58 protein-coding genes and 1 tRNA gene (1 of these 59 only partly in view) are annotated in these 54,837 nt (G+C 64.1%); 29 read left to right on the top strand and 30 right to left on the bottom strand.

The annotated features are described in order from the left end of the window. Positions 1–1,803: the 3' portion of a protein-disulfide reductase DsbD family protein gene (locus ELY13_RS08630; RefSeq protein ID WP_126173508.1), read on the top strand. 207 nt of this gene lie to the left of the window's left edge; only the last 1,803 of its 2,010 coding nucleotides appear in the window; the start codon falls outside the window, past its left edge; its stop codon occupies positions 1,801–1,803. Between the two features lie 13 nt (positions 1,804–1,816). Here the strand turns inward: ELY13_RS08630 and ELY13_RS08625 are convergent, their stop codons facing one another. Then, positions 1,817–2,407 (bottom strand): hypothetical protein, encoded by a 591-nt coding sequence (locus ELY13_RS08625; RefSeq protein WP_126173507.1) that lies wholly within the window; start codon positions 2,405–2,407, stop codon positions 1,817–1,819. A 34-nt stretch (positions 2,408–2,441) separates the two neighbouring features. Then, positions 2,442–2,708 carry a hypothetical protein gene (locus tag ELY13_RS08620; protein WP_126173506.1) on the bottom strand — a complete coding sequence of 89 codons (267 nt, stop codon included), beginning with the start codon at positions 2,706–2,708 and terminating at the stop codon, positions 2,442–2,444. Positions 2,709–2,782: 74 nt separating this feature from the next. On the opposite strand from ELY13_RS08620, the gene ELY13_RS08615 reads away from it, so the two are divergent. Further along, entirely contained in the window at positions 2,783–3,946 is a 1,164-nt protein-coding gene (locus ELY13_RS08615; RefSeq protein ID WP_164549751.1) for a glycosyltransferase, read from the top strand. An 84-nt stretch (positions 3,947–4,030) separates the two neighbouring features. Here the strand turns inward: ELY13_RS08615 and uvrB are convergent, their stop codons facing one another. Continuing rightward, positions 4,031–6,217 (bottom strand): excinuclease ABC subunit UvrB, encoded by a 2,187-nt coding sequence (gene uvrB, locus ELY13_RS08610; RefSeq protein WP_126173504.1) that lies wholly within the window; start codon positions 6,215–6,217, stop codon positions 4,031–4,033. A 62-nt stretch (positions 6,218–6,279) separates the two neighbouring features. Here uvrB and ELY13_RS08605 point away from each other — a divergent pair, with 62 nt between their 5' ends. From ELY13_RS08605 to ELY13_RS08580, 6 genes are all read left to right on the top strand, one after another. Further along, a complete protein-coding gene (locus tag ELY13_RS08605; protein ID WP_126173503.1) occupies positions 6,280–7,017 on the top strand; it encodes an esterase/lipase family protein in 738 nt (245 codons plus the stop codon). Positions 7,018–7,076: 59 nt separating this feature from the next. Further along, entirely contained in the window at positions 7,077–8,501 is a 1,425-nt protein-coding gene (locus ELY13_RS08600) for a circularly permuted type 2 ATP-grasp protein (RefSeq protein ID WP_126173502.1), read from the top strand. Between the two features lie 17 nt (positions 8,502–8,518). Further along, on the top strand, positions 8,519–9,463 hold the full coding sequence (locus ELY13_RS08595) for an alpha-E domain-containing protein (RefSeq protein ID WP_126173633.1): 945 nt from the start codon (positions 8,519–8,521) through the stop codon (positions 9,461–9,463). A gap of 15 nt (positions 9,464–9,478) precedes the next feature. Continuing rightward, positions 9,479–10,291 (top strand): transglutaminase family protein, encoded by an 813-nt coding sequence (locus ELY13_RS08590; protein ID WP_126173501.1) that lies wholly within the window; start codon positions 9,479–9,481, stop codon positions 10,289–10,291. A 43-nt stretch (positions 10,292–10,334) separates the two neighbouring features. Then, a complete protein-coding gene (locus ELY13_RS08585; RefSeq protein ID WP_126173500.1) occupies positions 10,335–11,126 on the top strand; it encodes a proteasome-type protease in 792 nt (263 codons plus the stop codon). A gap of 147 nt (positions 11,127–11,273) precedes the next feature. Continuing rightward, entirely contained in the window at positions 11,274–11,939 is a 666-nt protein-coding gene (locus ELY13_RS08580) for a response regulator transcription factor (RefSeq protein WP_126173499.1), read from the top strand. Between the two features lie 249 nt (positions 11,940–12,188). Here ELY13_RS08580 and ELY13_RS08575 read toward each other — a convergent pair whose 3' ends face one another. Beyond that, a complete protein-coding gene (locus ELY13_RS08575; protein ID WP_126173498.1) occupies positions 12,189–12,848 on the bottom strand; it encodes an extensin-like domain-containing protein in 660 nt (219 codons plus the stop codon). 177 nt (positions 12,849–13,025) lie between these two features. Here ELY13_RS08575 and ELY13_RS08570 point away from each other — a divergent pair, with 177 nt between their 5' ends. From ELY13_RS08570 to ELY13_RS08545, 6 genes are all read left to right on the top strand, one after another. After that, positions 13,026–14,159, top strand: coding sequence for a phosphoserine transaminase (locus tag ELY13_RS08570; protein WP_126173497.1), 1,134 nt, complete (start codon positions 13,026–13,028; stop codon positions 14,157–14,159). Positions 14,160–14,264: 105 nt separating this feature from the next. Further along, complete coding sequence (gene serA, locus ELY13_RS08565) at positions 14,265–15,848, top strand: phosphoglycerate dehydrogenase (RefSeq protein WP_126173496.1); 1,584 nt, start codon at positions 14,265–14,267, stop codon at positions 15,846–15,848. A gap of 98 nt (positions 15,849–15,946) precedes the next feature. Then, entirely contained in the window at positions 15,947–17,056 is a 1,110-nt protein-coding gene (locus tag ELY13_RS08560; protein ID WP_126173495.1) for an ATP phosphoribosyltransferase regulatory subunit, read from the top strand. Between the two features lie 305 nt (positions 17,057–17,361). Continuing rightward, a complete protein-coding gene (locus tag ELY13_RS08555) occupies positions 17,362–17,727 on the top strand; it encodes a septal ring lytic transglycosylase RlpA family protein (protein WP_241233606.1) in 366 nt (121 codons plus the stop codon). A 118-nt stretch (positions 17,728–17,845) separates the two neighbouring features. Further along, entirely contained in the window at positions 17,846–19,135 is a 1,290-nt protein-coding gene (locus ELY13_RS08550) for an adenylosuccinate synthase (RefSeq protein ID WP_126173493.1), read from the top strand. A 72-nt stretch (positions 19,136–19,207) separates the two neighbouring features. Beyond that, complete coding sequence (locus ELY13_RS08545) at positions 19,208–20,158, top strand: helix-turn-helix domain-containing protein (protein ID WP_241233605.1); 951 nt, start codon at positions 19,208–19,210, stop codon at positions 20,156–20,158. Positions 20,159–20,180: 22 nt separating this feature from the next. On the opposite strand, the gene ELY13_RS08540 is transcribed toward ELY13_RS08545, so the two are convergent. Then, positions 20,181–20,873 (bottom strand): SOS response-associated peptidase, encoded by a 693-nt coding sequence (locus ELY13_RS08540; RefSeq protein ID WP_206436018.1) that lies wholly within the window; start codon positions 20,871–20,873, stop codon positions 20,181–20,183. Between ELY13_RS08540 and ELY13_RS08535 the strand changes: the two genes are divergently transcribed. After that, entirely contained in the window at positions 20,845–21,342 is a 498-nt protein-coding gene (locus tag ELY13_RS08535; protein WP_206436017.1) for a gluconokinase, read from the top strand. The genes ELY13_RS08540 and ELY13_RS08535 overlap by 29 nt on opposite strands. Here ELY13_RS08535 and ELY13_RS08530 read toward each other — a convergent pair. Genes ELY13_RS08530 through gltX form a run of 4 tightly spaced genes read right to left on the bottom strand, consistent with a single transcriptional unit; the run spans position 21,323 to position 25,951 of the window. After that, entirely contained in the window at positions 21,323–22,951 is a 1,629-nt protein-coding gene (locus ELY13_RS08530; protein ID WP_126173490.1) for an alpha-amylase family glycosyl hydrolase, read from the bottom strand. The genes ELY13_RS08535 and ELY13_RS08530 overlap by 20 nt on opposite strands. 50 nt (positions 22,952–23,001) lie before the next feature. Then, positions 23,002–23,202: a hypothetical protein gene (locus ELY13_RS08525; RefSeq protein WP_126173489.1), complete on the bottom strand. Its 201-nt coding sequence runs from the start codon at positions 23,200–23,202 to the stop codon at positions 23,002–23,004. Between the two features lie 5 nt (positions 23,203–23,207). Next, on the bottom strand, positions 23,208–24,494 hold the full coding sequence (locus tag ELY13_RS08520; RefSeq protein ID WP_126173488.1) for a citrate synthase: 1,287 nt from the start codon (positions 24,492–24,494) through the stop codon (positions 23,208–23,210). Positions 24,495–24,505: 11 nt separating this feature from the next. Further along, positions 24,506–25,951: a glutamate--tRNA ligase gene (gltX, locus tag ELY13_RS08515; RefSeq protein WP_126173487.1), complete on the bottom strand. Its 1,446-nt coding sequence runs from the start codon at positions 25,949–25,951 to the stop codon at positions 24,506–24,508. A gap of 28 nt (positions 25,952–25,979) precedes the next feature. Between gltX and ELY13_RS08510 the strand changes: the two genes are divergently transcribed. Beyond that, positions 25,980–28,139 (top strand): ComEC/Rec2 family competence protein, encoded by a 2,160-nt coding sequence (locus ELY13_RS08510; RefSeq protein WP_126173486.1) that lies wholly within the window; start codon positions 25,980–25,982, stop codon positions 28,137–28,139. Positions 28,140–28,165: 26 nt separating this feature from the next. On the opposite strand, the gene lexA is transcribed toward ELY13_RS08510, so the two are convergent. The 9 genes from lexA to ELY13_RS08465 all read right to left on the bottom strand — a co-directional run bounded on the left by lexA (position 28,166) and on the right by ELY13_RS08465 (position 37,229). Beyond that, positions 28,166–28,843 carry a transcriptional repressor LexA gene (lexA, locus tag ELY13_RS08505; RefSeq protein ID WP_126173485.1) on the bottom strand — a complete coding sequence of 226 codons (678 nt, stop codon included), beginning with the start codon at positions 28,841–28,843 and terminating at the stop codon, positions 28,166–28,168. A 68-nt stretch (positions 28,844–28,911) separates the two neighbouring features. Then, positions 28,912–30,117 carry a molybdopterin molybdotransferase MoeA gene (locus ELY13_RS08500; protein ID WP_126173484.1) on the bottom strand — a complete coding sequence of 402 codons (1,206 nt, stop codon included), beginning with the start codon at positions 30,115–30,117 and terminating at the stop codon, positions 28,912–28,914. After that, a complete protein-coding gene (moaC, locus tag ELY13_RS08495; RefSeq protein WP_126173483.1) occupies positions 30,104–30,586 on the bottom strand; it encodes a cyclic pyranopterin monophosphate synthase MoaC in 483 nt (160 codons plus the stop codon). Before moaC ends, ELY13_RS08500 begins: the two co-directional genes overlap by 14 nt. Beyond that, complete coding sequence (gene trpC / locus ELY13_RS08490) at positions 30,583–31,368, bottom strand: indole-3-glycerol phosphate synthase TrpC (RefSeq protein ID WP_126173482.1); 786 nt, start codon at positions 31,366–31,368, stop codon at positions 30,583–30,585. The genes moaC and trpC overlap by 4 nt, the downstream gene beginning before the upstream one ends. A 4-nt stretch (positions 31,369–31,372) precedes the next feature. Then, entirely contained in the window at positions 31,373–32,365 is a 993-nt protein-coding gene (gene trpD / locus ELY13_RS08485) for an anthranilate phosphoribosyltransferase (RefSeq protein WP_126173481.1), read from the bottom strand. Continuing rightward, positions 32,362–32,961, bottom strand: coding sequence for an anthranilate synthase component II (locus ELY13_RS08480; protein WP_126173480.1), 600 nt, complete (start codon positions 32,959–32,961; stop codon positions 32,362–32,364). The genes trpD and ELY13_RS08480 overlap by 4 nt, the downstream gene beginning before the upstream one ends. After that, a complete protein-coding gene (locus ELY13_RS08475) occupies positions 32,958–33,755 on the bottom strand; it encodes a phosphodiester glycosidase family protein (RefSeq protein ID WP_126173479.1) in 798 nt (265 codons plus the stop codon). The genes ELY13_RS08480 and ELY13_RS08475 overlap by 4 nt, the downstream gene beginning before the upstream one ends. Next, entirely contained in the window at positions 33,752–35,266 is a 1,515-nt protein-coding gene (trpE, locus tag ELY13_RS08470; protein WP_126173478.1) for an anthranilate synthase component I, read from the bottom strand. Before trpE ends, ELY13_RS08475 begins: the two co-directional genes overlap by 4 nt. A gap of 25 nt (positions 35,267–35,291) precedes the next feature. After that, positions 35,292–37,229 carry a peptidylprolyl isomerase gene (locus tag ELY13_RS08465; RefSeq protein ID WP_126173477.1) on the bottom strand — a complete coding sequence of 646 codons (1,938 nt, stop codon included), beginning with the start codon at positions 37,227–37,229 and terminating at the stop codon, positions 35,292–35,294. Positions 37,230–37,434: 205 nt separating this feature from the next. On the opposite strand from ELY13_RS08465, the gene tpiA reads away from it, so the two are divergent. The 3 genes from tpiA to ELY13_RS08450 all read left to right on the top strand — a co-directional run bounded on the left by tpiA (position 37,435) and on the right by ELY13_RS08450 (position 40,387). Further along, entirely contained in the window at positions 37,435–38,193 is a 759-nt protein-coding gene (tpiA, locus tag ELY13_RS08460; RefSeq protein WP_126173476.1) for a triose-phosphate isomerase, read from the top strand. Positions 38,194–38,264: 71 nt separating this feature from the next. Beyond that, positions 38,265–38,645 (top strand): preprotein translocase subunit SecG, encoded by a 381-nt coding sequence (gene secG, locus ELY13_RS08455; protein WP_126173475.1) that lies wholly within the window; start codon positions 38,265–38,267, stop codon positions 38,643–38,645. A 104-nt stretch (positions 38,646–38,749) separates the two neighbouring features. Further along, positions 38,750–40,387 (top strand): CTP synthase, encoded by a 1,638-nt coding sequence (locus ELY13_RS08450; protein WP_126173474.1) that lies wholly within the window; start codon positions 38,750–38,752, stop codon positions 40,385–40,387. Between the two features lie 53 nt (positions 40,388–40,440). Here ELY13_RS08450 and ELY13_RS08445 read toward each other — a convergent pair whose 3' ends face one another. Further along, the gene (locus ELY13_RS08445) at positions 40,441–40,926 is read right to left on the bottom strand and encodes an Hsp20 family protein (RefSeq protein WP_126173473.1); all 486 of its coding nucleotides are present in this window, start codon (positions 40,924–40,926) and stop codon (positions 40,441–40,443) included. Positions 40,927–41,088: 162 nt separating this feature from the next. Here ELY13_RS08445 and grxC point away from each other — a divergent pair, with 162 nt between their 5' ends. The 7 genes from grxC (at position 41,089) to ELY13_RS08410 (ending at position 43,923) form a co-directional block, all read left to right on the top strand. Beyond that, positions 41,089–41,352 (top strand): glutaredoxin 3, encoded by a 264-nt coding sequence (grxC, locus tag ELY13_RS15350; protein WP_277600647.1) that lies wholly within the window; start codon positions 41,089–41,091, stop codon positions 41,350–41,352. Positions 41,353–41,364: 12 nt separating this feature from the next. Next, complete coding sequence (locus ELY13_RS08435) at positions 41,365–42,189, top strand: carbon-nitrogen hydrolase family protein (protein WP_126173471.1); 825 nt, start codon at positions 41,365–41,367, stop codon at positions 42,187–42,189. Continuing rightward, entirely contained in the window at positions 42,186–42,653 is a 468-nt protein-coding gene (locus ELY13_RS08430) for a DUF1178 family protein (RefSeq protein WP_126173470.1), read from the top strand. The genes ELY13_RS08435 and ELY13_RS08430 overlap by 4 nt, the downstream gene beginning before the upstream one ends. Before the next feature lie 48 nt (positions 42,654–42,701). Further along, positions 42,702–42,778: transfer RNA gene (locus tag ELY13_RS08425), tRNA-Arg, on the top strand. A gap of 312 nt (positions 42,779–43,090) precedes the next feature. After that, positions 43,091–43,348 carry a hypothetical protein gene (locus ELY13_RS08420; protein WP_126173469.1) on the top strand — a complete coding sequence of 86 codons (258 nt, stop codon included), beginning with the start codon at positions 43,091–43,093 and terminating at the stop codon, positions 43,346–43,348. Between the two features lie 99 nt (positions 43,349–43,447). Beyond that, positions 43,448–43,702 carry a hypothetical protein gene (locus ELY13_RS08415; RefSeq protein WP_126173468.1) on the top strand — a complete coding sequence of 85 codons (255 nt, stop codon included), beginning with the start codon at positions 43,448–43,450 and terminating at the stop codon, positions 43,700–43,702. Beyond that, complete coding sequence (locus ELY13_RS08410) at positions 43,699–43,923, top strand: hypothetical protein (protein ID WP_126173467.1); 225 nt, start codon at positions 43,699–43,701, stop codon at positions 43,921–43,923. The genes ELY13_RS08415 and ELY13_RS08410 overlap by 4 nt, the downstream gene beginning before the upstream one ends. Before the next feature lie 676 nt (positions 43,924–44,599). Here the strand turns inward: ELY13_RS08410 and ELY13_RS08405 are convergent. The 3 genes from ELY13_RS08405 to ELY13_RS08395 all read right to left on the bottom strand — a co-directional run bounded on the left by ELY13_RS08405 (position 44,600) and on the right by ELY13_RS08395 (position 46,289). Then, entirely contained in the window at positions 44,600–45,121 is a 522-nt protein-coding gene (locus ELY13_RS08405; RefSeq protein ID WP_126173466.1) for a hypothetical protein, read from the bottom strand. A 113-nt stretch (positions 45,122–45,234) separates the two neighbouring features. Continuing rightward, positions 45,235–45,825 (bottom strand): hypothetical protein, encoded by a 591-nt coding sequence (locus tag ELY13_RS08400; protein WP_126173465.1) that lies wholly within the window; start codon positions 45,823–45,825, stop codon positions 45,235–45,237. After that, positions 45,825–46,289, bottom strand: coding sequence for a hypothetical protein (locus tag ELY13_RS08395; RefSeq protein ID WP_126173464.1), 465 nt, complete (start codon positions 46,287–46,289; stop codon positions 45,825–45,827). The genes ELY13_RS08400 and ELY13_RS08395 overlap by 1 nt, the downstream gene beginning before the upstream one ends. 119 nt (positions 46,290–46,408) lie before the next feature. Here ELY13_RS08395 and ELY13_RS14985 point away from each other — a divergent pair, with 119 nt between their 5' ends. Then, positions 46,409–46,555, top strand: a complete 147-nt coding sequence (locus tag ELY13_RS14985) for a hypothetical protein (RefSeq protein WP_164549749.1) — start codon at positions 46,409–46,411, stop codon at positions 46,553–46,555. A gap of 56 nt (positions 46,556–46,611) precedes the next feature. On the opposite strand, the gene ELY13_RS08390 is transcribed toward ELY13_RS14985, so the two are convergent. From ELY13_RS08390 to ELY13_RS08365, 7 genes are all read right to left on the bottom strand, one after another. Next, the gene (locus ELY13_RS08390) at positions 46,612–47,019 is read right to left on the bottom strand and encodes an HK97-gp10 family putative phage morphogenesis protein (RefSeq protein WP_126173463.1); all 408 of its coding nucleotides are present in this window, start codon (positions 47,017–47,019) and stop codon (positions 46,612–46,614) included. 2 nt (positions 47,020–47,021) lie between these two features. Continuing rightward, a complete protein-coding gene (locus ELY13_RS08385; RefSeq protein WP_126173462.1) occupies positions 47,022–47,300 on the bottom strand; it encodes a hypothetical protein in 279 nt (92 codons plus the stop codon). An 18-nt stretch (positions 47,301–47,318) separates the two neighbouring features. Next, positions 47,319–50,249: a tape measure protein gene (locus ELY13_RS08380; RefSeq protein WP_126173461.1), complete on the bottom strand. Its 2,931-nt coding sequence runs from the start codon at positions 50,247–50,249 to the stop codon at positions 47,319–47,321. Continuing rightward, positions 50,249–51,418 (bottom strand): DNA-packaging protein, encoded by a 1,170-nt coding sequence (locus tag ELY13_RS08375; protein ID WP_206436015.1) that lies wholly within the window; start codon positions 51,416–51,418, stop codon positions 50,249–50,251. The genes ELY13_RS08380 and ELY13_RS08375 overlap by 1 nt, the downstream gene beginning before the upstream one ends. After that, positions 51,342–51,869 carry a terminase small subunit-like protein gene (locus ELY13_RS15165; RefSeq protein ID WP_206436014.1) on the bottom strand — a complete coding sequence of 176 codons (528 nt, stop codon included), beginning with the start codon at positions 51,867–51,869 and terminating at the stop codon, positions 51,342–51,344. The genes ELY13_RS08375 and ELY13_RS15165 overlap by 77 nt, the downstream gene beginning before the upstream one ends. A gap of 160 nt (positions 51,870–52,029) precedes the next feature. Continuing rightward, positions 52,030–52,884 (bottom strand): hypothetical protein, encoded by an 855-nt coding sequence (locus ELY13_RS08370; protein WP_126173460.1) that lies wholly within the window; start codon positions 52,882–52,884, stop codon positions 52,030–52,032. A 9-nt stretch (positions 52,885–52,893) separates the two neighbouring features. Then, the gene (locus ELY13_RS08365) at positions 52,894–53,229 is read right to left on the bottom strand and encodes a hypothetical protein (protein WP_126173459.1); all 336 of its coding nucleotides are present in this window, start codon (positions 53,227–53,229) and stop codon (positions 52,894–52,896) included. 147 nt (positions 53,230–53,376) lie between these two features. On the opposite strand from ELY13_RS08365, the gene ELY13_RS14980 reads away from it, so the two are divergent. Beyond that, positions 53,377–53,541, top strand: a complete 165-nt coding sequence (locus ELY13_RS14980) for a helix-turn-helix domain-containing transcriptional regulator (RefSeq protein ID WP_164549750.1) — start codon at positions 53,377–53,379, stop codon at positions 53,539–53,541. 54 nt (positions 53,542–53,595) lie between these two features. Next, the gene (locus ELY13_RS08360) at positions 53,596–54,213 is read left to right on the top strand and encodes a hypothetical protein (protein WP_126173458.1); all 618 of its coding nucleotides are present in this window, start codon (positions 53,596–53,598) and stop codon (positions 54,211–54,213) included. A gap of 33 nt (positions 54,214–54,246) precedes the next feature. Here the strand turns inward: ELY13_RS08360 and ELY13_RS08355 are convergent, their stop codons facing one another. Further along, positions 54,247–54,744, bottom strand: a complete 498-nt coding sequence (locus ELY13_RS08355) for a hypothetical protein (RefSeq protein WP_126173457.1) — start codon at positions 54,742–54,744, stop codon at positions 54,247–54,249. Between the last annotated feature and the right edge of the window lie 93 nt (positions 54,745–54,837).

Here is a 54,837-nt window from a genome sequence, read left to right as displayed (position 1 = left end):
GCCGGATACGGCATGCGGCTGGACTGGCAAATGCCGGAAGGTTGGCGAGCGGGGGGGCCGGAATACCCGGTGCCGCAAACCCTGCTGATCTCTGGCCTGATGAACCATGTCTATGAACGGGATTATGCCGTGCTGGTCCCGGTCACGGTGCCGCAAGGCGCATCGGGGATCGCTCCGATCGAAGTGAAGGCGGACTGGCTCGCCTGCACCGACAAGATCTGCGTGCCGGAAAGCGCGACCCTGACGCTGCGCGTGAAGGTGGGCGGGGACACGATCCGCGATGCCCGGTTCGATGCGTGGCGCGCGGCTCTACCGCCTCCCTTGAGCAGCGCGGCGAAATTCGAACTGACCGAGGGCGGGCTGCGGATCGCGGTGCCGCTGCCCGCTTCGCTTGGAGTGGAGGATCCGCACGTGTTCGTCGATCAGCAGCGGCTGGTCGATTACGCCGGTGTCCAGACCTTCGCGCGGGAAGGAGACTGGCTGGTTGCGGAGCTCCCGCGGGATGGGACGGCCCAAGACACGGGCGCGGTGTCGGGGATCCTGAAGCTGGACCAGACGGGCGCCGGGGTGCGGTTCGTCGCCCAGCCGGGCGACGTTCCTGCGGGCGGAACCCCTCTGGGAGGGGGCAGCGGGTTGATGGCTTCGCTGCCGGTGCTGCTGGCTCTGGCGCTGCTGGGCGGACTGATCCTGAACGTGATGCCCTGCGTGTTTCCGATCCTTTCCCTCAAGGCGCTCAGCCTTGCGCGAGCGGGCGAGAGCGAAGCGGAGGCGCGGCGGGAAGGGCTGGCCTACACTGCGGGGGTGATTCTCGCCGCGCTCGCGCTCGGCGGGATGCTGCTGGTGCTGCGCGCCGGCGGCAGCGAAATCGGCTGGGCGTTCCAGTTGCAGGAACCCGGCGTGGTAATCGCGCTGCTGGCTTTGGCGGTGGCGATCACGGCAAACCTGGCGGGGCTTTACGAGTTGCCATCGCTCTCCTTCACCCGGTCCGGCGGCCGGTCGAGCGCGTTTGCCACCGGCCTGCTGGCCGCATTCGTCGCCACTCCATGTACCGGGCCCTTCATGGCGGCCGCGATGGGAGCGGCGCTGCTGCTGCCCTGGTGGCAGGGCTTGCTGCTGTTCGCCGCGCTCGGGTTTGGCTTGGCACTGCCGTTCCTCGCGCTGGGCTTCGTGCCGCCGCTGCGGCGCATGCTGCCGCGCCCGGGCAAGTGGATGGAGACCTTCCGCCGGTTGCTGGCAATCCCGATGGGGCTGACTGCGCTGGCGCTGCTGTGGCTGGCCTGGCGCCTTGGCGGGCCCGGCTTCGCTGCGCTGGGACTGCTGGCCGCCGGAGCCTTGGTGGCCCTGCTGATCGGCCTGCGGCGCGGTGCCCGGACGGTGGCCTTGGCCTCCCTCATAGCAGCCTCGCTTGTAATCGTGCTGCTTCCCTGGACCTACGCGCCCCCTGCCGCGCAGGAACAGGGCGTCCTGCCGGCGGTGCCGTACAGCGAAGCGGCGCTGGCCGAGGCGCGGGCTTCCGGCAAGCCGGTGTTCGTCTGGTTCACCGCCGACTGGTGCCTGACCTGCAAGGTCAATGAGCAAGTGGCGATCGAGCGGGATGCAACGCGCGATGCCTTTGCCAACGCTGGCGTGGTTGCGATGCGGGGCGACTGGACGAGGCGCGACCCCGAGATTACGCGATTTCTGACCGCCCACGGTGTGGCGGGGGTGCCGCTGTACATCTGGTATGACGCCGAAGGAGGGGAGCAGACCCTGCCGCAAGTCCTGACGCCCGACACCTTGACGAGTCTTGCCGAAGGAGCCTGAGCCGGAAAGCCGATCAGCCCGGTGTGGGGGACTGGCCGCCCGATCGGCACCAGCGGACGAATTCCCCGGGAAGCCGGCTGCCGGCAATCTCCACCGTGCCGCCGCCGGGCAAGGTAGCAAGAAGCCGGCCGCGCCCGGTGAACACGTCCAGGTCGGGATCGCGGGCGGGCAGCGATCCCGCCCAGGCCCACTGCCCGTTCAGGACTTGCGCATCGACCTTGAAGCGCGAGACGGTGCCGTTGCCCAGCACCGGGAACAGCGCCTTCGCCCCCGGTTCGGCCGTAACGTGACGGACGATGCGCATCTGTGGCGGATTGGCGCGCACTTCGCAGCCGAGCGTGATCAGCGGCGGCCCGCCCGGATCGCCGAACACGATCGCGCGTCCGTCGCTCGCGACTATCCAGCGGGCGTTGCTGGTGTCGGGTCCGGGGACGTCATCGGCGTCGGAAAGGGTGACCGCGTCTTCAGGCGCGTCCTCGGACGCGGCAGGCGCGCTGGTGGCCGGCACTTCTGAAAGGGTGATCCGCTGGACATTATCCGGCGCGGCGTCCTGTTGCTGGCACGCAGTGAGTATGGCGAGGCACAGCGCCGGAAGAGGAAACAATCGCGCCCCGCTGGCTTTCCAGCGGCTGTCCCTTTTACGAGGGATCGTGCCGTGAAGGGGCGTTGTGCAGGGCAAACCAGACATGATGTTCCGTTTGCGGAAAGCCTTTGCCATGTCCAGAAAGATCGGCAGCCCTCGCCCGAACGCCCGGGGGATTGGCAGCGGCCAGCAGAGCGGCAGCAACTGCGTTTGCCTTGACTCCGGACACTTCCTCCCGGCCCGGATGGCGGGTGATGACGTCGTCTTCGTTCTGACAAAAACCAAGGGTAGTTGCCTGACCTGAATTCGGCTTCAGGCGCACCTTCGGCTGTCATGCCAGCCGCTCTTGTGCAAAGCAGCCGGCCCTGTCATCCGGAATATTGTGGAAGCGTTTCAGTGACTCAGGTGAATCAGCCGCCGGAAATTGCCATTCTGCTCGACCACTTCGGGCCCGGCGGCGTCGAGCGAGTGGCATGCCATGTCGCCAACGGTCTCCACCGTCGAGGTTTCCGGGTGGAAATGCTGGTGCTTCGCGATGCTGGCCCTGTCCGCACCTTGCTCGATCCGGCGATACCTGTTCATGCTGTCGGAGCCGTACAGGGCTTGTCCCGCGGCGCGCGCATGATCGCGGCCGTTCCCGCGCTGGCTCGGTACCTGCGGCGGAGAAACCCGGGAATACTCCACTCACCCGGCAACCATGCTCACGTTGCGGCCTATTTGGCGACGACCCTGGCGGGCTATACTGGCGCTTTCGTGCCCAAGATGACAAATCCCGTCCTCAAGGCGGGGCTGCCCGCGCACAAGCTCTGGCTGCGCAAGAGGATGTACGGCCGCATCCTGCGGCGAGCCCGCAAGATCCTTGTCCTGTCCGCGGGCGGCGTTGCCCGACTGGCAGAACTGGGGGCTGACATTCCCGCGCGTACCCGGTTCGTCCACAACCCCTACGTCGACGATTCCGCGGTGCGCCGGCAGGATTCAGGCGTCCCCGCCGACCCGCCGCTGATCCTGTGCGTCGGGCGGCTTTCCCGTCAAAAGAACCAAGCGTTGCTGCTACGCGCGGCAGCGAGGTTGAGGGACAAGGAGTGGCAATTGCGGCTGTGCGGCGTCGGTCCCGAAGAGGATGCGCTGCGAACCCTTGCGAAAGATCTGAACATAGCCGACCGCGTGGACTTTGCCGGGTTCACCACCGATCTGCGGCCCCACTACGTTTCCGCGACCATGGTGGCCCTGCCTTCGCGCTGGGAAGATCTGCCGGCAACCCTGCTTGAAGCTGTCGCATTCGGTTGCCCCGTGGTCTCGACCGCCTGCTCGCCTGCCGTGGTGGAGCTCTTGCGGGATCTCGGCGCCCGTGAACCCGTCGCCCCCGAAGACGAGGCGCAACTAGCAGCGGCGCTTGAGGAAGGGCTTGAGGGGCGCCTCCCGCAGGCTTCCCGTTCAGCCAGCCTGGCCTACAGCATCGATCACTCCTGCGAAGAGCACGCGGCGATCTTTGCCGCGCTGCTCTCGTCCAGAGAAGCGCAGGTGCCCGGCACGCGCCACGATCGGCTGGCAACTACCTGAACTCGGCGCCGCGGCTCGAGCCGGACCGGTCAAGCAGTCCTGTCAGGCGGAACGGTCGGAAGCAGGGCGAAACCGGGCCGGTCCTTACCGCCCCCACTTCTTCTGCGTCTTGCCGTAGCGCGTTTTCCGCGTGCCGGGCTTACCTTCGTTGGAGCGGCCGACGATCGGGGCTTTCTTTTCCGCATCGGGAAGGCCCAGTTCGTCGGCTTCCAGGCGGCGGATCTCGTCCCGCAAGCGGCCGGCTTCCTCGAACTCGAGGTTCGCGGCGGCGTTGCGCATGCGCTTTTCCAGATCCTCGATATAGCCGCGCAGGTTGTGCCCGACGAGGTTGTTGCGTTCCTCGTCTCCCGTTTCGATCAGCACGCCGTCGCGGCTGGCGGTGTCGGCGACGATGTCGGCGATCCGCCGCTTGATCGTCGACGGGGTGATGTTGTGCTCTTCGTTGTAGGCGCGCTGCTTTTCGCGGCGGCGGTCGGTTTCCGCCATCGCCCGTTCCATGCTGCCGGTAATCCGGTCCGCATAAAGGATCACCCGGCCTTCCACGTTGCGGGCAGCGCGGCCGATGGTCTGGATAAGCGAGGTTTCCGAACGCAGGAAACCTTCCTTGTCGGCATCGAGGATGCAGACCAGCCCACATTCGGGAATGTCCAGTCCTTCGCGCAGCAGGTTGATGCCGACAAGCACGTCATAGACGCCCAGCCGCAAGTCGCGGATCAGCTCGATGCGTTCCAGGGTTTCGACGTCGGAGTGCATGTAGCGCACCCTGAGCCCTTGTTCGTGCATGAACTCGGTCAGGTCTTCCGCCATTCGTTTCGTCAGCGTGGTGACGAGCGTGCGGTAGCCCCTCTGCGCGGTGATCCGCGCTTCGTTGATGCAGTCCTGTACCTGGTCTTCCACCGGCTTGATTTCTACCGGCGGATCGATCAGCCCGGTCGGACGGATCACCTGTTCGGCAAAGACGCCGCCGGTCTGATCCATTTCCCACTGGCCGGGCGTGGCTGAAACCGCAAACGTCTGCGGGCGCATCGCGTCCCATTCATTGAAGCGCAGCGGGCGGTTGTCGATGCACGACGGCAGGCGGAAACCGTATTCGGCCAAGGTGATCTTGCGGCGGTGGTCCCCCTTCGACATCGCGCCGATCTGAGGCACGGTCTGGTGGCTTTCGTCCACGAACAGCAGCGCATTGTCCGGCAGGTATTCGAACAAGGTCGGCGGGGGTTCGCCCGGCAGGCGGCCGGTAAGGAAGCGGGAGTAATTCTCAATGCCCGCGCAGCTGCCGGTCGCCGCAATCATCTCAAGGTCGAAATGGGTGCGCTGCTCCAGCCGCTGGGCTTCGAGCAGGCGGCCTTCGGCGTGCAATTCCTTCAGCCGTTCGGCCAGTTCGAACCGGATCGCCTCGGACGCCTGCTTCATCGTCGGCCCGGGCGTGACGTAGTGCGAATTGGCGTAGACGCGGATCGTATCGAGGCTGGTGCCCTTGCTGCCGGTCAGCGGATCGAATTCGGATATCTCCTCGATCTCGTCGCCGAAGAAGCTGACGCGCCACGCCGTGTCTTCATAGTGGGAGGGAAAGATCTCCAGATTGTCGCCGCGCACGCGGAAGTTGCCGCGGGCGAAGGCGGCATCGTTGCGCTTGTACTGCAAGGCGACGAGCTTGCGGATGATTTCCCGCTGATCGACTTCCTGCCCCTTCTTGAGGTCGAAGATCATCGCGGAGTACGTTTCGACGGAGCCGATGCCGTAGAGGCAGGACACGGAAGCGACGATGATCACATCATCCCGTTCCAGCAAGGCGCGGGTGGCGGAGTGGCGCATCCGGTCGATCGCCTCGTTCACCGAGCTTTCCTTCTCGATGTAGGTGTCCGACCGGGGGACGTAGGCTTCGGGCTGGTAGTAGTCGTAGTAGCTGACGAAGTATTCGACCGCGTTGTCGGGGAAAAAGCTCTTGAACTCGCCGTACAACTGGGCCGCAAGGATCTTGTTGGGGGCAAGGATCAGCGCGGGGCGCTGCAGTTCCTCGATCACCTTGGCCATGGTGAACGTCTTGCCCGATCCGGTAACGCCGAGCAGGACCTGCGTCTTTTCACCCTCGTTCGCCGCCGCTGTCAGGTCTCCGATCGCAGTGGGCTGGTCGCCGGCGGGCTGGTAATCGGACACCAGCGTGAACGGCTTGCCGCCCTGGCTCTTTTCCGGGCGCGCGGGTTTATGAGGCGTGAAGTTGCCGGACGTGTCGGGCTCTGCCAGACCTCGGCGAATGACAAGTTCGGTCATCCCGTGAATATGGGGGCTGAGCGCGCGCGGTGCAATCGGACGGTGAAGCAGACAGACACGCAATGACGCAGGGCAACTTCCTTCAAGGCGCGATGCGGCGAGCAGCGCTGGTCTGCCGTAAGCCGCCGCAGGGCGTGAAGGGACCGCCGCTGCGGCACCGGCTGGGTGAACTGGACGTCTTCATCCAGCTCTTCCGGAAACAGGAGATCATGGTTGAGCCGGCCCGGCGCCCCGGGGTGGTGATGCTGCTGCCCGGGTTCTTCACGCATCCCGGCAGGATGCGGGGCATGGCCCGGGCGCTGGAGCAGGCAGGGCACACGGTCCACGACTGGGGGCTTGGCTGGAATTTCGGGCCGACGGAGGAGAACTTCGATGTCCTCTCGTTGCGCGTCGAGGCGCTTCACCGCAAGCACGGCCGCAAGCTGGTGCTCGTCGGCTGGAGCCTCGGGGGGGTCTTCGCACGGGAAATGGCCAAGCTCCATCCTCACGCAGTGGAAAAGGTCGTTACAATGGGATCGCCATTCTCCGGTGATCCACACGCCAACAACGCCTGGCGGCTTTATCACCTCGTCACCGGGCACTCGGTCGAGGAACCGCCCGTCACCTGCAACGTGCCGCAAAAGCCGCCGGTGGAAACAGTGGCGTTGTGGAGCCCGCGAGACGGGATTGTCGCCCCGGACGCATCGTGTGGCCGGGAGGGGGAGCGGGACCGGGCAGTGGCCCTGCACTGCACTCACCTGGGTTTCGCCTACTCGCCGGAATCCATCTGGACAGTGCTCCGGGAAGTGAACCTCGACTGAGGCAGGTCCTTGGCAACGCGCCACAATCATGTCACGGTGCATTGCAGCAAGGGAGAACCATGAGCGGCCCGGCCAATTTTGACGAGATGCATGAGCCGGACGGGACGGTCCGTGCCCCCTATCGGGAATATGCGCGCTGGCTGGATGAGCAGGACCCCGGCTGGGCGCGCCGCAAAGGCTTCGAAGCGGAAAGCGTGTTCCGCCGCACGGGCATCACCTTCAATCTTTACGGCGGGGAAGAGGCGGAAGAACGCCTGATCCCGTTCGACATGGTCCCGCGGATCCTTTCATCCAGTGAATGGCGACGGTTGTCGCGCGGGATTGAGCAGCGGGTGCGGGCGATCAACGCCTTCATCCACGATCTCTACCATCGGCAGGAAATCGTCCGCGCCGGCCGCCTGCCGGAAGAGCTGCTGCGCCACAATGCGGCCTGGCTGCCGCAAATGGTGGGCCTGAAGCCGCCCGGCGGCGTCTATACCCATATTCTTGGCATCGACCTGGTGCGGACCGGTCCGGACGAATTTCTGGTGCTGGAAGACAACGCCCGCACGCCCAGCGGCGTCTCCTACATGATGGAGAACCGCGAGACGATGATGGGCATGTTCCCGGAACTGTTCACCCGGGTGAACGTGCAGCCGGTGTCGAACTATCCGCGGCGGCTGGCCAAGAGCCTGGCGGCCTGCGCACCTGAGTGCGCCGGGGACAAGCCGGCGGTTGCTGTGCTGACTCCGGGGCACTACAACTCGGCCTACTTCGAACATGCGTTTCTCGCTGACCAGATGGGGGCGGAACTGGTTGAGGGCGGCGATCTGCGCGTGGTCGACGGAAGAGTGCAGATGCGCACCACGCGAGGGTTTCGTCCGGTGGACGTGCTGTACCGCCGCATCGACGATGCCTTCCTCGATCCGATGAGTTTCCAGCCCGACAGCGTACTGGGGGTGCCCGGACTGATGGACGCCTATCGCGCCGGACGCATTACCATCGCCAACGCGCCGGGAACGGGCGTCGCGGACGACAAGGCGATCTACTCCTTCATTCCGGAAATCGTCGAATTCTATACGGGTGAGCGGCCTTTGCTGCCCAACGTCGAAACCTGGCGCTGCGCCGATCCTGAAAGCCTGAAGTACGTCCTGGACAACCTTGAAGAACTGGTGGTGAAGGAAGTCCACGGTTCGGGCGGGTATGGAATGCTGATCGGGCCGACGGCTTCAAAGCGCGATATCCGCCAGTTTCGCGCGAAACTGGAAGCCCATCCGGAAAACTATATCGCACAGCCGACTCTGGCGCTGTCCACCTGCCCGGTGTTCACCAACAAGGGCCTGGCTCCGCGGCACGTGGACTTGCGTCCATTCGTGCTCGTGTCGCCGCAAGGCGTCGAAATCGTGCCGGGCGGCCTGACGCGGGTGGCGATGAAGAAGGGATCGCTGGTGGTGAACTCCAGCCAGGGCGGCGGGACCAAGGACACCTGGGTGCTTAGCGAATGAACGACAAGCCCCCCCCGGTGCTTGCCCGCGTGGCTCACGGCATATTCTGGATCTACCGCTATCTCGAACGCGCGGAGAATACTGCGCGCCTGCTGGAAGCCGGCAATCGCATGGCCCTGACGCGCGGGATTACGGCCGCGGACGAGGAGTGGCGGTCCGTTCTTACCACGCTCGGGCAACTGAAGGCGTACGACGAGGCTCATCGTGGCTATGACGGCCCGCAGGTGTGCGATTTCGTGCTGCGCTCACGGGACAACTCCGAATCCGTGCTGACGATGATCGAGCGCGCGCGCAACAACGCGCGGGCCTGCCGTTCCGCAATCACCGCCGAAGTGTGGGAAGCAATCAACGAAGGCTGGATGACCCTGCGCGACCTGCTGGCCAAGCCGGTGCGGGCCAGCAGCCTGGGAACGGCGCTCGCCGCGGTTCGGCGCCAGTCCAGCCTAGTGCGCGGCTCCACCTATGGTTCGATGCTGCGGAACGAGATCTATTGCTTCAGCCGGATTGGCACTTTGCTGGAACGAGCGGACAACAGCGCGCGAATACTGGATGTGAAGTATTACGTGCTGCTCCCGTCGCCTGCTCACGTCGGCATGCCGCTCGACACTGCGCAATGGGATCACGTGCTGCGCTCGCTTTCCGGGGATCGCGCTTACCGCTGGCTCAACGCCGGACGAATGGATGCCCGTTCGATCGCCGAATTCCTGATCCTGGACGATCGGTTCCCGCGCAGCCTTTCGTTCTGCTACGCTGCCATGCGCAGCAACCTCGCGCGGCTGGCCCGGATTCACGGGGAAGAGGGGGCCGCACATGCCTGCTTGCGGGACGCGGACCTGAAGCTTGCCCGCTGGACGATCGACGAAGTATTCGATCGCGGTTTGCATGAATTCCTGATCGACTTCATCGTCTCCAACCAGAGGCTGGCCCACACGATCGCGGAGGAATACCGCTTTCTCGATTGAGGGAACCTGCACGTCATGCGTCTCGCCATCCGCCACACCACGCGTTACCGGTTCGATCGGCCGGTCAAGCACGGGCTGCAGCGCCTGCGCTTGTTTCCCAAGGGCACCCAGGGGCAGCGTGTCCTCGACTGGTCGTTCGATTACGAGAATGCGCGGGAGGAATTTTCCTACGAGGACCAAAACTGCAATCGGGTAATGCTGCTGTCCGTGACGCAGGATGCGCAGGATGTCGTCATCACCTGTTCAGGAACGGTGATGACCCAGGATGAAGCGGGGGTGATCGGTCAGCACTCCGGGCACATGCCTCTGTGGGCGTTCCTCGGGGCGACGGACCTGACCCGGCCGGGGCCGGGCACGAGAAAACTGGTGGAGGGGCTGGACCAGAATGGCGGCCGTCTGGACCTGCTGCACGGGCTGTCTGCCCGCATCCGCGATCGGGTGCGCTACGAAACCGGACGTACCGGGGTGGAAACCACCGCCGAACAAGCGGTTTCCGGGGGGTGCGGGGTTTGCCAGGACCACGCCCACATCTTCATCGCAGCGGCGCGCTTCCTCGGAATTCCGGCGCGCTACGTCAGCGGGTACCTGATGATGGATGACCGGGTGGATCAGAGCGCCACCCATGCCTGGGCGGAAGGGCACGTTCCTGGGCTAGGCTGGGTCGGGTTTGACGTTTCCAATGGCATTAGTCCCGATCCGCGCTATGTGCGCCTCGCCAGCGGGCGCGATTACCGCGAAGCCGCCCCGGTTCTGGGGACCAGCCTTGGCGCTTCGGCAGAGGGCCTGACGGTCAATCTTGCAGTGGAACAGCAGCAGGCGGAACAGTAAGCGCGCCCGGCCCGTTCGGGGCGGACGGTTTACAGGAGAAGAAATGACCTACTGCGTTGGGATGATGCTCGATTGCGGCCTTGTGCTGATGAGCGACACCCGCACCAACTCCGGCGTCGACAACATTTCGGTTTTCCGCAAGATGTTCCATTGGTCCATCCCGGGAGAGCGGGTGGTTGCGCTGATGACGGCCGGCAATCTTGCCACGACACAGGCAGTGGTAAGCCAGCTGGAAGAACGCAGCAAGGCACCGGAGGACCGCCAGAATTCCCTGTTCGAACTGCCGACCATGTTCCGCATCGCGGGCGAGATCGGGCGCATCCTGCGCGACACGGTGCGCGAGACACAGGCGGAGAACGGACAGACCGGAACCGGCCGGTTCGCGGCATCCATGATTCTGGCGGGGCAGATCAAGGGGCAGGAGCCGCGCTTGTTCATGCTCTACCCGGAAGGCAACTTCATCGAAGCCAGCTGGGACACGCCCTTCTTCCAGATCGGGGAAACCAAGTACGGCCGGCCGATCCTGGTCCGCGCCTATGACCGGCAGATGAGCTTCGAGGAAGCAATCAAGCTGCTGATGGTCAGCTTCGACTCCACGCTCCAGGCGAACCTCTCGGTCGGGCTCCCGCTGGACCTGCTGGTGATCGGGCGGGACGAATGCGTGCCCCGGCACCCGCAGCGGATCGATCAGGGGGACCCCTACTTCGACGCTCTTTCATCCGCGTGGAGCGAGGCGTTGCGCAGCGCGTTCCACTCCCTCCCACGGTTTCCCTTCAGCGATTCGCTGGACGAAAAACCGGATTTTCAAGCCCTGAGAAACCCGAATACGCACTGACACCTAGGGGGCAAACGCGTAGAAAGCTCCACTCCGGTTAATCTTTGGGGCGGATATAGGTCAGTTGTTGCGTTGAGCCGACAGAATGCATTCGAAATGGTTTTTGTATCGGATGCATGTCGGAAAGATCGCGGGCAACAGAGGCTCATGGAACAGCCCTTCACCATCCACATCGTCGCCACCGAAAGCACGCTTCGTGCCGAGCTGGCCCGCACCGCCGCAGCCTTGGGCTTCAATGCCGAGGTCTATGCCAGTCCGGAGGGGTTGTTCGTCCGAACGCCCTGCGACGGGGTGGTCGTGGTAACCCAGAACACCATCCCGCAAGGGACCGCCGCGTTCATCGACCAGATGACCCAGACCGGTATCTGGCTTCCGCTTCTCCTCGCTGCCGAAAATCCCCGCGTTCATGAAATTGTCGAAGCTATCAAGAACGGTGCCCTCGATTATCTCAAGGTTCCGGTTGCCCGGGACAAGTTTGCCGAAGTAATGGAACGCGTGCAGCAGGAAGCCCAGGCTCAGTCCAAGGCCCGCCGCAAGATGGTGGAAGCACGCCGGATCGTCAGCAGCCTGAGCAAGCGCGAACGCGAAGTGCTGGACTTGCTGGCCGAAGGCAATTCGAACAAGGCCATCGCCCGCGAACTGCACATCAGCCCGCGCACGGTCGAAATCCATCGCGCCAAGATGATGGACAAGATCGGCGCTGCCCACCCGGCCGCCGCCGTTCGCCTGCGGATGGACGCCCGGCTGGAGGATCGTGCATCGATCCCGGCGCCGTTCATGCGCCCGAGCGCGATCGAAAACCGCATCAACTGAAACAAGGAACCAGGGCAGGGGGAACAATGCCACGGGACGGGGCTGGGGCGGTCGCAAGACCGCTCCAGTTGCGTATTTCAGCGGCTATGCCGCCCCGTAGCTGACCCTGCCTGCCACGGTGTTCCGCTTGGCGGGACAGCCCGCAAAGTGCTCCTGCGAATTGTTCCTCTCGCAGGGGTCCTTTGCGGGTTTTTCATGTCCTGGGCCACTCAGTCGCCCGGCCGATCTTCCGCCGATTTCCTGACGACCCTAGCGGCAGAAACCGCGGCGCGAGGCTACGCCTTCGATGTGCAGGTGGTTTTCGTGGGCGGCGTTGTAGTCCGGACCCAGCACGGTAGCGAAGCGCTTGCAGGCGCTGCGGTGGACGGTGCGGAGAAACTCCTGCTCAGCGCGAGTTCCGCCGTTCCAGCCGTTCAGCACGCTTATCCGCCGCCCATCTTCCAGCACGAAAGCGGCGATGTCGATCGCACTGGCGGTCGCATGGCCCGAGCGGCGGCTGGTTCCCGCCACGTTACGGCAGACATAGCTGCCGTAGGTCTCAATCGCCTTGAGCGGGCTGCCCAGGATCTGCTGCGCTGCCCGGTCGACGCCGAAGCGGGCCCAGCCGGCAAAAGCGCTGGCAACCGGACACGCGACGGGGCCGAGGTTCGTCATCACCGGTTCGCCCACATCGCTGCGTAACCGAGTCAGCTGGACGGTGTTGAGCATCGAGCAGCCCTGGCCTGTATAACGATCCGGCAGGGGGGTGAAGGTCGCCTCGCTCCTCTGGAGATCGGCCAGACACTGGGCACCCGCGGGGCTGCGGGCGATCGGCGCCGCGGCCTCCTGCTTCGGGGTATCGCCTCCCGGCAGCATGGAACAACCGGCAAGAAGTGCAGCGCCGATCGTGGTTATGCAGTTGCGTATCATCGACCCATCCTCGGCGGTGAGGGCTAAACCATTCGGCGCAGGGCGGAAACCCGATACGGGTTCGTGCGGAGTTCCTGCACGATCGTTGCCGGGTTGACTTGTCGGGCAGCATGTTTATTGCGCACCCCGGGCCACGCGGTCCCAACGCCGCGCGAGCTCTCTGCGAGGAGAGACTACATGACTGATACGAATATTCCGGCGCGCAAGCCTGCGCGCCCTTACTTTTCTTCCGGTCCCTGCGCAAAGCCGCCGGGCTGGTCCTGCGACAAGCTGGCCACGGAATCGCTCGGACGGTCACACCGCTCGAAGCTTGGCAAGACGCGCCTCCAGTATTCCATCGACCTGATCCGCGAAGTGCTGCGCGTACCCGACAGCCACCGGGTCGGCATCGTGCCTGCGTCGGACACCGGCGCGGTCGAGATGGCGATGTGGACGATGCTTGGGGTCCGGCCGGTTACCCTGCTCGCGTGGGAAAGCTTCGGTGAAGGCTGGGTCACCGACGCGGTCAAGCAGCTGAAGCTGGATACGACGGTGCTCAAGGCCGATTATGGCCAGATCCCCGATCTGTTGCAGGTCGATTGGTCGAACGACGTGATCTTCACCTGGAACGGCACGACGTCGGGCGCGAAGGTGCCGAACGGCGACTGGATTGCCGACGACCGTGCAGGCCTTTGCATTGCGGACGCCACCAGCGCCGTGTTCGCGCAGGACATCGACTGGAACAAGATCGACGTGCTGACCTTCTCGTTTCAGAAGGTCCTGGGCGGGGAAGGCGCGCACGGCGTGCTGATCCTGGGTCCCCGCGCCGTTGAACGGCTGGAAAGCTACACCCCTGACCGCCCGCTGCCCAAGATTTTCCGCATGACCAAGGGCGGCAAGCTGATCGAGGGTATCTTCAAGGGCGAGACGATCAACACGCCTTCGATGCTGGCGATGGAAGATGCGATCTTCGCGCTAGAGTGGGCCAAGTCGATCGGCGGGCTGGACGCGCTGAAGGCGCGCGCCAACGCAAACGCGGCGGCGCTTCAGAAGATCGTGGAGGACCGCGACTGGCTTGGAAACCTGGTTCAGGACCCGGCGATCCGCTCCAACACCAGCGTCTGCCTGACAGTAGAAGGCGCGGACGCCGACTTCATCAAGAAGTTCGCCAAGCTGCTGGAAGACCAGGACGCCGCCTACGACATCGCCGGATACCGCGATGCCCCGGCGGGCTTGCGGATCTGGTGCGGCGCAACGGTCGACACCGCCGATATCGAGGCCCTCGGCCCGTGGCTCGACTGGGCCTACGCCTCCCTTCGCGAAGACGCCTGAACTCTTAACTCGCAGCCCCGCAAGCGTGGGGATCCGGTTCACACAGCTGCCTTGTCAGCCTTGGATTCCTGCATTTGCGGGGAACGCGAGACAAAGGAATTCCCCATGACGAAGCCCAAAGTTCTCATTTCCGACAAGATGGATCCCAACGCCGCGCGCATTTTCCAGGAGCGCGGGTGCGACGTGGACGTGATCACCGGCAAGACGCCGGAGGAACTGAAGGAAATCATCGGCCAGTACGATGGTCTCGCGATCCGTTCCTCCACCAAGGTGACGCCGGAAATTCTCGACGCTGCGCCCAGACTGAAGGTGATTGGCCGCGCCGGGATCGGCGTCGACAACATCGACATCCCTTACGCCTCTTCACAGGGCGTGGTGGTGATGAACACTCCATTCGGCAATTCGATCACCACTGCCGAACATGCGATTGCGCTGATGTTTGCGCTCGCCCGGCAGATACCGGAAGCGAACGCGCAGACGCAGGAAGGCAAGTGGCCGAAGAACGCGTTCATGGGCGTCGAAGTCACCGGCAAGACGCTGGGCCTGATCGGCGCGGGCAACATCGGCTCGATCGTCGCGTCCCGCGCGCTGGGCCTGCGGATGAAGGTGCTGGCCTACGATCCGTTCCTTACCGAGGAGCGCGCGATCGAATTGGGCGTGGAGAAGGCCGACCTTGAAGACCTGGTTTCCCGGGCGGACTTTATCACGCTGCACACCCCGCTGACCGATCAGACGCGGAACATCCTCAACCGCGATCGGCTGGAAAAGACCAAGAAGGGCGTGCGGATTGTCAACTGCGCCCGCGGCGGCCTGATCGATGAGGCTGCGCTGAAGGACCTGCTGGACAGCGGTCACATCGCCGGGGCCGCGCTTGACGTCTTCAAGGACGAGCCGGCCAAGGAAAGCCCGCTGTTCGGGACGCCGAACTTCATCTGCACTCCGCACCTCGGCGCCTCGACCACCGAAGCGCAAGTCAACGTGGCGCTGCAGGTGGCTGAACAGATGGCCGATTTCCTGGTCAACGGCGGCGTCACCAACGCGCTCAACATGCCGTCGCTCAGCGCCGAGGAAGCGCCGAAGCTGAAGCCGTACATGGCCTTGGCCGAAAAGCTGGGTTCGCTGATCGGGCAGCTTGCCCATGGCAATCTGCCCAAGATCAGCATCGAATCGGTGGGCGCTGCGGCCGAGCTTAACCAGAAGCCGATCACCGCCGCGGTGCTTTCGGGTCTGATGAAGCAGTTTTCCCAAAGCGTGAACATGGTGAACGCACCGTTCCTGGCGAAGGAGCGGGGCATGGAAGTGCGCGAAATCCGCAACACGCGGGAAGGCGTGTACCACACGCTGGTGCGCGTCACCGTCTCGACCAGCCAGGGGGACCGTTCGGTCGCCGGCACGCTGTTCGGCAGCAACGCACCGCGCCTGGTGGAGATCTTCGGCATCGGGATCGAGGCGGATCTTGAAGGGCACATGCTGTACATCGTCAACCAGGACGCGCCCGGCTTCATCGGCCGGATCGGCTCCTTGCTGGGTGAGAACGGGATCAATATCGGCACCTTCCATCTTGGCCGGCGCGATGCTGGCGGCGAAGCGGTGCTGCTGCTGTCAGTCGACCAGGCGATCCCGCAGGACGTGATCGACAAGGCGTGCAAGCTGCAGGGCGTCAAGACCGTCAAGGCGCTGGCGTTCTGATGTAACGGGACTGGCGACCCGCGGCATTGCGAGGGTCGCCAGTCCGGCCACGGATTCCTGCTTTCGCGGGAATGGGGATGTGAGATAGGGGAGCCGCCATGATCGATCCGACCTGCAATCTCCTGCCCGAAGGTCTAGAAGACCGGCTGCCTCCCGATGCGTCCGCGCTAGCGCGGATTGAGCGCGGGATGCTGGAAGTCATGGACGCTCACGGCTACGATTTCGTGCGCCCGCCGCTGATCGAATTCGAAAAGTCGATGGCGATGCGGATGGAAGGGGTCCAGCCGCGCCGGATGTTCCGGTTCGTCGATCCCCGTAGCCTGCGCACGCTGGCGCTGCGGTCGGATATTACCGTTCAGGTTGGCCGGATCGCTGCGACCGGCCTTGCGTCGGCCCCGCGGCCCCTGCGGCTGTGTTATTCCGGGCCGGTGGTGCGGATCACGGGGGATACGCTCGATCCCCGGCGGGAAAGCCTGCAGATCGGCGCCGAGTTGATCGGCAGCGACAGCGTGGCCGCTGCGGCAGAGATCGTCAGCGTCGCGGTTGAAGCGCTGTCGCGGGCAGGAGCTACCCGAATCTCGGTCGATTTCACTCTGCCGGACCTAGTCGATACGTTGGCTGCGGAGGCGCTGCCGCTGGCACCGGAGCAGATAGAAGACGTCCGGCGAGAGCTTGATGGCAAGGATGTCGGCGGTCTGAAAGCCGTCGGCGGAGAAGCCTATCTGCCGCTGCTCTATGCCACCGGCCCCTTTGAGGATGCGATCCGGCGGCTGAGCGAAGTGGGCGCGGGGGGCGCGCTCGACAGCCGGATAGAAGGACTCCAGCAGATTGCGGCAAGGATCGGGGACGGAGTGCGGCTGACGCTGGACCCGACGGAGCGGCACGGGTTCGAATACCAGAGCTGGTTCGGCTTCATGCTTTACGCCGAAGGCGTGCGCGGCGCGCTTGGTCGCGGCGGAACATATCATATCCGGGGCGCGGATGAGCCGGCGACCGGGTTCTCCCTGTTTCCCGATCCGCTGGTTGAAGCGATGACGGTATCGGAATCCCGGCCTTCGGTGTTCCTTCCCCTCGGTCATGATGTGGCAGCGGCCGCCGCCTTGCGCGGCAAGGGCTGGCGCACCGTGGCGGCTCTTTCAGAGCGCGAGTATCCCGCTGAACTCGGCTGCACGCATTGCCTGCAAGATGCACAAGCGGTGAAGCTATAGAATTTGTAGGCAGCCTGATCCAACAACTTGGATGATGCAGCATCAAAGACTTCTAAGATGTTGAGAACAGGTCTTAATTCGGAACCAATAGATGATATAAACGTACCATTAACATGGGTACTTTATATTTCAATGATACTGAACACGATCTAAGTCATTCTAGGCTTCCCAGCCGACGAGAACGGCTTCGCGCTTATGTAGCGCTGAAACAGCAGAGGGCATTTCTTTCTGCTGCCCTCGTCGTTCTCCTCCTGCTTTGTGCAATTCTCGCATTTACGACCATTCGGGCGGAATCGGAGCCTGAGGTGACCCCGCTTGGGCGCGGAATTGCCGGAGTGGCTCCGACGCTTGCGCCCGAGGTGGGCACGAGCGCCGAACGAAGCATCGGGCAGGGCGAGGCGAGCTATTACGGCGAAGAACTGGCCGGAAATCCGACTGCGAGCGGCGAGCCGTTCAATCCGAACCACCTGACTGCAGCGCACCGGTCGCTGCCGATGGGCAGCAAGTTGCGCGTGACCAATGTCCGCACAGGCGACGCCGTGGTGGTGCGAGTCAATGACCGCGGTCCTTATGTCGGTCGGCGCGTGATCGACTTGTCCAAGGCCGCCGCGCGAGAGGTCGGAATCCTGAACAGCGGAACCGGGCGCGTGCAGCTCGCTCTCGTAAGCTGAGCCATCGGCCTTCCAAGGTTTTCTGCGAATTGATCCACCCCTTTGCGTACCGGCTCAGGTTGCTCTGCTCTTCAGGTTTCTCTAGTGCGCGGCAGGTTTCCCGGAAGAAAGCAGTGCAATGGCCAATGTGACCGTGATTGGCGCCCAGTGGGGCGATGAAGGCAAAGGCAAGATCGTCGACTGGCTTGCAAGCCGCGCCAATGTCGTCGTCCGCTTCCAGGGCGGACACAACGCCGGGCATACGCTGGTGGTCGGGGACACCACCTACAAGCTGAGCTTGCTGCCGTCCGGCATCGTCACCGGCACCTTGTCCCTGATCGGCAACGGCGTCGTGCTCGATCCCTGGGCGTTGCGGGACGAGATTACCCGGCTCGAAGGGCAGGGGGTCTCGATCGGTCCCGACAACTTCGGCATCGCGGACAACTGCCCGCTGATCCTGCCGCTGCACCGGGAGCTCGATTCCCTGCGGGAGGCGGCGGCCGGCAAGGGCAAGATCGGCACCACCGGGCGCGGCATCGGACCGGCGTACGAGGACAAGGTTGGCCGCCGGGCAATCCGCGTGTGCGACTTGGCCCATCTCGAAACGCTCGACCCGCAGCTCGATCGCTTGTTTGCCCACCATGATGCCCTGCGCGCCGGCTTCGACCAGCCGCCGCTCGATCGGGCGGAACTGCTGGAGCAGTTGCGCCAGATCGCCCCGTTCGTGCAGCAGTTCGCCCAGCCTGTGTGGAAGCGGTTGCGCGATGCGAAGCGGGACGGCGCGCGCATTCTGTTCGAAGGCGCGCAAGGCGTGCTGCTTGATGTGGATCACGGGACATATCCTTTCGTCACCAGCTCCAACACCGTCAGCGGGACGGTTGCCTCCGGCTCCGGAATGGGGCCGAACGCGGCCGGTTTCGTACTGGGGATCGTCAAGGCATACACCACGCGTGTTGGTTCCGGCCCGTTCCCGACGGAGCTTGAGGATGAGACCGGCGAGTTGCTGGGCCGCAGAGGGCATGAATTCGGCACCGTCACCGCGCGCAAGCGGCGCTGCGGCTGGTTCGACGCGGTAATCGTGCGGCAAAGCTGTGCGATCTCGGGTGTGACCGGCATCGCCCTGACCAAGCTGGACGTACTGGATGGCTTCGAGACAATCCGGATCTGCACCGGATATCGTCTGAACGGGGAAATCATCGATTATCTCCCCTCCAACGCCGCGGCGCAGGCAGCGGTTGAGCCCGTCTACGAAGAAATGGCCGGCTGGAGCGAGACAACCGCCGGAGCGCGCAGCTGGGCCGAGCTTCCCGCTCAGGCGGTCAAGTACATCCGCCGCATCGAGGAATTGATCGAATGCCCGGTTGCCAGCGTCTCGACTAGTCCGGAGCGCGACGACACGATCCTGGTGCGCGATCCGTTTGCCGATTGACAGTTTGGGCACAAACGGCAGAATTCCTTCGAACGACGGGGTTCAGGCGAATTGGTGAAGGGAAGTCCACCGGTGGCTAACGCGGATTTCGAGTATGCACCTGCCAATTCCGGTCGCGGTGCCCGGCTGGACGCTTCCGTCTTTTCCGACCGTCGCCTGATGCTGGCCGAACTGGCTGAGGATCTCGAGGCAGCGGGGGTGGACGTGCGCGTCTCAGGTCCCGTTTCTACCCTGATGCAGGGCGAGGGGCGCCTGACCGGTGAGCTTGTCGTGTTCGACTGCCCGGAAGCCGATGAAGCCACTTTGTCCGCCCTGACCCGGCTGGACACGGAAGTCGCGCGGACGGGTGCGGAGCTGATCGTCTGCACCACCATTGCTGCGCTGGACGACGTGTACCCGTGCTTCGGACGGACCAAACCCCAGATACTGGTCGATGCGCGGCGGGCAGAACGAGCGGTCGCCATCGGCCAGGTGCTGGCTCGTGCGTCCGGTGCGCGGGTGCGGGAACTCTCACAGGAAGATCGCCTGACCCTAATGCGCTTGTTCGAGCAAGTCGGCCATATTGCCGACCGGCTGGAAAAGATTGGCCCCTACGACGCAGTGCAGGCGGCGGTGGTGGAACGGCCGGACGATGAGCCGGTTGCCGAGCCGGAAGCCAAGCGGGGCCGCGCCGAACTGCCCGACGCACGCCTGATCCGGCGCATTATCCGCCAGCGCCAGTTGCGCTCGCGGTACTTCGATGCGAACCTGTTCGCCGACCCCGCGTGGGACATGCTGCTGGACCTGACAGCTGCCCGGGTCGAAGATACCCGCGTTTCGGTGACGTCGCTTTGCATCGCCAGTGGGGTGCCGCCGACCACAGCGTTGCGCTGGATTACCCAGATGACCCAGACGGGCCTGCTGGAACGAGTCGAGGACGCGAGCGACAAGCGCCGCGCCTTCATCCAGCTGACCGACACCGCAGCCGATGCGATGATCAGCTATTTCGCAGAGATCGGGCAGGGCGCGGCGCGCTTGCTGTAATCCCGCCGCAGGGAGCTTTACCTTACTTCGCGAGGTCACGCAGGCGCTCAGGCGGGGGATCGGCTCCTTCACGCGCCAGCGTTACCTGCAGGCTCCCTTCCGGAAGCGGCTTCAGGATTTCCGCCTCGGGCCGGTCGAGATAGAGCCAGTGGGCCCAGTCCTGCGGCGGCAGGATTACCACCTGTCGGTCATGAAACGGCTTCACGTCCCGGCCGGGAGAGGTGGTCAGAATGGTGAAGCGGCGTTCCCTGTCGTCTTCTTCCCGCCACAAGCCGGCCATCGCCAGAACCGGGCTGCCCTTGAGCGCGAAGCGCCACTTGTTCTTGGGGGACTTTGCACCGGTGAATTCGAAGAACGCCGAAGCCGGGACAAGACAGCGCTTGCTGTTGGCGAACGTGCGCCCCTCGGATCGGAAGTTGAATACGGGAGACCGACCGGCGCGCGCGGGTAAGAAACTCCAGCGCATCGGCACCAGGTCCACCGCGTTCCCGGTCGCAACCATGACCGGAGCTTCGTTGTTGATCCGGACGTCCTCCGCCGGGGGGAGCTGGCCGGGGCCCGCTGCCGTCTTCATGCCCAACTCGGCGGCGGCGACCGCCTTGCAATATTGCTCCCAATCGATCTGACGTTCATAGTCGTTGCACATGAACAACGAACGGCGAAGTGCGGCTTGGGCTCCTGAGCCATTGGAGAAGTCGGTACCGATCGTCGTCATTGGACCGAGCGGGAACGGCAAGTCCACGCTCGGGCTCGCCCTGGCTCAGGCGCTTGGACGCGAATTTCTGGAAGGCGATTTGCTGCACCCGGCCGCCAACATCGCCAAGATGGGGCGGGGGGAGGCGCTGACGGATGAAGACCGCCGCCCGTTTCTCAACGCTGTCGGGCGGCTGCTCGCCGAGGCCGAGGGAGGGATAGTCGCCAGCTGTTCGGCTTTACGCCGATCCTACCGCGACCGGTTGCGCGGGTTCGTGCCGGACGCGCTGTTCGTCTGGCCGAACGTGCCGCCGGAGGAACTGCGACGTCGCGTTTCAGCGCGCAGGAACCACTTCATGCCGCCAGCCCTGCTCGCCAGCCAGCTCGCCACGTTCGACCCTCCGGAGAGAGACGAACAGGCGATCGAGGTTGACGGCCGGCTCCCGGTCGCTGAGCAAGTCCGCTTCCTGCTCAGCCGTCTGCAGCCCTGACAACCAGCCCCTCGTTTCCGGGCAGTTGGTCGGGGACAGGTCCTCCATTGGCGCCCGTGGATGCGCGCAGCAGCACCTCCCCGCGGGCGAACCGGTCGGGCAGGTCCAGCGGCGCGGACTCCGCCGACAGGTTGAGCAAGACTGCAAGGTTTTCTCCGCGCCGGTAGGCCAGCACGGGGGCTGCTGAATCCATCCGGGTGTAGGCACCCTGCCGCAACTCCTCCTCCCGCTTCCGCAAGCCGAGAAGCTCCCGGTGGAGCGCCAGCATGGAGCATGGATCGTCCTGTTCGGTGTCGACGTTGCAGGTGGCAAGGTCATTCGTCAGCGGCAGCCACGGCTCTACGGTGCTGAAACCCCCGTGCGGACCGGCAGACCACTGCATCGGTGTGCGGGCCCGATCCCGGTTGAAGCTGGCTTCGGGTTCGTTCTTCGCCCAGGGGTCCTGAATCCGATCCGCCGGGATATGCGCCTTCGCGATCCCGATCTCGTCCCCATAGTACAGCGTCGGCGTTCCGCGCAGGGTCAGCAGCAGCATGGCCGCAATGCGAGCCTGTTCTTCGCTGACGCGGTCGGCGATCCGCGGCTGGTCATGGTTGGACAGAACCCAATTCGGCCAGCCACCTTCCGGCAGCGCGGCTTCGTACTCATCGATCAGCGGCCCGATTACCTCGGTGCGCCACGGGGCGTTGATCAACTGGAAGTTGAAAGGCAGGTGCACTCCTTCGCCGTCTTCTCCGTAATAGGCCATCAGGCGATCGACCGGCAGGTAGATCTCGCCGATCAGCAGCCGTTCGGGATAGGAATCGATCACGTCCCGCAACTCCGCGATAATGTCGTGGATATGAGGCTGGTCGGCCGAATAGCGCTGGAGATACCGGTCTAGATCGCGCTGGCCCGGTTTCCAGGCAGGGTTGGGAGGATTGTCGCGGAACTGCGGGTCTTTCGCCAGGTGCCAGATCACATCGACCCGGAAACCGTCGACGCCCTTGTCCAGCCAGAAGCGCAGGACGTCGGCCATCGCTTTGCGAACTTGCGGATTGCGCCAGTTGAGATCTGGCTGCTCTTTCAGGAAGGCATGGTAATAATATTGGCCGGTCGCATCGTCGAAGGTCCAGCCGGAACCGCCGAAGTTGCTCATCCAGTTGTTCGGCGGACCGCCGTCGGGCGCAGGATCGCACCAGATGTACCAGTCCCGTTTCGGGTTATCCCGGCTGGACCGGCTTTCCTGAAACCACGCATGCTGGTCAGATGTGTGGTTCGGCACGAAATCGAGCAGCAGCTTCAGGCCCGCTGCGTGCGTATCGGCCAGCAGCGCGTCGAAATCCGCCATGGTGCCGAACAGCGGGTCAATCGCCCGGTAATCGGCCACGTCATATCCGAAGTCCGCCATCGGCGACTGGAAGATCGGAGACAGCCAGACCGCGTCCACCCCGAGATCCCGCAAGTACGGCAGCCGCTGGCGAATCCCCGCCAGATCGCCCACGCCGTCCTCATCCGTATCCTGGTATGAGCGGGGATAGATTTGATAGATCGTTGCGTCTTGCCACCAATGCGTCACGCCGTCCTCCTTTCTGAAAAGGACGAACGGCCCTGCGGCGCGAAAGTTCATTTACCGCCGCTGGCAGTGTGAACCGATCGAGACAAACGGCATCGACGCTTTCAGCGCCGGGGGCGGGCTACCCATATCAGGCTGAGCCCGATCAGAACGGCGATGGCGCCGTTAACCGCCCACTGCTGGTCCGCAAGCATGAAGCTTTCAGTTGGCCGCATCAGCAGCCCAAGGCCCTGCAGCGCCCAGATCCCGCCGAACAGGATCAGGAGCGCTCCGGCGAGGCCCAGCAGGACCCGGCCGAAGCGCATCCTTCTCAGCGCTTGTCCAGCGGAAGGTAGTCGCGCTCAGTCGGCCCGACATAGAGCTGCCGAGGACGGCCGATCACCTGGCCGGGATCGGAAATCATCTCGTTCCACTGCGCGACCCAGCCGACCGTGCGGGCCAGCGCGAACAGGGCGGTGAACATCGTGGTCGGGAAGCCGATCGCCGAGAGAATGACGCCGGAATAGAAGTCGACGTTGGGGAACAGCTTCTTTTCAGCGAAATAGTCATCCTGCAGCGCCATTTCTTCGAGCTGCAGGGCTACTTCGAACACAGGATCGGTAACGTTCAGCGCATCGAAGACTTCGCGCACAGTCTTCTGCATCACCGCTGCGCGCGGGTCGTAGTTCTTGTAGACGCGGTGACCGAAGCCCATCAGGCGGAACGGATCATTCTTGTCCTTTGCTCGCTCAATGTAATGCGGGATGCGATCAGGGGTGCCGATCTCGCGCAGCATGTTCAGCGCCGCTTCGTTGGCGCCGCCGTGTGCGGGCCCCCACAAGCAGGCGATTCCGGCTGCGATGCAGGCAAACGGGTTCGCGCCCGACGATCCAGCGAGCCGGACAGTCGAGGTGGAGGCGTTCTGTTCGTGGTCCGCGTGAAGGATGAAGATCCGGTCCAGCGCCCGCTCGACCGCCGGGTGTACTTCGTACGATTCCGCCGGAACGCCGAACGTCATTCGCAGGAAGTTGGCGGTATAGGACAGGGAATTATCCGGATAGAGGAACGGCTGGCCGACCGAATACTTGAACGCCATGGCCGCAATCGTGGGCATCTTGGCGATCAGCCGGTGGGAACTGATCTTGCGGTGTTCCGGGTCCGAAATGTCGGTGCTGTCATGATAAAACGCCGACAGCGCGCCAACCACGCCGCACATGATCGCCATGGGGTGCGCGTCGCGCCGGAACCCGCGGTAGAACTGGATCAGCTGCTCATGCAGCATAGTGTGGCGGGTGATCGTGTGGGTGAAGGTGTCCAGTTCGTCGCTTTTCGGGAGTTCCCCGTTCAGCAGCAGGTAGGCCACTTCCATGAAGCTGGAATTTTCGGCGAGCTGCCCGATCGGGTATCCGCGATGGAGCAGGACGCCTTCCTCGCCATCGATGTAGGTCAGCGCGCTCTCGCACGAGGCGGTCGCCTTGTAGCCTGGATCGTACGTGAACATCCCGGTCTTGCCGTACAGCTTCCGGATATCGACCACGTCCGGTCCGCAGCTTCCCTGCAGCACGGGGAGCTCATGTTCGCTGCCGGCAACGGTCAGCTTCGCCTGCTTGTCAGCCAAATGGAGTCTCCTCAATCTTTGTCTTCGTCAGGGTGCAGCGCCTGCGCGTCAATTCGCGCAAGACTTTCCTCCTTGCCGAGAAGGGCCAGCACGTCGAAAATGCCGGGCGAGGTTGTCTGCCCCGTAAGGGCCGCGCGCAAGGGCTGTGCCAGCTTTCCAAGGCCCAGCCCAAGTTCTTCTGCCATCTGCTTCAGATTGGACTCCAGGACGGCCGTTGTCCAGTCTCTTTCCTCATGCAGACGGGCGGAAACCCGCCCAAGAAGCCGCTTTGCGTCCTGCGTCAACAGCGCCTCGGCCTTCTCGGTCAGGGTCAGGGTCAGGGGGCGGGTGGCGAACAGGAAGTTCGCTCCTTCCGCCAGTTCATTGAGATCGTGCGCCCTTGTCTTCAGCACCGGCATGGCGCGGGCGAGCAGGGCGGTGTCCGCCTCCTCCCCGATCCGCGGCGCGACCAGATCCGCCAGCCGCGCATCGTCCGCTTCCCGGATGTAATGGGCGTTGAGGCTCAGAAGCTTCTTCATGTCGAAGCGCGACGGGCTTTTCCCGACATCCGCGATGTCGAACAGCGTGACGGCTTCGTCCTGAGTGAACTCCTCCCGGTCACCGTGCCCCCAGCCAAGCCGCAGGAGATAATTGAACAGCGCCTCGGGCAGGATGCCAAGCTCATCCCGGTAGGCATCGACGCCAAGGGCACCGTGCCGCTTTGACAGCTTGGCCCCGTCCGATCCGTGGATCAGCGGCACGTGGGCGTACTGCGGTTCCGGCCAGTCCATCGCCCGGATGATCGCAAGCTGGCGGAAAGCGTTGTTGAGGTGGTCGTCGCCGCGGATCACGTGGGTCACGCCCATGTCGTGATCGTCGACTACTACCGCGAGCATATATGTGGGGCTGCCATCGGAGCGGAGCAGTACGAGGTCGTCCAGTTCGCTGTTGCTGACCGCGACCCGGCCCTGCACCAGGTCCTCGATCACGGTCTCCCCTTCCTTGGGGGCTTTCAAACGGATCACGTAGGGGCGGTCTTGCGGACGATCCGCCGGGTCGCAGTCGCGCCATTCGCTGTCGATCCGGAACGGCCGCCGTTCGGCCTTCGCGCGCTCCCGCCGCTCAGCCAGTTCATCCTGGGTCAGGTAGCAGCGGTAGGCGGCGCCCTTTTCCAGCAACTGGTTCGCCACTTCGGCATGGCGCGCTTCGAAGTGGGACTGGAAATGGGTTTCGCCGTCGAAATCGAGCCCGAGCCAGTCCAGCCCGTCCAGGATCACGTCAATCGCTTCCTTGGTGGAGCGTTGCTTGTCGGTATCTTCGATCCGCAGCAGCGTCTTGCCGCCGAAATGGCGCGCATAAAGCCATGAGAACAAACCGGTGCGGGCGTTACCGATGTGCAGGAATCCGGTTGGTGAAGGCGCGAAGCGGGTGACGACTGGCTGGTTGCCGCCTGCCGAACCTTTGTCGCCGCTTGCCATTATCCTGCCGATCCTTTCCTATGCACCGATGGCCACGCGTCACCTGCCCACCGTGCCTCTGGGAGACTTGCCGGGCGGCGCCGCGCTGGTGCGTTCGCCTTGGCGAACCCGCGTCCGATTGTCCAGCTTGGGGGATGCGGCCGAGGCTTTTCTGGTTCGCGCCGGTTTCGATCGGGGGCCTTGGCTGGCGGTCGCGTTCGCGGCGGGGATTGCGCTGTGGTTTTGGCTCGGCTCGGCAACGGGATGGCTGATCGCTGCAGGATCGGGGCTGATCCTCGCCCTGGCAGCGGCGGGGCTGTGGCGTGAGGATTCGAACCGCAGTCACCTGCGCACGGCGGCGATCGCGGTGGGGCTGCTGGTCGCGGCCGGAGTGCTGACGGTCTGGAGCCGCTCCGCCCTGATCGGCGCGGAGCCGCTCGCTCGCCCGGTGATGGCGACGGTGCAGGGGCGGGTGCTGGAACGCAGCGAACAGCCTGCCGAGCAGCGTGTTCGCCTGGTGCTGGCGGCGCGGCTACCGGGGGATGCCCGTGCGGTGAAGCTGCGGGTCAACTTGCCGGAAGAACGGGACGATCCAGCCTTGCAGGAAGGCGCGGTGGTCCGGCTGCGGGCCAGGTTGATGCCGCCCGCGCCGCCCATGCTGCCTGGCGCCTACGATTTTGCGCGAACTGCCTGGTTCGCCGGTTACGCCGCTACCGGCAGCGTACTGGGCGAGGTAACGGTGATCGAGCGGGCAAGGGGCGAAGGGTTCGTCGGCCGCATCCAGCGCGGCCTTTCCGCCCACGTGCGTCAGCGGCTTGAGGGGACCGAGGGGGCAATTGCGGCAGCGTTCGCGAGCGGGGACCGCGGGGCCATTCCCGAAAGCGATCAGGTAGCGATGCGCGACGCTGGGCTCACTCACCTGCTGTCGATCAGCGGCCTGCATGTGAGCGCGGTCATTGCCGGGTGCTATGTGATCGTCCTGCGACTGCTGGCGCTGTGGCCCTGGCTCGCCTTGCGAGTCCGGCTGCCGCTGGCCGCGGCCGCGGCCGCAGCGCTGGCGGGGATTGGCTATACCCTGCTGACGGGGGCACAAGTGCCGACTGTCCGCAGCTGTGTCGGTGCGGTGCTCGTGCTCGGCGCGCTTGCCCTGGGCCGGGAGCCGTTGAGCTTGCGGATGGTCGCGGTGGCGGTCTTCTTCGTCCTGCTGCTGTGGCCGGAATCGCTGGTCGGTCCCAGCTTCCAGATGAGCTTTGCCGCGGTGATCGCGATCATCGCGCTGCACGGCAGCGCGCCGGTGCGGTCCTTTCTCGCCCCGCGTGAGGAAGCCTGGCTGGCGAAGGGCGCGCGGCGCGCAGCCATGCTGCTGCTGACCGGCCTCGTGATCGAAATCGCGCTGATGCCGATCGTGCTGTACCATTTCCATCGCGCCGGCGTGTACGGCGCACTGGCGAACGTGGTGGCGATCCCGCTGGTCACGTTCCTGTCGATGCCGCTGATCGCTTTGGCACTGGTGTTCGACATCGGAGGGCTGGGGGCGCCGTTCTGGTGGCTCGCGGGGCAGTCGCTCCGCGTCCTTTTGGCCCTTGCCCACTACACGGCGGGCCAGCCGGGAGCGGTCAAGCTGATGCCGCAGATGAGCGATCTCACGATAGCCTTGTTCGTCGCGGGCGGCCTGTGGCTGGCCCTGTGGCGCGGGAAGTTGCGATTGCTGGGTTTCTTGCCCGCTGGATTCGCGGCTGCGATGCTGTGGCTCACGCCGATTCCCGATCTACTGATCTCCGGTGACGGACGTCAGGTCGGGATCGCGGGAGAGGACGAGCGCCTGCTGGTGCTGCGGGACAGTCGCAGTGATTTCATGCGCGATAATTTGCTGCAGCTTGCCGGAAACGAAGCGGGGCTGGTGCCGCTGGCTCGCTGGTCCGGCGCACAGTGCAACCGCGATTTGTGCGCCATCGCGCTTGAACGCGGCGGGCGCGCATGGCGTATTCTGATGACCCGTAGCCGCGACCAGGTGGAGGAACACGCGCTTTCCGCCGCCTGCGGCCAGGCCGACATCGTGATCGCCGACCGCTGGTTGCCGCGCAGCTGCCGTCCGCGCTGGCTGAAGGCAGACCGGAAGATGCTGTCCAGAACTGGCGGGCTGGCAATCGACCTGGCGCGCCTCCGGGTCCGCACCGTAGGCGAAAGCCGGGGCGAACACGGTTGGTGACGTGCCCGGCCTTGGCTGAAGCGTTGTCAGTGGTAGCGGCGCAGCAGCCCCGCAAGCTTGCCTTGAACCTTCACTTCGTGCGGCAGGTAAACCTGCGGCAGGTAGGCGCCATTGGCCGGATCAAGCCGGACCATTCCGCCCTCATGCCGGAGATACTTCAGCGTAGCTTCCTCGTCGTGGACCAGCGCGACCACGATTTCGCCATCTCTCGCGGTGTCGGTGCGGCGGACCAGCGCATAATCGCCATCCAGAATTCCGGCCTCGACCATAGAATCGCCTGATACCTCGAGCGCGTAATGCTCCCCTGGGCCGAGCAGCGCCGCCGGAACCGGCAGGGTGCGGTCTTCCTCCAGCGCTTCGATCGGGACGCCGGCGGCGATCCGGCCGTGAAGCGGGATTTCGACAATGTCGTTCGCCGGGCGCGGCTTTGCACGGGCAACTGCGGTGGGAAGGGCAACCACATCCGCGGTCTTGCGCACCTGCGTGGTGTTTTCCGGCTGCCGCAGAACCTCCAGCGCGCGGGCCCGATTAGGCAGGCGGCGAATGAAACCACGTTCTTCCAGCGCGGAGATCAGCCGGTGAACCCCGGACTTGGAGCGCAGATCAAGCGCCTCCTTCATCTCCTCGAAGCTGGGAGAAATACCGGTTTCCTCCAGCTTGTACTGGATGAACTGCAGCAACTCGTGTTGTTTGGCGGTCAGCATCACGCCACTCCCTCAAAAGTTCCAATCGGGAACGAACACGGAACAATTATGCAACATGGGAGCGCTCGTCAAGCAATTCCGCCGTTTTGGAGCGGGTAGACCCTGACGGCGTCTCCCGGACCTGCTGCAGGGGCTCCAATCGGGCGCTCGATCAGCGCGTTTGCGCTCGCCAGCGCTCGTAAAGCACTGGAATCCTGTTCGGGAAGTGGTGCCACTTCAGTCCCGGACAGGATCGCCCGCCGCAGTTCGAGCCTGGGGCCACCGGCCGGGAGAGTGCCGGAAAGCGCCGCGACCCGCGCCCTCGGCAGCGATTCGCGTGTTCCTCCCAGCTTTCGGAGCAACGGGAGCAGGAACAGGAAGGCAGTGACGTACCCGGAAACCGGATTGCCCGGAAGGCCGAGCACCAGCGTGGATCCCTTCCGCGCAACCAGCAGCGGCTTTCCCGGCTTCATCGCCACGCGCCAGAAATCGATGTCTGCGCCCCACCGTTCAAGCGCCGGCCGGACGAGATCGTGATCGCCGACCGAGGCGCCGCCGCTCGTCACGATCACATTGGCATCGCCGGCAGCTTCCAACGCTTGCACCAGCGCCTCCAGCCGGTCTGCAACCGGACCGATCCGCGTGACCGTCCCGGCTAGCGGCGCGGCCATTGCGGCCAGCATCGCCCCGTTGCTGGCTGGGATCTGATGCGCCGCGCAGGCGGCGGGATCGGTCGACAATTCATCCCCGCTGTCGATGATCGCAACTCGGGGAAGTGCATGCACCGCCAGCTGCGCACGGCCAGCCCCGATCGAGAGCGCCAGTTGAGCCGGACCGATCCGCGTTCCGGCGGGCAGCAATTCATCCCCCGCGGCAAAGTCGAACCCGGCGCGGCGGATGTGAGCGGGGGTCGGCACCCCTTCGCCGTTGAGGCGGAGCCGGTCGCCCTCGCGCGCCGCGTTCTCCTGCAGCAAGACCGCGCCGGCACCGACGGGGAGCAGGGCGCCGGTGGAAATCCGTACCGCTTCCCCTGGGCTAAGCGTCCCGCCAAACGGATGTCCTGCGGCGGTTTCGCCTGCCACGACCCAAGGCCCGTGCAGATCGTCCGTCCGGACGGCGTAGCCATCCATCGCCGAAAGATCGGCCGCGGGCTGCGTGCGCCGGGCGATTAGCGGTTCGGCAAGCGTACGACCTACAGCTGTATCGATACCTACGTTTTCGGCCGCCAGCGGGTCTGCCAGTCCGAGCAGCCGCGCCTGTGCTTCCGCCAGCGGCAGGGGTTCAGGCAGGCTCATCGGCGGCGCGCCAGGTACCGGATTTCCCGCCGGTCTTTTCCAGGAGGCGAACGTGTTCGATCACCATGCCTTTGTCGATCGCCTTGGCCATGTCGTAGATCGTCAGCAAGGCGATCGAGGCAGCGGTCATTGCTTCCATTTCGATCCCGGTCTTGCCGGTCAGCGACGCGCGGGCCGTGACGCGCACGCCATCATCTTCGAAAGCGAAGTCGACCGATACGGATTCGAGCCCGAGCGGGTGGCACAGGGGGATCAGATCGCCGGTCCTCTTCGCCGCCATGATCCCGGCGATGCGGGCAGCGGCAAGCACATCCCCCTTCGGGACATCGCCTGTGCGGATCGCCGCGAGCGCATTCGCGGCCATCCGGATCCGTCCGGTAGCGGTGGCGGTGCGGGCGGTCTGCGCCTTCGCACCGACATCGACCATTCGCGCGTGCCCCTGATCGTCGAGGTGGGTGAGGCCGCTCATCCGTTCAGCAGCGTTTGGGTCGCGGCGCGCACGTCCGCCTGCCGCATCAGGCTTTCCCCGACAAGGAAGCAGCGGACGCCGGACGCGGCAAGCCGTTCAAGGTCCGCGTGGCTGTTGATCCCGCTTTCCGCCACCAGCAGAGTTCCTTCCGGCGCGAGCGGGGCAAGCCGCTCCGTCACCGCAAGATCGGTTACGAAGCGTTTCAGGTCGCGGTTGTTGACTCCGATGAGGCGCGACCGGAGCCGGGCGGCGCGCTCCATCTCGGCTTCGTTGTGGACTTCGACCAACACATCCATTCCGCGCTCGATCGCGGCGGCCTCGATCTCGGCCATCGTGTCGTCATCCAGTGCGGCAACGATAATCAGGATCGCATCGGCTCCGATCGCGCGCGCTTCGGCGACTTGCCAGGGATCGACCATGAAATCCTTGCGCAGCACCGGCAGGGCGCACGACGCGCGGGCATCCATCAGGTAATCCTCGTGCCCCTGAAAGTATGGAGCATCGGTCAGGACCGACAGGCAGGCCGCGCCGCCTTGCTGATAGGCCAAGGCATGTTCGGCAGGGCGGAAATCCGGCCGGATCAAGCCCTTGGACGGGGAAGCTTTCTTGATTTCGGCGATAAGGCCGAAGCCCTCGGCAGCCTTTTCCTCAAGCGCGCGGCGGAAACCGCGCGGCGGACTGGCTGTCCGGGCGCGGGCGTCGAGATCGTCCAGCGTGGCAGCGGCCTTGCGGGCGGTGACTTCCTGCCGCTTGGTGGCGCAAATTTCAGCAAGCTTGTCCATCGGCTTATCTAGCGGCCGCGATCCAGCAGTCGAGCAGGGCTTTTGCCAAACCCCTGTCGATCGCTTCTGCGGCTTCCTCAACTCCGTCGATCCAGTTTTCCACTTCGCCGGCAACGAGCAGCGCGCCCGCGGCGTTGAACAGCACCGCGTCGCGATAAGGTCCGGGCGCGCCCATCAGCAGGTCCTTCAGGGCCTGCGCGTTGTACTTCGCGTCACCGCCGCGGATCGCCTCAACCGGTGCATGGAGGAGGCCCGCGGCTGCGGCGTCGATCCGCTTCATCTCGAAATCGTGCTGGCGTACCTCGGCAAGCTCATTGCCTCCGGCAAGGCTGAGCTCATCCAGACCTTCGTCTCCCGACACGATCAGCGCGTGTCCGGTGCCGAGCCGGGCCAGCGCGTCGGCGTAGATCGGCACGTAGGCAGGCCGGGCGATCCCGATCAGCTGGCTTTCCACCCCGGCGGGATTGGCGAGCGGGCCCATCAGGTTGAAAATCGTCCGGCGGCCGATAGACTTACGGATCGGCTGGATGCGCGCCATCGCCGGATGGTGGTTCTGCGCGAACAGGAAACAGATGCCGATCTCGCGCAGCGTCCGCTCCGCCGTGCGCCCGGCCGCTTCCATGTCGAGCCCGAGCGCCTCGAGCGTATCGGCTGCCCCCGCCTTTGACGAAGCCGCACGGTTGCCGTGCTTGGCGACTGGAACCCCGCACGCGGCGACCACCAGGCTGACGGCCGTCGAGACGTTGAGCGTATGGTGCCCATCACCGCCGGTGCCGCAGACGTCGATCGCGTTTGCGGGCGCCTCGATCGGGATCAGGCGGAGGCGCATCGCGCGGGCGGCGCCTGCAATCTCGGCCGCGGTCTCGCCCCTGTCCGACAGCCCGGTCAGGAATGCGGAGATATCCTCGTCCGCACACTGGCCGTCGAGCATCGCGCCGAAGGCTGCTTCGGCTTCCTCTTCCGTCAGGTGCGGGTCGACAGGTGGAAGGCGAGTCACGCCGGGACTTTCGCCTGGATGCCGCATAGCTCCACGAAATTGGCCAGCAGGGCGTGCCCGTGCTCGGTCGCGATGCTTTCCGGGTGGAACTGCACGCCGTGGATCGGCAGGTCGTGGTGGTGGAAGCCCATCGCGCATGTGCCATCCAGCCCGGGCGTTTCGCTTTCCGCGTTGATCGCCAGGCAATCCGGAATGTTCTCGACGATCAGCGAATGATAGCGCGTGGCGAGGAACGGGGAGGGAAGTCCGGCAAACACTCCGCTGCCGTCATGCGTTACGGGGCTGGTCTTGCCGTGCATCAGCCCGCCGCGCACCACTTTGCCGCCGAAGTGCTGCCCGATCGCCTGATGGCCAAGGCACACGCCGAGCAGCGGCCGGGCGGCGTCGGCGCAGGCCGCCACAAGCTCCAGGCTCACCCCCGCTTCGTTCGGCGTGCAAGGGCCGGGCGAAATCAGGAAGCCTTTTGCGCCGCTTGCAAGCGCTTCGGCCGCGCTGATCGCGTCGTTGCGCACCACCTCCACTTTGGCGCCCAATTCCATCAGGTAATGGACGAGGTTGAAGGTAAAGCTGTCGTAGTTGTCGATAACAAGGATCATGGCGCCGCCTTTTCTGATCCGCCTGTCGCGCGATTTTCCACCACGATCAAGGGGCCGAGGTCGGGCCCTCCGTCGATCCGCCCCCGGCCAGCGTCCCACAATTGCGAGACGCTGCCGTCGAGGAACAGCGCGTTCGGGGTTTTCAGCACGTCGCGATAATAGCGGGCGAGCTTCCCGAAGGAGAGCGGGGCTTCCGAAATCACGAAATGCGCCCGTCCTTCCGCATCGACGCCCACAGCGTTGCGGATCTTCAGCGATTCGCCATCATGGGCGATAGCCGGATGCAAATTTCCGTCGATCACCAGCATTGGGCCGGACTGCGTGGCGAACTCCGGGCGCGTGGTGACATTATCCGCGAAATCGTCCGCCGTGCCGACGTGCCATTCGCTGCCGGACCCGTAGAACACCCCGTTTGGCAGCAAGTGGAAATTCCCTGCGCCTTCATTCCGGTTGAGCGTGTGCAGGCGCTCTCCCCGTTCGACATAGTAGCCGATCGGCTGGCCTTGCTCGTCGAACATGCCCGCGTTCATCGCGAACGCCACCGGCGCGCTGTCGCGGCTTTCGGCATAGCGGGCGAGACTGCGCCAGGGCGGACCTTCCTCGGGAGCGAGAACGGTGGTGATCCGATGCCGCGCCGGGTCAGCGACGCAGTGCGTCAGCGGAGTCTGTTCGAATACCGCAGGCTCGCAGGCGGAGGAGGAGATCGTCTCAGCATCGGCGGAACTGGTGCCGGTCTCCGCCGAGCATGCTGGAAGCGCAAGCAAGGCGAGCAGCCCGAAGGCTGCGCGCTTCACTGTCCGAAATCCGGCTCGGCGGCGATCCGGGCAGCTTCACGGGCAGCGGCGATTAGGGCGCCGGCCTTGTGCTGGCATTCCTGCTGCTCATACTCCGGGTTGCTGTCGGCGACGATTCCCGCGCCCGCTTGTACGTGCATGACGCCATCCTTGAGAACGGCGGTCCGCAGCACAATGCAGCTGTCGACCGAGCCGTCCGGCGCAAAATAGCCGACGCCGCCCGCATACGGACCGCGCGTTTCCGGCTCCAGTTCGGCAATGATCTGGCAGGCGCGGATCTTGGGCGCGCCGGACACCGTACCTGCCGGAAAGCCTGCGAACAGCGCATCGAGCGCATCCTTGTCCGGAGCGAGGCGGCCGACGACGTTGCTGACGATGTGCATCACGTGGCTGTAGCGCTCAATCGTGAAACTGGCGGTTACCTTGACGCTGTCCGAGCTCGCTACCCGGCCCACATCGTTGCGCCCGAGATCGAGCAGCATCAGATGCTCGGCCCGTTCCTTCGGATCGGCGAGCAGACTGATCTCCGCCTCGCGGTCTTCCTCTTCCGTCTTCCCGCGCGGGCGGGTTCCGGCAATCGGGCGGATCGTGACGTCGCCATCGCGGACGCGGACGAGGATTTCGGGACTGGAGCCGACCACCGCAAATCCCGGCAGGTCGAGGAAATAGAGGAACGGAGAAGGATTCACGCGGCGCAATGCGCGGTAAAGCGCCAACGGCGGCAGCGGAAACGGACACGTGAAGCGCTGCGCCAGCACGACCTGGAAGATGTCGCCTGCCTCGATGTACTCCTTCGCCTTCAGCACCATCGCGCTGTAGTCCGCGCTGTCCATTGCCGGGGTCAGGGCCATGTCTGGCATCGAGGAGACGCGCGGGGCCTGCGGCACCGGGCCGCCCAGCGTGCGCAGGGCCTGGTCGATCCGTTCCCCGGCGCGCTCGATGGCGCGGGCAGGATCGGTTCCGTCAGGCCAGACCGGGGCGATGCAGAACAATTCGTCGGTCAGGCCATCGAATACGAGGATCAGCGTCGGGCGGACGAACAGCATGTCCGGCAGGTCGAGCGCACTTTGCGGCGCGCGAGGCAGCTTTTCGACCAGCCCGATCGTCTCGTACCCGAAATAGCCGACAAGGCACGCGAGCGCCGGGGGCAGGGCTTTTGGCACGTCGATCCGGCATTCACCGACGAGCGCCCGCAATTCGGAAAGGCTGTCGCTTGCCAGCGGCCGAAATGCCTCCCGGTCATGCTGCCAGTCACGGTTGACTGCGCAGTCTCCACCGGTGCCGCGAAACACGAGATCGGGATCGATCCCCAACAAGCTGTAGCGGCCGCGGATTTCTCCACCTTCGACCGATTCGAGCAGGAAATCGCCGCGTCCCGACTCGATCAGCTTCAGCGCGGCGCCGACCGGAGTTTCGGTATCGGCGACGAGCTTGCGCCAGACGAGGGCCGGCTGACCCGCGGCCAGCAGGGCGCGGGCTTCGCCTGCATTTTCGAGCGCGTCGAACGGCATCGGAGCTGAGGGAGCCTGGTTCAGCTTAGCCCCCGATGCTGCCGGCAAGCTCGGCCTTCACGGCGGCGATCGCGTCCTCGTTCCGCTCGATGCCGACGTGGCGCTGGGCGGCCGTAACGAACTGCTGCGAGTATTCGTCGGCTGCCGCGCTGCCGAGCTGCTGCCGAGTGGACGCGATCAGCGGATCGTCGGCGGACAGGGCGCCGACTTCGATATCCTCAAGCTCGGCCACGAGCCAGCCATTCCGGCCCGGTGCGGCAAGACGCTTCACCGTGCCTTCGGCCATGCTGAAGAACAAGGCGAGGGCGGGTGGAACCTGTCCGGCCTGCGCCAGCTCCTCACGGCTCATGCTGATGGAGTCGGGGGCGGGAAGGGACACCTTCTCGGCACGGATGGCTTCGGCGAGAGACGCGCCCTTGGCCACTCGCTCCATGACCCGCCGCGCAGCTTGCCCGGCTGCCTCAAACCCCTGATCGCGCCGCCAGGCCTGCACCACGTCGTCACGAATTTCGCCGAGCGGCGCCGCGGCCGAAGGCGTCACCTGGGCTACGTCGTAGACAAGGTAGGTCTGGCCGGGGACGACTTCGGCCACTTGCGGCTGGCCTTCCTCCATCTGGAACGCGGTGGCGACGGCCGGCTGCAGCACTTCCGGTGCGGTTGCTTCGGGATCGCCATACACGCGCCCTTCGGCGGTCAGCGGCCGAGTGGTCTGGACTTCGGCGCCCAGTTCCTGCGCAACTTCGGACAAGGTGCGTCCTTCGTCGATTTCTTCCTCAATCCTTGCGCCGAGATCTGCCAGCGCAGCGCGGCGCTGTTCCTCCGTCAGAGCCTGCGTGATCTCCCCCCGCACCTGATCGAGCGTGCGAGCAGGCGTGCGGTCGATTGCGTTGACCTTCAGCACATACCAGCCGAGCCCACCGCGCAGCGGCTGCACGATTGCGCCCTGATCGGCAGCAAAGGCGGCTTGGGCCGCGGCGGCGGAGCTCTGGTTGGCAAGCTCGTTCTGCGTGACCGGCCCGATTTCGGCCGTGGCCAGCCCGCGTGCACTGGCGGCGGCGGGAAGCGAGGTGCCGGACCGGACCTGCGTCACGATCTGCTGCGCGACGTCCTGGCTCGGCACGACCAGCTGGGTGAAGCTGCGGGCCTCCCTTGCGCCGTACTGTGCCTGGTCGCGCTGGAAGCGCTCGGCGATTTGCGCCTCGCTCGGTGCGGCTCGGCCGCCCAGCGAATCGATACCGAAAGTGGCGTACCGGATCACGCGCCTTTCGGGGCGGATATAGTTGTCCCGGCTGACGGCGTAATAGGCCTGAAGCTGCTGGTCCGTCGGTGCGCCTTGAGGGGCGAAGGCCGCGCTGGGCAGGGCGGCGATCGCTCCCTGGCGCCGCTCCTTCAACAAAGCGGCATAACGGCGCGCGGCGGCATCGGGATATTTTGCCCCTTCGACCACCGGCGTGATCAGCTGCTGTGCGACCAGTCCCGAAGAAATATCGCTGCGGACTACGGCCTCGGTCAGCCCGCGCTGGCGCAGCGCGCTGCGGAACAGGTTTTCGTCGAACGTTCCGTCCGGTCCTCGAAAAGCGGGGATCTTGACGATCTCGCTGTCGACCAGCCGATCTCCGGCGCGCAGCCCGTACTCCTTGCCGAACTGGGCGATCGCGGCGCGCTGCACCATCTGGTTGAGCACGTCCTCGACCCCGCCCTGGGCAATAAAGGCTTCCATCGTCAGGGTGGGGTTCTGCTCACGCAGCGAGTCGAAGCGGCTGCGCACGTTCATCGACAAATCGCCGGTCGTGATCGTCTCGTCGCCTACCACCGCCACGCGGTCTCCGCCGGCGACACCGCCGAACATGCTGCCGCCCGCTACGTCCGCGCTGGCGAAAGCGAGGGCGATCAGGACGAGAAATCCGAGCGTGAAGACCACGCCCAGCTTGGAGTTGAAGAAACTTCGGAACAGCTGCAGCATGAGATCGCTTCGACTAAGGCGGGGGCACGGAGGATGCGCCCCTTTTCGCGCGGGGCCTTATCTCCCATGCGCCTTGGCCGCAACAGTTGAGCGTGTCCTTGCGCGTTTCATAAAAAGCGCCTTTGACAAGAGTTCTCCAGCCGATTAGCGGGCGGCGACCTTTAAGACCGACAATTGTCGGCAAAGCAGGACTAATCGGAAATCAATGGTGAAGCGTCCCTATATCGTCGGCAACTGGAAGATGAACGGAACGCGCGCCATGCTGACCGAGGCGCGCGCCATCAATCGCGCTGCGGAGCGGCTGGTGAAGGTGGAAGTGGCTCTCGCGCCGCCGTTCACCCTCATACAGCCCATCTGCAAGGAAGCAGGATTGATCGGCGTGGGCGCGCAGGATTGCCATGCGGCCGAAGGCGGCGCCCACACGGGTGACGTTTCCGCCTCGATGCTGAAGGATGCCGGGGCCGGCTTCGTGATCGTCGGGCACAGCGAACGGCGCGCAGACCACAACGAAAGCGACGCTGACGTCAAGGCAAAGGCCGAAGCCGCGTTGGCCGCCGGGCTGTTCACGATCGTCTGCGTCGGTGAGACCGAAACCGAACGTGACGCCGGACAGGCCGAAGCTGTCGTCGCCCGGCAGCTGGAAGGCTCCCTGCCGCACGGCGCCAACGCGCCGGAAAAGGTGACCGTGGCCTATGAGCCGGTCTGGGCAATCGGCACCGGCCGCACGCCGACGGTCGATGACGTTTCGGCGATGCACAACGCGATCAGGGCCAAGCTTGGCGAAGTCTACGGCGAAGACGGCGCGGAAATCCGCATTCTGTACGGCGGATCGGTGAAGCCGGACAACGCGGCTGAGCTGCTGCGGGCGGACAACGTCGGCGGCGCCCTGGTCGGCGGTGCCAGCCTGAGTGCGGAAAGCTTCGTCGGCATCATCGTGGCCGCGGCGGAGATTGCGGAGAGCTGAGCTTGTCCCGCGGTACTGGCATCGCTATCTCGCCTTCAAGCTGACCGTTTTTCCGCAAGAGTTCCTGAATCATGTCGCTTTTCGTGTTCCTAACAGTGGTCCAAGCGATCGTCGCAGCCGCGCTTGTGGGCGTGATCCTGATGCAGCGTTCGGAAGGTGGCGGGCTTGGCGTCGGCGGAGGCGGGAGCCCGGGCGGACTGATGTCGGCGCGCGGGGCGGCCGATTTCCTGACCCGCACCACCAAGATCCTGGCGATTGCGTTCGTGTCCCTGTCGATCATCCTGGCGGCCGTGGCCGTGGATGCGACCTCCAGTCGCGCGATCGACGACACGCTGGATCGTACCGCGATCCCTGTCCAGACCGTTCCCGGCCAGGTTCCGGCGGTTGGAGCAGACGGAGTGCCGGCTGCGCCGGTGCAGAACGACGATCCGCTCGCCGGGGTGGCGCAGTAGTCCAGCCTTGATCCAGGTTATCCGGCGCACCGCCTGATCAATTGCGCGGTTCGTCCTCAAGCGGCTTGCGTTCACGGCAGGCTTGCGCGTAAGGCCCAAATCCCATGGCGCGGTATATATTCATCACCGGCGGCGTGGTCTCTTCGCTTGGCAAAGGACTGATGGCGGCAAGTCTTGCTGCCCTCCTCCAGGCGCGTGGCTACAAGGTCCGCATTCGGAAGTTCGACCCTTACCTCAACGTCGATCCGGGGACGATGAGTCCCTATCAGCACGGCGAAGTCTACGTCACCGACGACGGGGCGGAGACCGACCTCGATCTTGGTCACTATGAGCGGTTCACCGGGGTTTCCGCCCGGCAGAGCGACAACATCACCTCGGGCCGGATTTACCAGCAGATCATCGCCAAGGAACGTCGCGGGGATTATCTCGGCGCGACCGTGCAGGTGATCCCGCACGTTACCGACATGATCAAGGAGTTCGCGCTGGCGGACCCGGATGATCACGATTTCATCCTGTGCGAGATCGGCGGCACGGTCGGCGATATCGAGAGCCTGCCATTCATCGAGGCGATCCGCCAGATGCGCAACGAGCTCGGACCGGACCGGACCGCCGTCGTCCATGTGACGCTGGTGCCGTATATTTCGGCGGCGGGCGAACTGAAAACCAAGCCGACGCAGCATTCGGTGCGCGAACTGACCAGTCTCGGCGTTCAGCCCGACTTGCTGCTTTGCCGCTGCGAACATCCGCTACCGGAAAGCGAGCGGGCCAAGATCGCCCTGTTCTGCAATGTCCGCAAGGAAGCGGTGATCCAGGCGCTTGACGCCAGCAGCATCTACGCGGTGCCGCTGCAGTACCATGCCGAAGGGCTCGATGCCGAAGTCCTGCGTCACTTCCGTCTGGAAAAGGACCCGGCGCCCAATCTTGGCCGCTGGGCCGACATTGTCGATCGTCACAACAACCCGGAAGGGGAAGTGACGGTGGCCGTGGTCGGCAAGTACGTCGGCTTGCCGGATGCCTACAAGTCGCTGAACGAGGCGCTGGTCCACGGTGCGATGGCCAACCGGGTGAAGGTCAACATCCGCTGGATCGATTCCGAAATCTTCGAGCAGGACGACGCGGACATCGCGGCCCAGCTTGAGCCGATGCACGCGATCCTTGTGCCCGGCGGGTTCGGTTCGCGCGGATCGGAAGGCAAGATCGCCAGCGTGCGCTTTGCCCGGGAACACAAGGTGCCGTTCTTCGGCATCTGCCTTGGGATGCAGATGGCCTGCGTCGAAGCAGCCCGGCACACCTCAGGCATTTCCGCAGCTTCATCCAGTGAGTTTGGTCCGACCGATCAGCCGATCGTGGGCATCATCACCGAATGGATGAGCAAGGAAGGGCTGCAGCAGCGCGGGGCGGATTCCGACCTTGGCGGCACCATGCGGCTGGGCGCCTACGAAGCCAGGCTTGCTGGCAACAGCCACGTTTCCACGATGTACGGCGGGGCGGAGCGGATCATGGAACGCCATCGCCACCGGTATGAGGTTAACGTCGCCTACCGTGACGCGCTGGAGAAGGGCGGACTCGTCTTTTCCGGCATGTCGCCCGATGGCCTGTTGCCCGAAATTGTCGAGCGCCCGGACCATCCGTGGTTCATCGGGGTGCAGTTCCATCCGGAGCTGAAGAGCAAGCCCTTCGATCCGCATCCGCTGTTTGCGGGGTTTATTGCGGCGGCCGTGGACCAGTCCCGGCTCGTCTGACGCGAAAGGGGCGGAACCCTGTAGGTTCCGCCCCTCGAGCTGCACCGATACGGTCAGGCCGCCCTGGACTTGCTGGCTGTGGAGTCAGCGTCCTTCTGGTCGACGATCTGCAGCTTGCCCTGATCGCCGATCTTGATCTTCTTCGGCTTCATCGCCTCAGGAACCTCGCGCACGAGATCGATGGACAGCAGGCCATCGGTGAGCTCCGCGGCTTCCACGCGGACGAAGTCGGCCAGTTCAAACCGCCGTTCGAATCCCCGATTTGCGATGCCGACGTGGAGCATGTCGCCCTGGCTCTCTTCCTCGCGCTTGCGGCCGTGGATGACCAGCAGGTTCTGCTGCGCGGTGATCTCGAGATCGTCGGGGCGAAAACCCGCGACGGCCAGCGTGATCCGGTAGCTATCCTCACCCCGGCGTTCGATGTTGAACGGGGGGTAGTTGTCGACAGGAGTGTTGCGGACCTGGTTTTCAAGCAGATCGAACAAATGGTCGAATCCAACCGTGGAACGGCGATAGGGGGTAAAATCGAAACGAGTCATGACGAAACAAATCCTCCTTTGAGCAATTTGAATCATGAGACCCGGAAAAAGCCCGGCGTCTCATCGCCGCCTGCCCAGTTGGCACAGGCTGGCACGGACCAGATATGTAACAGAAAAGCGCCGTTCAAGAGGTCCAGGGCGCTGGTTCAGAAGGAAACACGCGTGAGCACGCCCAAGGTTGAAATCTTCTCGAAGTTCGGATGCGGCTACTGCTCCCGGGCCAGGCACATGCTGGACAGCAAGGGCGTGGCTTACGAGGATTACGATGTGACAATGGGCGGCTCGAAGAAGGCTGAAATGCTGGAGCGCAATCCGAACGCGCGCACCGTGCCGCAGATATTCATCGACGGAAAGCTGATCGGTGGGTCCGACGATCTTGCCCGGCTGGATCGCGAAGGCAAGCTGGACAGCCTGCTCGGCCTTTGACAAGGCGCGGGCATGACCTGCGTTGCCCTTCTCCAGATGACCGCCGGAATCGATCCGGCGGAGAATGCCCGCTCCCTCATCCGCGGGATCGAGGACGCGGGCAAGGGCGGCGCGGCGATGCTGTTTACTCCGGAGATGTCCGGTCTGCTCGACCGTGACCGCGCACGTGCGGTCCAGCACGTCGTGACGGAAGCGGACAACCCGGTGCTTGCCGCCGTTCGGGAAGCGGCCCGGGTGAACGGTGTCTGGGTCGCGCTAGGATCGTTGGCGGTTGCACGCGAGGACGGACGCTGGGCCAACCGGTCCTTCGTGATCGATGCGGAGGGTGCGATCACTGCCCGCTATGACAAGATCCACATGTTCGACGTGGAACTGGCGACGGGAGAAACCTGGCGGGAATCCGCAGCCTATGCGCCGGGAGACCGCGTCGTTACCGCACAAACGCCGGTTGGCCGACTGGGGCTTTCGGTTTGCTATGATATCCGGTTTCCGGCCTTGTTCGAGGAACTGGGCCGTCAGCGCTGCGACGCCATCGCCATCCCGGCGGCCTTCACCGTGCCGACCGGAAAGGCGCATTGGCACCTGCTGCAGCGTGCGCGGGCGATTGAGGCGAGCGCCTATGTTATCGCCGCCGCGCAGGCTGGCGAGCACCAGGATGGGCGGAGCACTTTCGGCCATTCGCTGGTGGTCGATCCCTGGGGTGAGGTCCTGCTCGACATGGGGGATGCGCCGGGTCTCGGGTTCGCCCAGATTGAAGCCTCCCGGCTCGCCGAAGTCCGCGCGCAACTGCCGAGTCTTGCCAACCGGCGGGCGATCGCTCAGTCGCGACCAGCATGATCGTTTACGACCTCTCCTGTCACAGCGGCCATCGATTCGAAGGCTGGTTCGGATCATCCCGGGATTTCTCCGCTCAGCTGGAGCGGGGCCTCGTGTCGTGTCCGGAATGCGGTTCGCTGGAAGTGGGAAAAGCACCAATGGCTCCCGCGGTCGGCCGCAAGGGCAATCAGCGCGCGGACCTGCCCGTTCCGGCCGAAACCCGGCCGGTTGCCAACCATCCAATGCCCGCCCAGCTGGCGGAGGCGCTCACGCGGCTTGCCGCCGCGCAGGCCGAAGCGCTGAAATCGTCGAAATGGGTCGGCACCGACTTCGCCGAAGCCACGCGTGCCATGCATTACGGCGAACAAGAGGCAGAGGCCATTCATGGACAGGCCAGCGTGGAAGAAGCGCAGGAACTGGTCGAGGAAGGCATCCCCGTCGCGCCGCTACCCTTTCCGGTCGCGCCGCCCGAAGATCTCAATTGAAGGCGAAGGATTGCGCCGCGCGCCCGGCGCTTCTAAACCGGCCCCGGCGCGCCCGTAGCTCAGCAGGATAGAGCACCAGATTCCTAATCTGGGGGCCATGGGTTCGAATCCCGTCGGGCGCACCATTGTTTCCAAGCAAATCCAAATACTTACGGCTGGGCGAGGGTGAAGGGCGACCCTTTTCGTGCTGCATCGTTGTCGCACTGAATCCCACTCATTTCTGCCGTTTTCGATCCGATATCGGCGGCTCCATGCAACATGGATGCAACATGGCTCGCCGGCGGATGCTGGTGACTACAGGGCTCCGCCAAAAGGATCGCTTCCGCACGTCTGCGGTGCTTTCCAAGGCCTGCTGCAGGCTGTTAATCGCCAGGTTGATCTAGCAAGGGAAAAAATGGGCCATGGACGCGTTGCTTCTGGAGAGGAGCAGATGATCCATGTCGAACGATCCCAAAACCCTACTCGACGAGATCGAGCGGTTTGGCCTCAGTCACGCTGTCGCTGTGGACAGCGAGTTGCACATTCTCATCGAGACTCTCTACCGGTCTGGCGTCATCAATCGCGAAACCGTTGAGCAGATCGCTGCAGCCTATCGGAAGTCGATGGACCAGAAAGAGACCGATATCCTCACCGCCAGCGTTCGTCGTACGCACGACGATTTCTATGCCCGCTTGCTGGCAGAGGACAAGGTCTAGCGAAACCAACTCGGCCCGACGCTCGGCGACGAGCGCGACTGGGGACTCTACTACCCCATCCACTTGACCGACTCGCCCGATGTTCTCCAAGTGTTCCGCATGGCAGAGGACTTCCCCCGCGTGATGACCCGTGACGAACTGCGGTTCGAGGTGGGGCTTATCCTGTCACAGGCTCCCCGTTCATTGATCCGGGATTGGGCCAGCACCAACCAGCGCAAGTCCGACATGGCGCGCAACCTGCTGCGGGACACGATTCTAGCCCGCCTCGACCGTTATCAGGTGCGGTCGCCTCCCCCGCTCGTGCCAGTTGGCTTCCGTGTCGAACGCTCGACTGAGCCGAAGGACGAAACGTGACACGCTGCCGTCTCTGCGATGCGAACGATCACGAAGCGCTGGCCGAGGACATGGCGCGCGAAATGTGGGCCAGCCTCGCGACCAACGATCCGCACGCTGAATGGCACCCGTGGGATGAGGCCGGCCACTACTGGCAGCGCGTCATGCGCCAGTATGCAGAGGCGGTTATCCGGACGCTGCGGCGGGAGCATCCCGGCCCTCGACCGCTTCACACGGGGTGACCGAGCCCGCGGGGACATACCCCAGGTAAGGAAGTGCGGATGCAAGGCCCATCGCGCCTAAGATTGCCCCGAAAACTAGGCAGGCGAACGGGAGGTAATCGCGCGCTTTTGCCGTCTGCGGCATGGTGTCAGACCTTCAGTGACTGGTTGCCTCCATGGTAGATTAGGGTCGGCCAGTTTTCGCTACGTGGTAACCGCGCCGCATTCAGCGGGAACAGCGATCTTGGCGGACCGTATGCTAGGCAGAAGTGCTCAGCCTCGTTTCGCCTCGATGGGGGCGCTTCCGCGTAGGAACTGCCCCTGCTTCGGCGGGGGCAGTTTTTGACCAAGACGAACCTCACCCCCCGCAAAAGTCCCGAAGCATCCGCCAGTATTCGGTGCTCTTGGTTCTTGATGTGCCTCCGCCGTCACTTCCCCCCGAACAACTGGCGAACGTAATCCGGCACGGGTGCCGGAAGACGTCAGCCGGCGGAGCCTGGCACCAGCGAGGTTGGGGCAGGTTCGCGGCCAAATTCCTCAACGAATTGATCGCGCCACCAGTTAGCGGTTACCTGGGTGAGCCAATCGGTGGCTCCGATGCTACGCGCGACTATCGCCGGGGCACGCTCGAGCAATTCAGTGCGCCACTCGTGGTCAAGGGGCACAGCCCGCTGCGGGAAGGGAACAACCGTTGCCATCACGCATCTCCCAACAAGCGGCGAGCATCGGCTATGGTTTGTGCCACAGCCTCCGCGGTCCAAGATGCGGTGCTGGCATCCTCGACCTTCAACAGCTTCTCGATCTTCCGGAGCAAGGCGGCGCGGTCTGGCGCTGGCATATACATCAGTGCCCACTCTGCGTCGTACATCCGGTCGCCTAGCTCTTCCGCACGACGGTCGGCTTCATCCATACCGCTGTTGCGATCGTGATTGGCTTCAGCATCCCGAAACGCCTGCACGGAGTCCAACGCAGCCCGACGCCTCGCCTTCGTGGTTTCGGGGTCAGGGCTGCCCCACGTCTTGCCTTCGCCAGCGACGAAGTTTTCCCACTCGGCATCAAGGTCGACCACTCGCGCAAAGCGGTCGCGATCTCTGAAAGAGAACTCCTTCCAGTGGATCATGTCCATGCTCGGGCGCCCAGCCTCCCAACCTTCGTAGATGCGGGAGTAGGTGGGATCGAACGCTTCCCATTCTGCCTTTGCCTGCTGATAGCGCCGCATCGCCGCATCCCATGCTGTGCGGTCGGGCCGAACGGTGAAAGCCGATGCGGAAGCGGGAATTGCGAGAGCTGTGGCAGCGACAGGCGCGGCAGCTATGAACGAACGGCGATCCATTATGCATCTCCCAACAGGCGGCGGGCATCGGCCAGCATCGATTCCGCATGATCCTCGTCCTGCGACGTGGTTGCGATCTCCACCTTCATCAGCAGTGCGGCGTTTGTCGGCGCCGGGACCTTCATCAGATCGTTCTGCGCTTGAACATAAGTGGGGTAATAAGCCCGCCGGGCTGCATCGAACTCAAACGTCCTGAACCGCTTCCGCGCTGCCAGCGTCTGGTTCTGGTAGGCCTCGAACTCTTCCAGCGTCGCGTTTTGGTCAATCTTGACCTTGGCCCGCAGGTTGTAGTGAGCGAGGTAAAAGGCGATTTGCGCTCGGGTCATGCCGATGCCCAGCCCGTACTCTTCGAAGTAGCGATCCACTCGTGCTGGAGTTGCGTGAGCGACAGCCTGATCCGCTGCCGCGCATTCGTCGCAGAGCTGCTCGTACCGCGCTTCCGCCCTTCGGTATGTCGCAAGGGCTCGATCCCATGCCGTGGTGTCGGCAGGGCCGAAGCTCGAATCAAAGGCGCGCGCGGCTGTTGGAGCTGCCGTACCGACTAATCCGATTACAGCCGGGCTCGCGGCCATGAATGTGCGGCGATCCATCATACGACATCCTTCAGATGAGCGCGGAAGTCAGGATGATAGATGCCGACCACACGGCCAACGATCTTCTCCATCGCGTGAACAAGCTTGTAGGGGCCATCGACCCAGCGAACTCGCCGGTCCGGACTGCCGTCCAGATTGCACATCATCTCGCCACGACAGGTCGAGAAAACCCAACCGGGCCAACCGTCGATTATCTCAGTGGTCATGATGGAGCGATTGCCGTTCATCCACTGAACGAGAAACATTTCGCCCTGCATGGGGTGGCGATCGCTGGTGTCGATCACCGCGAATTCTCCCTCTCGCATGTGGGGCGAGTTCTGATCCCCGGCCTGTTCGTGAGTGATGAAACCCTTCGGCATCTCGTCATAGACGATGAATGAGCGAAGGCCGGGCTGCGGCGGCTTAGGGTCGTGATTGTCGTTTGCGCCGGGACGCGGGAAAGGTACGATATTGTCAGCCATGATCGTTCTCCTGGAACGGTTGTGGTTAGGGCAGCTTGGGAGCGGGAACTCCCTTGCTGTCCGCCATGTAAATACATGCACTATTGACCACCTGTCAACAATGTATCTACATGGCGGACATGGCCGACCAAAAATCAGTAGCGTTCCAGATGCGCGTCTCGCCGGAATGGCTCGAGACAATCGACGATTGGCGGCGGAAGCAGCCAGATATTCCCTCGCGCGCCGAAGCCATCCGTCGCCTGGTTGAAAAAGGGCTGAGCCTCTGAATCCGACGACGCTGGCGCGCTACTTTGGGCGAGGCGCATGTTTGCAGCCCCGCTGACTAATTGCTGCGCAGAGCCCGGTTGATCTTCTCGATCGCAAGATTCGGAAGATCCTTGGCCACCTTATCCCGCGCTGGCCGTAGGAACGGCCTCGCAGCCATCTTGCTCGTGCCGAACTCAAGCGCGGCGCTGTATGGCGCCTCGCTGCGAACTTCGGCTTCATGCCTGCCGGTCTGTACAGCCTTCAGGTGGGCCTGCAGTATGCCCGTATCGCGATTAGGTGCGTGCCCGGGAGCGCTGGGCCGGTGATTCTTGCCGGAAACCGATCCGGCCGAGATCGAACGATGAGCCTCCGCCCGAACAGCGTCAGCAGCCTCGTAGATTGCCTCCCCGATGGCCTTCTGCATCTTCGGGCTGGAAAGCCGGCGCAGGCGCTGGATGTGCTTCCGTGCTCCGATCAAGGGCATGCTCAGCCCTCCGGCGGCGGTAGCTTGCCGATGCTGTCGGCTACCTGCCGTAGCAGTCCAGAGTAGCCCACGCGGGCCTCTGCTTCATTCGCGTGCGCGAGTTTCGCCAGCTCCCAGGCGGCCGAGAGGAGGGGCCCCATTGCATTTGCCACGTTGACCGGGTCGAGCGGGCGTCCACTCCTCTCGGCTTCCGCCGCGATGTTCTCGACGAGGATTGCGGAGATATCTTTCCCGTCCTGTTGGAGCTTCAGGGCGAGGGCTTGTGCCATCTCATCGTTCATCATGCTTCCTTTCTCCACTCATATCCGTGGCCTTCCGAGACGTCGGACGGTTTCGTTGGCCGACGCATCCACGATGGCGGACGAAGTTGCCCGCACCACCTGCACCGAAACGTCACCGCTGATCTGCTGCACGCGGGGTTCGAACATCTGGCCTTCCGCCACCTCGATCCGCACCACCGCCGGCTGCGTCGATCCACCTCCGCGCGCCGCGTTCATTCGGCCGAGCGGCACGATGTGTCCTCCATTTAGCGACATGAAGCCCTCGACCTTGCCCGGCGAGGCGCCTTCGTTGACGCGATAGGTTTGACCCGGGGCCACGTAGCCGCCGGATGCGCGGCCATAGGGTGTCCCAGCAAGGAGGTTGGCAGGCCCGCCGCCACCGAATACGGACCCGATCGCGCCGGCCACGCTGCCGACCATCCCGAGTAAGCCACCCCCGGAAGCGCCCTGAGCCTTGCGCAGATTGTCGATCATAGGGCGGATGAGCGTCTGCTCGATCAGGATGGAGATCAGGTCCGAGATAAGCGGATCCTTGACCCCCATTTGCTTGCTGACCGCATCGGAAATGGCGTCGTCCACGTCCTGCAATCGACGGACGACAGCGTATTCGACCTGTGTTTTCGGGTCGGTCAGGCTGTCCGCATAGGCCCCGAGCGGTCCCTGCTGCTGTCGGATAACGGCATCGCGACGCAAGCCTTCGGAGTTGCGCAGGGCATCGAGCGCAATCTGGGCCTGCCGCGCTTGGTGGTCCTGAATGCCGTTGATCGTGTGCGCCTTGATGACGGCTTGCAGCATCTCGTCCCGATACTTCTGCTCGGCATCGAAGATTTCCAGCGCGAGGCGGCGGCGTTCGTCTTGCGTGTCCGCGAGGTCATACTGCGCCCGCAGCGCGTCGTCTTGCGCGCGGTACTGCTCGTCGGCCAAGTCGGCCGCTTCGCGATCAAGCTGGGCCAACTCGTCAATTGCCACTTGCCGGTTGAGCAACCCGGCTGTGATGACATTGCCCTGCTCGTCCACCTTTGCAGCAGCACCGTAAAGCGCCTCGACCTGAGCCCGAAGCGCGGCCTTCTGCTGGGCAGAGTAATCCTCATTTGCCGCGATTTCCCGCAGCCGGGCCTCTCGCTCGATATCGAGCATCTGGTTCTGCAGGTCGGCCCGCTCCTTGGCGCTGGTGGCAATCCGCTCCTGAGCCGACAGCGCCTCCATCGTAAGGCGATCCTGCTCATCGGCGAAGCGCAGGGCTATGTCGTCGGCGGAAGGGCCTGAGCGAGCGCGAGGTGTGCGGCCGGGCTTCGCGGGTTTGCCTGGAGCGGCCGGCGCATCCGCCTGGCGAAATTCCGTCAGCGGTTGATCTAGAAGCTTGTTGAGCGCCTCCTGTGCCGCCCGAGTATTGGCAATGGACTGCTGCCAGTCCTTGTATTCCTTCGTCTCTTTGACGGCGCTGTCCGTGACCCTCAGCGCCTGCTCCGCATTAACCGCGGGCGCATCGGCTCCAAGTCCACGCTCGGCAAACGGCCGCTTTGCTGCGCCCTGGAATATCTCTTCGCGCTTGGTCTGGTACGCGGCCTTGGCCTGCAGCGTGTTGCTTGCATTGCTCACCCAAGCCGCTCGTGCGGTTTCGATTGCCGCAGCTTTGGCGCTCGCTGCCACGCGCCCCCATGCGTTTGCCAGCTTGTCCGCCTCTCCGGTCAGGTTGGCTACGCCCGTCAACGCCTCACGCTGGGCATCGTTGAGCTTTCCTGTTTCCGCTTCGGCCTCGCTGATCTTTTCGCCCAGCGTTCCGAATTTCACGGCCTGCTGTTCGATTGAGGCACTCAGGGCTGCGCTTTCACGCTCAGCCTCTTGTGCCTTCAAGACGTAGTAGCCGATGCCTAGCACCAGCGCCCCGATCGCAAGGCCGGGCAGTGCGGCGGAGAGGCCGCCCATCGCAAAGGTGAGTGCCTCGGCTGTGGTTGCAGCCCCTACCATCCGGGCTTGCAGGGCAAACACAGCAGCTGAAGCGCTCGTCGTCCCGATCGCCATTCGGCCAAGGCTCGCCACCATTTGTCCGCCGAGCAGCGTAGCAATCACGGTTAGCGCCGGAATGATCTCGTCCAAGTGATCCGCCAGCAGCCCGATTCCCTGCGCCAGTGCGCCGGTTGCGCCACTGGCTGAGGCCGCGCCCCCGACGTACTCGATCAGCTTGTTATTTAGCGCTTCGAACGCGCCTGACAGGGTGAGCGTGGCGTTCGCGGCCTGTCCGCGCAGCTGCTCCGATCCCTTCAGAATTAGGTCGAACAGTTCACGGCTACCGAGGGTGCCTGCCAGCACCTCCTGGCGTAGCTTAGCGACGGAGCCGCCGAAACGATCCGACGCGGCAGCGGCCTGCAGAAGCGGGCGCAACCCGCCCTCGTTCATCTGGTTAAATTCTTCGGCGCGCACGGTGCCGGACGCCAGCGCCTGGCTTAGTCCGAGGATTGCACCGGAGGCTTGCTGCGCGTCAGTACCGGATACACGCAAGGCCAGCGCAGTCGCTTCGGTTAGCCCGAGCAGTTGTTCCTGCGAAGCACCGAACTCCCGGCCAGCCTGCGCTGATTTACCGTAAAGCTCCGCGAGCGAGTTGACCGCCACGCCGTTCCGGTTTGCGACTTCGAACAAGCGCTCCTGGACGGCCGCGAGGCTGGCGCCTTCCAGCCCAGCAACTTTGAGTTCGTTCTGCAGCCGTGTGAAGCTATCAAGCAATCCGGTCAGGGCCTGCGCACTGAAGTAGGCCCCCAGAGCCCCGCCGATGCTCTTGATGCTGAGCGCAATCTGACTGGACGACGCGCGCATTTGCGATTCCAGCGCCTTGACCTTGCGTTCCTGCAAGCCGAGCGCTTCGTCCACACTGCGGGTCGTGCGCCTGAGTTCGGCCAAGTAGCGATCATTCTCCGCCTTGAACCGAAGTATCACGGGATCGAGTTCGGCCATCAGAGTGCCCCTTCAAGGTTGTAGATGTATCCGCTGCCCTGCAGTTCCGTCAGTGCCCAGACCAGCGCATCTGCCCGGTCGGGTGAGCCTTCGCCGACGTAACCGCCGGGCGTCATGGCGCACATCTGGTCCTCGAGCTCGCTGAACTCGCCGACATGCGAAACCTTGCCTTGCTCATATAGCGCCGCGACAGGTTCAGCCCTGGCGACCTTGCCCCGAGAAGCGGTCACCAGCTTTACCGGCAGATCCTTGGCCGCAGTCCGGAGGACGCTTTCAACCATCGCGCCGCCAAAGTTGCGCTCGGCCACGACGCGATCCGCGCTCCAGCGATCGTACGCGGTTTTGGTGCGGCGGGCCCAGCCATCGGGCGACAGATTGCAGCTCGCGTCCTCAAGGACGTAGAACCGACCGTCCACGCCCCTTCCGGCCACGACGATGCCGACATCGTCTCCGGCGCCGCCACCCGAAGTGCCTGACGGGTCAACGGCGACCACAATGCGCTTCATGTCCGGTGCGCCACGAACGCGGAGCTCCTCGATCGCTGCCGTGGTCCAGAGTGCGCCCTGCACGTCCTCCAGCAACTCCGCATAGAGCTCCTGCCGGCCAAGGCGCGTTCCTTCGTACCGATCGCGGAGTTGGGCCAGCGCGCTCGCAGCAAGGTTGTCCGCGTTGTCGAAGGTGGATCCTCGCGTGATCATCGCGCCCGGCGTCTTCGCGATCCGGCGAATAAGCGGCGTCGGCTTTGGCGTCGTGGTTGCGACAACTTGTGGCTGATTTCCGAGACGAAGGCCGAACGTCAACTGATCCCAGGTGTCAGGGTCAGACCATGCAGCAAGCTCATCCGCCCAAGCGCGATGATGCTGCGGGCCGCGAAGCCGATCCGGCTCAGTCGCGGGAAAGCCCTGAAACTTGGTGCCGTTCCACAGGATGAGCTCTCCAAGGCTGCGATTGTACGTCTCCACGCAAGCCTTCGGCAGGACCGAGAGCAGACCGCTTTCGCCTTCAATGCAGGTGTTACGCACGTCCTGAATGGTCGGCGCCACGATCGCGATGCGTGAACCAGCGTTCTGAGCGCCGAACCACGCAACGTCCTCAGCCCCCGTCCTGGTCTTCCCCCAGCCTCTCCCCGCCAGGGCCAGCCAGATCGGCCAGTCGCCCGGTGGTGTCACCTGGTCGGGCCTTGCCTTCGATAACCACTGGCTGCGTGCTGTGACCGCTGCTCGCAAGGGAGGCGGCAGCGCGGTCAAGTGCGCCCGCGACGGCAGCGAAGGCGTCGTCACCGCCGACACCTACGAACGCCCCAATGGCAACAGGCTTGTCGCGGAAGGCGTTTGAGAGCTTGCCCAGATACCAGCGCTCAGCGTCGAACGCGAGGCGGCCGGCGATAGGATCCTTTGCAGCCTTGGCGTCTTCCACGGCGCGTTCGGCCCGCGCGAAGAACCCGATCTCGCGTGCCTCAAGCAGGCGTTGGGCGAGTTCGTCGTCGCCATTCGACCAGCGCCAAACCGTTGTTCGGTTCGGCATGTGAGGATCCTGACAGATCGTGTTGAGCGATTGCCCCTCGGCAAGCTTCGCGAGCAACTCGTTGATGATGCTTTCGCCGACTTCGCGATCTGCCATTGTCTGTCCTCGAAATAGTTGGCGGGAGCGTACCGAAACGCTCCCGCCCCCCGGCCGGAAAGGGGAGTGAAGAACCCTAGAGCCGGGGATTTGTCGCGGGGCGAGCGCTCGACCTCTCGCCCCGCGCCCTCAGACGGCCCGAAAGGTAGGGCCGCGGGGATCATTGTGCTGCTTCCGGTGTGGAAATCTCTTCGACCGTGACACGAGCTGCGCGCAGCCTCTCTGCCTCGCGATGCTCGATTTCACCTTCCCAAGCTTCGCGCGCGCCGCTGAGCAGGCCTTTGCGCTCCGTCGCAGTCGTGCCGGGAACACGGGCGGAGAACGTGACCATACCTCCGCCAAGGTACTTCAGACGGTATCGACCAAAGGCATCTTCACGCGCCTTTGCCTGGGCGGCGATCTCAGTTCGGAAATGAGCATCATCGAACATGCCCACCGCTGGGCTCGGATCAGCGACCGGCCACAGATTGCCGGCTTCCCGCAGCTTGGGAAGGCGGATCTTTGTTAGACGAGACAGGGGCATCATCCCGACATGCAGCCCGCCACGAGCGATGGCCTCTGCGCTTTGCTCGTAGATGCCGGCAGCTGCCATACGGGCTTCATTTGCAAGGATCGCCTTCGCAAGGTCGACTAGCAGCGAGGAAGCTTTTTCGTAGTCGGCGGGGATGCGCGCGGCGAGAGCGTCACGCTCCGCCAAAATCGCCTGACGTTCCGCCGCACTGGCCTTTGCCTTTTCACTCGCGTCTTTGTCGGCAATGATCGCTGACATCTCGTCGATTTCAGCAGCCAAGCCTTGCGCGGCAGCAAGCGAGCGCTCCGCATCCCGCAAGGCGGCTTCTCGATCCTCATCTTCGAGTTCGAACTTAGCAGCCTCCTGCGAAGCCACACCGAACACCGTCAGAAGGCGTTCGCGCTCAGCTTGCATGTCTTGCTTTAGGTCGATCGCATCAGTGAGGCGCAGGCGTGCGGGATTAGCCTTCGCGGAAGCGAGGCGCTCTTTGAGAGTTTTTGCCATTGCCCCGCCTCAATCTGCGTAGCGCCAGGAGTTTAGATCCTCGGCAGCACGCTCCCGGGCCGCGTCGGCGAGCGCAGCAAGGCTTTCGGGATTGGCCAAATGAAGGTCTCTGGGATATGCGAGACCGATCGGTGTGCCGCGCCAATCATTCAGGCTAGCCGCGGAAGCTGCTGAGGCGCGCTGATCCGCATCAGCAGGATTTGGTGCACTATCGGTTGCGAAAGTGGCGTTGCTCAGGCTGTCACGAAGCGAAATATCGAAGCTGAGGTACTCGCCATTCTTTAGCGTTCCACCCGGACGCCGGCGGCGCTTCTCGTCTTCGGTAAGAGGGGAAATGAGGGTCATCCCAAGCTCCTGGGCCCGTGCTAGCGGCAGGGGCGGCGCGAACGGCGGGAATTGCCGAACGAGAGCAGGGTAGGGATGCCGCCGTTTTCCGTTACCGCCGTCATGATGTACGAGTGGGCAGAGCGGCAGACGAAAGGATGGCCCGGCATGGCACTCAAAACCAAACCATTCGACACGGCAAAGTACCTCGACAGCGCAGAGGACCACGCTGAACTCTTAGCTGATGCGATGGCAACCGGACACAAGGGTTATATCATCGCGGCGCTCGGCACGATTGCCCGTGCGTACGGGATGAGCAGCGAGACCGCCTGAACTGCACTGGCTGCTTGAAAGTCGGCAGCAGGGAAGATCGAGTTGGGAGGCAGAATGAAGTACCTTTTCAGGCTATTGATAGCCGTTGCAGCAGTGGCGACGAATGGAGCGGCTGCGCAGGAGAGCGCGGTTAATGTCTTGGCCTCGAACGGGGTTCAGGTTGACATTGAGGCTGACGATTTCTCCGGCCGCGCGGAGTACACCGCGCCAAAAATCGAATTGGATAACGACTTCGGCACACTCTTCGTTGCTGCGATCAAGGATGCTGGTGGGCTCAGCCCCGTGATCGTCATGGGCCGTCTCTACTACGAAGGGGACTGGCGACGATACGACCAGGCAGTTCTTCGCGGAGGCGAAGAAGTGAAGGCGATCTTCGGTGATCGAGGCGTAGTAAATTGCAGCGCATCGAGATACCGCAAATGCACTCTCGGGGAAGGCTTTCAGCTGACGCCGACCGAGGACCAACTCTCGCGCTACGTGGAAGATGGTCGCGTACAAGTCCAGCTGCGGGCCCACGGTCTCTATCCGGTAATGCTAAGCATCCCCGTTTCGCATTTTGAAGCAGTGGCAGAAGTCTCAAAACAGCCGGGATATACCTCGGGTGCGCCAGCCGAAGGCATGTCCGACGAAAGGCAGCGAAGCCCCGAAACTGATAGCACCGGCTTGTGGTGAGCGATAACATCCCGGGCGTGGACCGGGGGCAGCCTAACTGCCTCCGCTGACCATTCCCTCAAGCTGATCAAGCGCAGGGCTTCCGCCGTGTTTAAGTTCACCGCATGCCGTTTTCGCATATGCCCGCCAGAGGCGCTTGCCGGGCGGAATGGTTCTAGGATCGAAGTAGACCGTCACCTGCTCGCGCGGTTCAAGTCGACGAGGGTAGGGCTTCCCGTCCGTCACCACAGGATCAGAGACGACTATCCGGGCGGGAGTTGACGACACCGGCCGATTATGGAGGAAACCAACCTCCGAGATCGTGAGCGCAAAAGCACTGAGGTTCGTAACTTCGATTCCGAAGGCGCCGCCGAACGGACCAACAGCCCAGGCCGGGCTCACGCGCAACTTAACGCGTCTCTGGCTCACACTGTTCCATGTGTTGATAATGCCAAGAACAGCGCCGAGCAGCGCGATGCAGAGGGTAATTGCTGCCGGCCAGGTCATGACGGGTGCGGCTGCCGGGGCTGCGCTCGCAGTGCTGAGGAACATTAGCGGCTCATACTACGTAAGCGTGGTCTGGGCGCCGCCTTGCGTTTTCGATTTTTCGTGCCTCGGCCTGAGAAGCTTTTCCGGCGGTGCGTC

This window comes from Altericroceibacterium xinjiangense (assembly GCF_003958635.1).
GTDB classification, from domain to species: Bacteria; Pseudomonadota; Alphaproteobacteria; order Sphingomonadales; family Sphingomonadaceae; genus Altericroceibacterium_A; species Altericroceibacterium_A xinjiangense.
Note: the sequence above shows the minus strand (reverse complement) of the source record. Positions and strands in the feature narration are given on the sequence as shown.

Excerpts from the sequence above, each read along its gene's own strand:
- uvrB (WP_126173504.1), bottom strand. The coding sequence starts at position 6,217 with ATGACCGAACTTGTCATTCGCCGAGGTCTGGCAGAGCCCGACACGTCC.
- ELY13_RS08605 (WP_126173503.1), top strand. The coding sequence starts at position 6,280 with ATGACGCAGGGCAACTTCCTTCAAGGCGCGATGCGGCGAGCAGCGCTG.
- ELY13_RS08600 (WP_126173502.1), top strand. The coding sequence starts at position 7,077 with ATGAGCGGCCCGGCCAATTTTGACGAGATGCATGAGCCGGACGGGACG.
- ELY13_RS08590 (WP_126173501.1), top strand. The coding sequence starts at position 9,479 with ATGCGTCTCGCCATCCGCCACACCACGCGTTACCGGTTCGATCGGCCG.
- ELY13_RS08585 (WP_126173500.1), top strand. The coding sequence starts at position 10,335 with ATGACCTACTGCGTTGGGATGATGCTCGATTGCGGCCTTGTGCTGATG.
- ELY13_RS08580 (WP_126173499.1), top strand. The coding sequence starts at position 11,274 with ATGGAACAGCCCTTCACCATCCACATCGTCGCCACCGAAAGCACGCTT.
- ELY13_RS08575 (WP_126173498.1), bottom strand. The coding sequence starts at position 12,848 with ATGATACGCAACTGCATAACCACGATCGGCGCTGCACTTCTTGCCGGT.
- ELY13_RS08570 (WP_126173497.1), top strand. The coding sequence starts at position 13,026 with ATGACTGATACGAATATTCCGGCGCGCAAGCCTGCGCGCCCTTACTTT.
- serA (WP_126173496.1), top strand. The coding sequence starts at position 14,265 with ATGACGAAGCCCAAAGTTCTCATTTCCGACAAGATGGATCCCAACGCC.
- ELY13_RS08560 (WP_126173495.1), top strand. The coding sequence starts at position 15,947 with ATGATCGATCCGACCTGCAATCTCCTGCCCGAAGGTCTAGAAGACCGG.
- ELY13_RS08550 (WP_126173493.1), top strand. The coding sequence starts at position 17,846 with ATGGCCAATGTGACCGTGATTGGCGCCCAGTGGGGCGATGAAGGCAAA.
- ELY13_RS08540 (WP_206436018.1), bottom strand. The coding sequence starts at position 20,873 with ATGACGACGATCGGTACCGACTTCTCCAATGGCTCAGGAGCCCAAGCC.
- ELY13_RS08530 (WP_126173490.1), bottom strand. The coding sequence starts at position 22,951 with ATGAACTTTCGCGCCGCAGGGCCGTTCGTCCTTTTCAGAAAGGAGGAC.
- ELY13_RS08525 (WP_126173489.1), bottom strand. The coding sequence starts at position 23,202 with ATGCGCTTCGGCCGGGTCCTGCTGGGCCTCGCCGGAGCGCTCCTGATC.
- gltX (WP_126173487.1), bottom strand. The coding sequence starts at position 25,951 with ATGGCAAGCGGCGACAAAGGTTCGGCAGGCGGCAACCAGCCAGTCGTC.
- ELY13_RS08510 (WP_126173486.1), top strand. The coding sequence starts at position 25,980 with ATGGCCACGCGTCACCTGCCCACCGTGCCTCTGGGAGACTTGCCGGGC.
- lexA (WP_126173485.1), bottom strand. The coding sequence starts at position 28,843 with ATGCTGACCGCCAAACAACACGAGTTGCTGCAGTTCATCCAGTACAAG.
- ELY13_RS08500 (WP_126173484.1), bottom strand. The coding sequence starts at position 30,117 with ATGAGCCTGCCTGAACCCCTGCCGCTGGCGGAAGCACAGGCGCGGCTG.
- moaC (WP_126173483.1), bottom strand. The coding sequence starts at position 30,586 with ATGAGCGGCCTCACCCACCTCGACGATCAGGGGCACGCGCGAATGGTC.
- trpC (WP_126173482.1), bottom strand. The coding sequence starts at position 31,368 with ATGGACAAGCTTGCTGAAATTTGCGCCACCAAGCGGCAGGAAGTCACC.
- ELY13_RS08480 (WP_126173480.1), bottom strand. The coding sequence starts at position 32,961 with ATGATCCTTGTTATCGACAACTACGACAGCTTTACCTTCAACCTCGTC.
- trpE (WP_126173478.1), bottom strand. The coding sequence starts at position 35,266 with ATGCCGTTCGACGCGCTCGAAAATGCAGGCGAAGCCCGCGCCCTGCTG.
- ELY13_RS08465 (WP_126173477.1), bottom strand. The coding sequence starts at position 37,229 with ATGCTGCAGCTGTTCCGAAGTTTCTTCAACTCCAAGCTGGGCGTGGTC.
- tpiA (WP_126173476.1), top strand. The coding sequence starts at position 37,435 with ATGGTGAAGCGTCCCTATATCGTCGGCAACTGGAAGATGAACGGAACG.
- secG (WP_126173475.1), top strand. The coding sequence starts at position 38,265 with ATGTCGCTTTTCGTGTTCCTAACAGTGGTCCAAGCGATCGTCGCAGCC.
- ELY13_RS08450 (WP_126173474.1), top strand. The coding sequence starts at position 38,750 with ATGGCGCGGTATATATTCATCACCGGCGGCGTGGTCTCTTCGCTTGGC.
- ELY13_RS08445 (WP_126173473.1), bottom strand. The coding sequence starts at position 40,926 with ATGACTCGTTTCGATTTTACCCCCTATCGCCGTTCCACGGTTGGATTC.
- ELY13_RS08435 (WP_126173471.1), top strand. The coding sequence starts at position 41,365 with ATGACCTGCGTTGCCCTTCTCCAGATGACCGCCGGAATCGATCCGGCG.
- ELY13_RS08430 (WP_126173470.1), top strand. The coding sequence starts at position 42,186 with ATGATCGTTTACGACCTCTCCTGTCACAGCGGCCATCGATTCGAAGGC.
- ELY13_RS08420 (WP_126173469.1), top strand. The coding sequence starts at position 43,091 with ATGTCGAACGATCCCAAAACCCTACTCGACGAGATCGAGCGGTTTGGC.
- ELY13_RS08415 (WP_126173468.1), top strand. The coding sequence starts at position 43,448 with ATGGCAGAGGACTTCCCCCGCGTGATGACCCGTGACGAACTGCGGTTC.
- ELY13_RS08405 (WP_126173466.1), bottom strand. The coding sequence starts at position 45,121 with ATGCGGCGCTATCAGCAGGCAAAGGCAGAATGGGAAGCGTTCGATCCC.
- ELY13_RS08400 (WP_126173465.1), bottom strand. The coding sequence starts at position 45,825 with ATGGATCGCCGCACATTCATGGCCGCGAGCCCGGCTGTAATCGGATTA.
- ELY13_RS08395 (WP_126173464.1), bottom strand. The coding sequence starts at position 46,289 with ATGGCTGACAATATCGTACCTTTCCCGCGTCCCGGCGCAAACGACAAT.
- ELY13_RS14985 (WP_164549749.1), top strand. The coding sequence starts at position 46,409 with ATGGCCGACCAAAAATCAGTAGCGTTCCAGATGCGCGTCTCGCCGGAA.
- ELY13_RS08390 (WP_126173463.1), bottom strand. The coding sequence starts at position 47,019 with ATGCCCTTGATCGGAGCACGGAAGCACATCCAGCGCCTGCGCCGGCTT.
- ELY13_RS08385 (WP_126173462.1), bottom strand. The coding sequence starts at position 47,300 with ATGAACGATGAGATGGCACAAGCCCTCGCCCTGAAGCTCCAACAGGAC.
- ELY13_RS08380 (WP_126173461.1), bottom strand. The coding sequence starts at position 50,249 with ATGGCCGAACTCGATCCCGTGATACTTCGGTTCAAGGCGGAGAATGAT.
- ELY13_RS15165 (WP_206436014.1), bottom strand. The coding sequence starts at position 51,869 with ATGGCAGATCGCGAAGTCGGCGAAAGCATCATCAACGAGTTGCTCGCG.
- ELY13_RS08370 (WP_126173460.1), bottom strand. The coding sequence starts at position 52,884 with ATGGCAAAAACTCTCAAAGAGCGCCTCGCTTCCGCGAAGGCTAATCCC.
- ELY13_RS08365 (WP_126173459.1), bottom strand. The coding sequence starts at position 53,229 with ATGACCCTCATTTCCCCTCTTACCGAAGACGAGAAGCGCCGCCGGCGT.
- ELY13_RS14980 (WP_164549750.1), top strand. The coding sequence starts at position 53,377 with ATGGCACTCAAAACCAAACCATTCGACACGGCAAAGTACCTCGACAGC.
- ELY13_RS08360 (WP_126173458.1), top strand. The coding sequence starts at position 53,596 with ATGAAGTACCTTTTCAGGCTATTGATAGCCGTTGCAGCAGTGGCGACG.
- ELY13_RS08355 (WP_126173457.1), bottom strand. The coding sequence starts at position 54,744 with ATGTTCCTCAGCACTGCGAGCGCAGCCCCGGCAGCCGCACCCGTCATG.